The sequence below is a fragment of the Clostridium sp. AM27-28 genome, from assembly GCF_003480955.1.
Lineage (GTDB): Bacteria > Bacillota > Clostridia > Lachnospirales > Lachnospiraceae > Otoolea > Otoolea fessa.
The window spans coordinates 233,187-290,857 of sequence record NZ_QUJT01000001.1 but is presented as its reverse complement, the minus strand read 5'-3'; the positions used below and the strand labels follow the sequence as shown (position 1 = coordinate 290,857).

Here is a 57,671-nt window from a genome sequence, read left to right as displayed (position 1 = left end):
GTGAAATCAGGCGCGCAATGAAAAACATATGGTGCTCATAAAACCAGTGCGCCACCCGGTGCCAGATCAGGGCATGTACGCCCTGATATAAAAGTAGTACCTCCAATGCATTTCTCGCAGCCGGATCTCGCTCCTGAACCGCTTTTACATCCATCCAAATATCTTTTAAAATCATGTCTCTTCCCCTTTTACTGAACTGAATGACCTTTCCGTTTCCGCAAAATCTCAGAACCTATCGTCCTTCTCTTCTCCGACAGCCATTCTTTCTGATTGGCTGCTGCAGTTTCTCATTGTCATCCTATGTTGTTTTTATGCTGCCGTTCATATTTTTTGTAAACTACAACACCCTGCGATCCCGCCAAATACCTTGCCGCAGAGACGCACATATTCCTGATATTCCGGTGTCTCATTCAAATCCTTCAAAAGGTCTATCATCGACGTGTAATACCACGCCTGTTTCTCTCTGTCCTTCATATTAAACCGCTGCCAGAGCTCCTCCCCGACCAACAGATAGTCACGCGCCATGCTGCGGATATTGCTCAGCTTGTCCGCCATCGTCAGGATCTTCTCCGCCTGGCTCGCTGTTTTCAGATGTTCCAGCGTGTGCCCCTTGCGCTCAATCCAGGTTTTGGACTTATCCTCGCTCTCCGCCGCGACCAGATCCGCAACCCGGGTGCCAAACTCCTGTTTCAAATCCTCGTAGGTCACACCCGTGTCCTCGATCGTATCATGCAGAAGTGCCGCTGCCAGTATCTCCTCATCGTTCGTCAGCATCGACGCAATCAGCGCCGTCTCCAGCGGATGAACGATATACGGAATTCTGGTTCCCTTCCGGTGTGCGCCCTTATGCGCCTGTTCTGCGAATTTTGCCGCTCTGTCAATCATGGTTGTTCCTCTGTCTATATTGCTTATACTGTTTAAACAATTGCTACTGTTTTAAATGTACATCCATCTTGTTGTATGGAATTTCGATGCCCGCCTCGTCAAATGACAGCTTGATCTGTTCCAGAATGTCCCATCTCGTCTGCCAGTAATCGGCCGTCTCTACCCAGCCCCGGATGCCAAGCACCACGCTGCTGTCGCCCAGGCTGTCCACAAATACCTTGATGTCCTCATCCTTCTTCACCATCGGATGTTCCCGGTAAACGCGCTCTAACACCGCCTTTGCCGTCCGGATATCCGCCTCATAGGCAATACCGACCTTGAGCTCCAGCATCCGCTTGTCCATCGCCGTCACATTGGTCACGGTTGAGTTTGAAAGGGTGCCATTCGGGATGGTAATTGCTTTATTATCGGTTGTCAGGATAGTCGTGTAAACCAGCCCGACCATCGAAACCCTTCCTTCCCCGGACGGGGAAATGATATAATCACCCACCCGGAACGGTTTCATAATTAAAATCAAGAGTCCGCCCGCAAAGTTTCCAAGACTCTGCTGGAGCGCCAAACTCAGCGCAAGACCTGCCGCGCCAAGAACCGCCACAATCGAGGCGCTGTCCATGCCAAGCTGCCCTGCAATCATAAAAAGCAGGAATACATTCATCACAAACTGGGTCAGAGCCCGCAGGAAACGGGTCACGCCCACATCCATACCGGCATGCTCCATCGAGCGGGACAGCATCTTCTCGATCATCGAGATGATCTTCCGTCCAATCAGGAAAATGATGAACACCACCAGTACCTTCTGTCCCAATGCCATAAGCCCCGGACCAATCCGATGCATGATCGAAGCCATCGTATCCACGTTCAAATTTGCCGGATCCGATAGTGACTCTGCTACCGCCGCGATCTCCTCGCCTGTCAGCTCTGCCGCTGTTGCCATCTATTTCATTCCTTCCTGTACTTACTCTTTTCCCACCTTTTTATCCAGACCTTCTTCCAATCCCGCCTGTCGTCTCGCAATCGAGGACAGACTGATAATCTTGGAGGAAAGCCCCGCCTTCGCCTCTGCCAGCTTATCTGAAATACCCGCCAAGCGTTCTGCTGCCGCAGCAGCTGTCCCCCCGGCTTTTCCATTGAATGCCGACGCTGCCTCCGCCATCATGCTCTGGGGATCGGTTTCTGCCTTTTCTTTTACACTCTTAGTGCTGTGGGTCGTCTTCTTCACCTTCGCCGGTTTTTCCTTCTTCTCCGGCTCCGTCGGCGTGCAGCTGAAGACACTGATGCCAAGCGGTGCCAGCTGGATCGTGATGGAATTGTCCTTTCCATCACATTCCTCTGCCTTCGAGGACTTCATACGCGGATTGACCTTTCCGCTTCCGCCGAATTTCTCCGCATCGCTGTTGAAAATCTCTTTGTATTTTCCCTTAAACGGTACGCCGACCGCCAGCTTCTCATGCAGCTGCGGGGCAAAATTGCAGACAAAGAGCAGTGTCTCATCCGCGCCGCGCCGGAGAAATGCAATGATATTGTCCGCTGCATCCATGCAGTTGATCCACTCGAAGCCCTCCGTCTGATAATCTTTCTGATAGAGTGCCGGATGGCTGGTATAAAAGTGATTTAACTCCTTCACATACTCCTTCATCTGGCTGTGGATCGGATACTGCAGCAGCTCCCACTCGATCGATGCATTCTCATTCCACTCATCCATCTGGGCGAAATCCTGTCCCATGAAGAGGAGTTTCTTGCCCGGATGTCCCATCATAAAACCGTATGCCGCCCGCAGGTTCGCAAACTTGTCCTCAAACGTCTGTCCCGGCATCTTATTGACCAGGGAACCCTTTCCGTGAACCACCTCGTCGTGTGAGAAGACGAGGACGAAATTTTCACTGTAGGCGTAAATCATGCTGAAGGTCAGCTCATTGTAGTGGTGGCACCGGAAATATGGATCCTGCTCCATATAGCCCAGAAAATCGTTCATCCAGCCCATGTTCCATTTATAATCAAAGCCAAGACCGCCGTTCTTCACGTCACCGGTAACCTTCGGCCATGCCGTCGATTCCTCGGCAATCAGAATCGCGCCGTCCTTGCGTCCCCTGAAGACAGAGTTCAGATGCTTTAAGAACTCGACCGCCTCCAGATTCTCATGACCGCCGTACATATTGGCAATCCATTCACCCGGATTCTTGCCATAATCCAGATACAGCATCGACGCCACCGCATCAAACCGGATGCCGTCCGCGTGATAGCGGTCCGCCCAGAACATCGCATTCGCAATCAGGAAGTTTGAAACCCCCGGTCTGCCGTAGTTGTAGATCAGCGTACCCCAGTGCGGATGCGCCCCCTGTCTCGGATCCTTGTGCTCATAGAGGCAGCTTCCGTCAAACTGCGCCATGCCCCATGCATCACGCGGGAAATGTGCCGGAACCCAGTCAAGGATAACGCCGATTCCCTGTCCGTGCAGATAATCCATAAAATACATGAAATCATCCGGTGTGCCGAAGCGGCTGGTCGGTGCGTAATATCCTGTCACCTGATAGCCCCACGAAGCATCCAGCGGATGTTCCATGACCGGCAGAAGTTCCACATGGGTATACCCCATTTCCTTCACATATTCCGCCAGCTTGACCGCTATCTCACGGTAATTGTAAAACTCCGATCCGACAATCTCGCGTCCTCTCTTATCCACCTCGGTCGGTTTTCGCATCCAGGAACCGAGATGTACCTCATAGATCGACATCGGCGCCGTCTTCGTGTCGAGCGCCGCCCGTTTCTTCATCCAGTCCTGATCGTTCCATTTATATTCGTCCAGATCCCAGACGATGGATGCCGTGTTCGGTCTAAGTTCCGCATAGTTCGCATACGGATCCGCCTTCAGCGCCGGGTCGCCGTTCTTGAACTTAATTTCATATTTATAAACAGCGCCCTTTTTTAGCTCCGGGATAAAAATCTCAAACACACCCGAATCTCCCAACCGCCGCATCTGGCTGCGTCTGCCATCCCACAGGTTGAAATCACCGACAACACTCACGCGCATCGCTTCCGGCGCCCAGACTGCAAAATAGACGCCGCTCACACCTTTGACCGTCATCGGATGCGCGCCCATCTTATTATAAATGCTGTAGTGGACGCCCGCCTCGAATTTCTTCAAATCCGATTCCGTAAACTGCGGTGCAAAGGAATACGGATCGTGTATCTCACTTAACGTACCATTATCATAAAACACAAGGAGGGTATAATCCGCCAGAGTCTTGCGCGGAATCAGCGCCGCAAAAAAGCCAGTCTCGTCCGCCATCTCCATCTGGTACTGCTTGCCGGTTGCCGAAAGTTTGACCGTAATATCGCGCGCCGTCGGAATAAACGCCTGTACCAGCATTCCCTCCGGCGTCATATGGGCTCCCAGCATCCGGTGCGGGTTTGCCGCTTCCGAATAGACAATTTCTTCAATTCCAGCCCAGTCCATCAGATCGTATAATGTTTTATCCATACATACGCCCCCTTGCGTTCCTTTGTGGTTTTTGGTTTTAGCTTCATTTTAGCATCCCGCGCCCAATAATACAATCATACACTTCAAAACATTTATGAATTTTCCCGAAATTTCGTGAAAAAACTTGATAAATCAAGGCATCTCATATACACTATTATGGCAGAAGGTTACCATATTACAGTAGCCTATTACTGCTCATGCGTTGCACAAACGTTACTGCCGTAGCAGACACCTTTGGAACTGAAAGTGCCATAAGATAACGTCACACAGACAGCAACAGCAGAGAGAGGAGATATATATGGAAGATCAAGATAGAGACCATATTTCGTCCCGAAGCCATTTCTCCGGGCGTTCCGATCAGGAACTGGATGAGATGCTCGATGAACTCCGCGCCGGAAAAATCGGCATCAACCAGCCGGGCCAGAACTCTTCGGAACACGATTCGGAAGATACGCCCGAAGAGAACGACAACGCTTCAGGTACCGGAAATGCCACAAAATCCAAGAAGGGCAAGAGCCGCAAGGAAGGCTTCAATCTCAAGGACGAGGTCATAAGCTGGATTCAGGTCCTGGTTGCCGCCGCTATTATCGCATTCTGCGTCAACCATTTCATCATCGCCAACAGCGAAGTCCCGACCAGCTCGATGGAAACGACCATCATGGCTGGCGACCGCGTCATCGGCTCACGGTTAAGCTACAAATTCGGAGATCCGCAGCGGGGTGACATCGCCATTTTCATTTATCCGGATGATGAAGCGAAAGGCATCAAAACGTACTATGTCAAACGTATCATCGGTATGCCGGGCGACACGATCGACATCGTGGACGGCAAGGTATACTTAAATGGTTCCGATACACCGCTCGACGAGCCGTATCTGCATGAACCGATGGAACCGGAAGAACCGCAGCACTACGAAGTGCCGGATGGCTGCTATTTCATGCTGGGCGACAACCGGAACTATTCCAACGACGCCCGCCGCTGGACGCACAAATACGTCAAGCGCGACAAACTGGTTGCCAAGGTACTGTTCCAGTATTTTCCGAAGATCCAGAAACTGAATTAACCCAATATTTACTTTAGGAAGGAACAAAGAACATCATGAAAAAAGTAGTAAAGTTTGGCGGAAGTTCCCTCGCCAGCGCAAAACAGTTCAAAAAAGTCGGAGATATTATCCGTGCTGATAAATCCAGACGCTACGTTGTACCGTCTGCTCCGGGCAAACGCAACAAAAATGACACCAAAGTAACCGATATGCTCTATGCCTGCTACGAAGCAGCTTCCACCGGCGCAAGCTACGGCAAGCTTCTCTCCGCTATCAAAGAGCGCTATGAGCAGATCATCGACGGTCTGGAGTTGAATTTAAACCTCGATTATGAGTTCAAGACCATCGAGGAAAACTTTATCGCAAAAAAAGGCAGCGATTACGCAGCTTCCCGCGGTGAGTATTTAAACGGTATCATCATGTCCCATTACCTGGGCTATGAGTTCATCGATGCAGCCGAGGTAATCTTCTTTGACGAGAATGGTACATTCCTGTCCGAGAAAACCAATGAAGAGCTGTCCGAACGCCTCGCGCACACTGAGCGCGCCGTTATCCCAGGCTTCTACGGGTCCAATCCGGACGGCACGATCCACACCTTCTCCCGCGGTGGTTCGGATATCACTGGCTCCATCGTAGCCCGCGCGATTCACGCAGACCTCTACGAGAACTGGACCGATGTATCCGGTTTCCTGGTAACCGACCCGCGCATCGTGGAAAATCCGGTTCCGATCGAGACCATCACCTACAAAGAACTGCGTGAACTGGCTTACATGGGTGCCAGCGTCCTTCATGAGGATGCCATCTTCCCGGTACGCCGCGAGGGCATCCCGATCAACATCCGCAACACCAACAAGCCGGAGGATCCGGGTACACTCATCGTCGAGAATACCTGCCGGAAGCCGAAATACACCATCACCGGTATCGCCGGAAAGACTGGTTTCTGCTCTGTCACCATCGAGAAAGCGATGATGAACTCCGAAATTGGGTTTGGGAGAAAAGTTCTGGGTGTCTTCGAGGACTGCGGTATTTCCTTCGAGCATATGCCGTCCGGAATCGATACGATGACCATCTTCGTACACCAGTCCGAATTCGAACAGCATGAGCAGTTCGTTATCTCCAACATCCACCGCGCGGTACAGCCGGATTCCATCGAGCTTGAGTCCGATTTAGCACTCATCGCCGTCGTAGGACGCGGCATGAAGTCCACCCGCGGCACTGCCGGACGCATCTTCTCCGCTCTGGCACACGCCCGCATCAACGTCAAGATGATCGACCAGGGTTCCAGTGAACTCAACATCATCATCGGCGTGAAGAACGCAGATTTCGAGGCGGCTGTGAAAGCGATTTATGATATTTTTATTACGGCGGAGCTGTAAGAGCAAATTTTAAAGTTATTAAGATAAAAAGTCATCTTTGAGACAAACAAAACATCTCAAAGATGACTTTTTATAATTTTATCTTTATGATATACTAATACAGCTACCACCCCTAGACAGGTGCAGAAAGGGGGTGTGCCATTTTGAATATATTTCTGTCTTTTCTTGTGTCCGTCGTGGCAAGTGTAATCGCCTATTACATATGCAAGTGGTTGGACGGACATCGTTAGGTAGTCAGCCAGAGGCTTAAGCCACCTCGCCCAAATGGAATAAAATCCCTCAGGTGTGCCCGCACCTGAGGGATTTGTTTTTGTGCCACTTTGAACACTTTTGTCTTTTCGCCTAATGGCATTATAGCATATGCCAAATATAATTTCAATATGCTCTTTACTTCCGGTTCGCCTTCTCCATATGCACGTTCTTGCCCTTGATCTTCGCACCGCGCATCGCCTGCAGTACAACGTCCGCATGCTCTCTCGGCACCTCGACGAATGTGTAATTATCGAACATATCGATACTTCCGACCATACGTCCCGGCATGCCGGATTCTCCGGCGATCGCACCGAGGATATCGCCCGGACGGATGCCCTGGTTCTTTCCGATGTTGATGAAGAGACGCGCTACGTCCTCATTTCTGCCACGGCTTCCTCTGCCGTTTCTTCCACCACGGCTGCGGCGGCTCTCATCCTCGAGATCCTCCAGCTCACGCAGCGGGCGGTTCTCCTCTAAGAGCTCCTCGCCCTCTTCGCCCATCATCATTTTGAGCAGCGCTGCTGCCAGATCGAGCGTCGTGTAGTCCTCTTCCAGCACACGTTTTTCTACAATATCGATCACCTTGCTCAGATCGCTGTCCTGCAGCACCTCGCCCACCTGGTCGAGAATCTTATCTGCCTTGATGGAGGTCACATCGTCCAGAGACGGAATCGCCTGCGGAATGATGCGGGTCTTGCAGTAGCGCTGGATCTCGCGCAGCTTGTAAACCTCTTTGCCAACTACGAGGTTAAACGCCTTGCCCTCGCGTCCGGCACGTCCAGTACGTCCGATACGGTGTACATAATACTCGTCATCCTGCGGTACATCATAGTTGAATACCGCCTCAACGTCATCGACGTCGATACCGCGGGCTGCCACATCCGTTGCCACCAGAATGTCCGTCCGTCCGGTACGGAATGCACGCATGACACGGTCACGCTGCTCCTGTTTCAAATCGCCGTGAAGCCCTTCTGCAAAATAGCCGCGTCCCTGTAAGCCCTGTACCAGCTCATCGACCTGCTTTTTCGTGTTGCAAAATACCACTGAGAGCTTCGGATCATAGAGATCCAGCAGACGGCACATAACCTCCAGCTTATTCTTCGGTTTTACTTCATAATAATACTGGGTTACCTTCGGAACGGTCAGCTCTTTCTTGACCACGCGCACAATCTGCGGATCTTTCTGGAAGTTCGTCGCGATCCGCTGAATCGCCTGCGGCATCGTCGCTGAGAACATCAGCGTCTGTCTCTCCTCCGGCAGTGCGCTTAAGATGGTTTCCATATCCTCTAAAAAGCCCATGTTCAGCATCTCGTCCGCCTCGTCGAGGACAACCGTGTGGATCTGATCCATCTTGACGGTTTTGCGGCGCATGTGATCCATCACACGCCCCGGCGTACCGATGATAACCTGCACACCATCCTTGAGGGAACGGATCTGACGTCCGATCTCCTGTCCGCCGTAGATCGGCAGAACCTTGACACCGTGCATGTATTTTGCCAGGCGGCGGATCTCCTCAGATACCTGGATGGCAAGTTCACGGGTCGGGCAGAGAATGATCGCCTGCGGCTTCTTATTCTTCGGATCGATCTTCTGTAACAGCGGAATACCAAACGCAGCCGTCTTACCGGTACCAGTCTGTGCCTGTCCGATGATATCCAGTCCCTGCAGTTCCAGCGGAATCGCCTGTCCCTGAATCGGAGAAGCCGCCTCGAACCCCATATCGGTGATCGCACGCATGATCTTTGCATCTAACTCTAAATCTTCAAATCTGATTGTTTCCATTCTATTCCTTTCATTGTCTGATTAACGGTCTGCACATTCCGGAGATACATTTCATATATCATATTAGTTATCTTTTTTGCATTCTTCCGGAATATTTACAAAAAAAGAAAGAGGCAGTTTGCCCCTTTGCAATACGCATAGCTATCACTATACCAGATCATAGTGTGGATGTCAAACAGATGGAGAAAAATTTGACATCCACCCCATTTGGGACTACACTAACAGTTGATTTCATACAGTTGCTGCATGCTCTATGAACCTGCCGGACTGTCACTGCATTTCTTATTTATATACACCCGAAGTTTTGTTGCACCGGATTTTCTCAAAACTTCCAGACATACATCACAGCAGAAAGGAGGACAGCGCCGTTCTTTTTCCAAAAGGTTTTTGATACAGGCGCCTGTTATCATTATGAAAATCATTGATTCACATTTGCACTTTTGTCCCGGTTACCCGCATTTCGATGAGATTGCCATCGAAGCCGGTCATATCAATAATGAAGAGCATCTGCGGGAATGCTTTCAGAAATATAATATCGTCGGCGGCATCGTCATGGGAAACCGCGGCGTTCACCCGGATAATCACACATACCCGGATTTTCTGCGCTATTGCGTCGGCGTCGAAGCACGAAAACTGACGCCGGAAAAGATTCAAAAGACATGCGATCTTGTCGAAGAAAACTTAAAACGGAATACCTGCGTCGGCATCAAACTCTACCCGGGATATGATTCCATCTACGTTACCGACGAGCGCTTCGAACCGATCTACGACCTCGCCAAGGCGTACAAAAAGCCGGTTGCCATCCACACCGGACAGACCGCCGGTTCCAAAGCATTCATCAAATACAGCCATCCGCTGACCCTCGATGAAGCCGCCGTCCGCCATCCGGATGTCCAGTTCGTCATGTGCCACTTCGGCAACCCGTGGCTGATGGATGCCGCCGCCGTTGTCGAGAAAAATGAAAATGTCGCCGCCGACCTCTCTGGGCTTTTAGAGGGCAAATTTGACATTCCGGAGTTTCTGGAAGAGCAGAGCGGGTATATCAGCACCCTGAAAACCTGGCTTGCCTACATCCGCGACTATGATAAGCTCATGTTCGGCACCGACTGGCCGCTCGCCAACTATGAAGATTACATCGAAATTACGAAACGGCTGATTCCGGAAAAATATTGGGAAACTGTGTTCTATCAGGCGGCGGAGCGGATTTATCATTGCAATTTTTAATGGATTTTTAGAAATCATAGCTCTTTTAAACCATAAAAAAGATATTGAAAACGGCTTATTTCAGGCTGTTCCCAGTATCTTTTTTATCTCAAAACATCATTCTTTCCCGGCACCTGTCACATCTAAAAACACATCCGCCACTCTTTCCATCCCCAGATACGCATACGGCAGCAGCAGCATAAAATACACCACCGAATACTGCCCCTTCGCCTCCCAGACCAGATGGAACAGGAATCCCCCAATAAACACGATTCCCGGAAGCAGCATCCCCCATCTGTCCGGTTCTCCACGTTCCTGCCTCTCCCAGACCGTTTCCATTCCCTGTTTTTTCACAGCCTTCACAGTTTTTTCTGCTTCTATCCTCTTTTCCCATGTTCGTTTCATCAGGACATGCTTACTTCGGCTTCCTTTGGCACTCATCCCGGCAATCACCCATACACACGCCATCGCATACACAAACGTCTGCAACAGATTCGCCGCAAAAACATAGAGCCGGTTCAGACCCCCTTCTTCCTTGAAAAGCTCCCATGGCGGGCTTTCCTCCGCCCAGGAGGTATTTCCCACCTCCTGGATCCAGAGACTCTGAAAGGTCGGTTCCGCCCAGATTGACTCGATCTTCCGAACAAAGAAATCAGCGGCTTTCGCCGGTTCCTCTGCCATATCTGAAATCGTTTTCCGCAAATCTGCCTGCGCCCATGCGGCCGCCAGATCCGCATCCCCATCTGCCTTCTGAAAGAGTTTTACCTGATAGCCATTGTACCAGCCCGGTCCACGTTTGCTCTCCTCCAGTCCCATCTGCACCCAGGCAATCATCGGCGCACCGTCCGATACCGTGCGTCCGGTCACAGAAGAAATTCCTGTTTGAATCCCCCGGTTTCCAATCACATACACTGTAATCAGAAGCACCGCTGCCACCAGCAGGCGTGCTTTCCTTCGAAAGACTCCCGAGGATGCCAGATACAAAAACAGCGCCACCAGCACAATCTCATAATTCGACTTGAGGATCACCGCCGCCGCTACTGCTGCCGCGCCAATCCAGAAGTCTCTTCCCCGCCCCTCTTCCACATACCGCACCAGACGTTCCATCGCCAGACACGAAAGTCCAAATCCTGGCATCGTACCGTACACGAAGAGGATATAGAAAGAAAATGGCAGACAGCACGCCATCCACAAAAGCAGGCTGCACCTTTCGTTTCCCCGTACCGTCATCCGCTGCAGGCTCACGATTCCCAGAATAAAAAAACCGATATTTAAAATCTGGAAAACTGCATACGCCGCATCCCCAAAGAAAAATACCAGCACTGCCATATAGAGAATCAGCCCGTTCTGAGACGGGTAAGTGTACGCATACCCAAGCGGTCCTTCCGCTGTCCCATACGAATACGCCACCGGCTCCCAGGCGCTGAAATCGCCCTGCAGAAGTCCCTGCGCGGACGCCATACACTGATGAGAGTCAGAACCGCCCCAGGACGGGACAAGGAGAATCCAAAAAAGATAGGCAGCAGCCGATAAAAGAAGCCACTGGTTCTTCCGGCACTTTCGTTCCTTTCTCCGCCTGTAAAACACCGTCAGTCCAATCACACCCGCACCAAAAAACAGGTGCAGAAACAGACTGTCCCTTCCATACTGTACAATCTCAGAACCTCCATAGACCCGGCAGGTCACAACCGCGCTGAGCAGTGTCAGGAAAAAAAGAATTCCTCCCAACAAAATCCGCACCAACCCGACACAAAATTTTTCCAGCATTTCCTTCCTCTCTTCTGTCATTTCTGTCAAATTCAGGTTTCATCATTACTGTTCAAGCATCGTGCCCAGCAACTTTTTATCCCTTTTTCATTCCCATCTGTCCTAAAACTTCACTCATTTTATCAAGTCATTTGCTAAATGTCCACTCTTTCCGGCACTCTTTTTGTTACTGTGAACAGCTACGGACTTGAACTGTTACCTCTTCACTGCTACCTCTTCCCCCAAATATAGCTTGACATTCCTCTTCGGTTCTGATATACCTTAAACATAGCAGTCATACAACTGACGGATAAGTGGATCAACCACATGAAGTATGACTGGAAATTGCCGACCGTCTGGGCGTCACAGCACAGACCGTGGGTATTTTTTTTACTTTTTTTCACTCTCACTGTCTCTGCTGGGATCGAAATTTTTCAACCAGGAGGTAAACACATGTCTGCTATGTATCAAACATTCCAAAACACACCTATCTTTCAAACAGCCTGGAGAGGTTTTCTGGGCTCCAAATGGACCGACGAAGTGAACGTCCGCGATTTCATCCAGAACAACTATACGCAATATGATGGCGATGAAAGCTTTCTCGCTGCCCCAACCAGTGCCACTCATCTGCTCTGGGAACGCCTTCAAAAGCTTCAGAAGAAAGAGCACGAAAAGGGCGGTGTGCTCGAATGCGAAACTGAAATCGTATCCAGCCTGACCGCCTATGGTCCGGGATATATCGATCCGGAGCTTAAAGATCTGGAACGCATCGTCGGACTTCAGACCGACAAACCACTCAAGCGGGCTTTTATGCCGTTCGGCGGAATCAAGATGGCGGAGGAAGCCGCCAAAACCTACGGCTACCATGTCAATCCAAAATTTCATAAAATCTTTACCGAATACCATAAAACCCACAACCAGGCCGTCTTCGATGCATATACCCCGGAAATGAAAACCGCCCGCCACTGCCATATCGTCACCGGACTTCCGGATACCTATGGACGCGGCCGGATCGTAGGCGACTACCGCCGGATCGCCCTGTACGGAATCGATTTCCTAATTCAGGAAAAGAAAAAGGATCTGGAACGCTGTGGAAATGGCGCCATGTTTGATGACATCATCCGCCAGCGGGAAGAGATCGCCGAGCAGATCCGCGCTCTAAAGGACATTCAGGAGATGGCTGCCATCTATGGTTTTGATATCTCCCGTCCGGCTTCCAATGCCAAAGAAGCCGTCCAGTGGCTCTACTTCGGTTACCTCGCTGCCGTTAAGACCCAGAACGGTGCCGCCATGAGTGTCGGACGCATTTCCACCTTCCTTGATATCTACATCAACCGGGATTTAACAGAACAAACACTGACCGAGATCGAGGCGCAGGAATTAATCGACCATATGACAATGAAATTCCGCATGGTAAAATTTGCCCGGATCCCATCCTACAACCAACTTTTCTCCGGCGATCCGGTCTGGGCAACGCTGGAAGTTGCCGGTCTGGGACAAGACGGGCGTCCGATGGTAACGAAAAACGATTTCCGCTTTTTACATACGCTGGAAAATATGGGACCGTCCCCGGAACCAAACCTGACCGTCCTTTACTCTTCCCGCCTGCCAGAGGCATTTAAGAAATATGCTGCCAAAATCTCCATCAACACATCCTCGATCCAGTATGAAAACGACGATGTCATGCGTCCGATCTGGGGGGACGACTACAGCATCTGCTGTTGCGTCTCCGCCACCCAGACAGGCAAGGAAATGCAGCTGTTCGGCGCCCGTGCCAATCTTGCCAAATGCCTTCTCTATGCCATCAACGGAGGCAGAGACGAGAAATACACTGCCAAAGACGGACGTCCGATGCAGGTTGGTCCAGCGTATGCGCCGATCACATCCGAATACCTCGATTATCAGGAAGTCATGCATAAATACGATCAGATGCTGGACTGGCTGGCGGGCATTTATGTGAATATCCTCAATTTGATTCACTATATGCACGATAAATATTACTATGAGTCCGCTGAGATGGCGTTGATCGACACGGATGTCCGGCGTACCTTTGCCACCGGAATTGCCGGTTTCTCCCACGTGGTCGATTCTCTCTCCGCGATCCGGTATGCAAAAGTGAAGGTCATCCGTGATGAATACGGCATCGCCCGCAAGTTTGAGACAGAGGGCGATTTCCCACGCTACGGAAATGATGACGACCGCGCCGACGAGATTGCCGTATGGCTGTTAAAAACCTTTTTACATAAAGTAAAAAAATACCACACCTACCGGAATTCCGAGGCAACCACCTCGATCCTCACGATCACCTCCAATGTTGTATATGGCAAGGCAACCGGCGCACTTCCGGACGGACGGCCGGCATTCACCCCGTTTGCCCCAGGCGCAACTCCTTCCTACGGCGCAGAGCAGAACGGTCTGCTCGCTTCTTTAAACTCGGTCGCAAAGCTTCCATATGAATATGCGCTCGACGGCATCTCCAACACAGAAACGATTGCACCGGGGGCGCTCGGTCACTCCGAGACAGAACGGAAAAATAACCTGGTTCACGTCCTGGACGGATATTTTGATCAGGGCGCGCATCATTTAAATGTAAATGTCTTTGGAATCGAAAAACTGAAGGACGCGATGGAACACCCGGAAAAACCGGAATATGCCAACTTCACCATCCGTGTTTCCGGATATGCCGTTAAATTTATCAATCTGACCAGAGAACAGCAGCTCGACGTGATCGCCCGTACCTGCCACGAGGTGCTGTAACGATGCATACCGGTTATATTCATTCCATCGATACCTTCGGCTCCGTAGACGGTCCCGGTGTCCGCTTCGTGGTATTCATGCAGGGCTGTCTCATGCGCTGCCGCTACTGCCACAATCCGGATACATGGGTACTGCCAAAGGAACTTTCCCTCCCGGACGTCTCCACCCACACCTCCGGCACATCCGCTCTTTTCGAAGGTGTTTCTTGCCCATCTAAACACACCGGTTCGCAGGAAATCACCCCGGAAGCACTTCTTCGCCAGGCACTCCGCTACCGGAGTTACTGGCGCGGGGGCGGCGGCATCACCGTCAGCGGCGGAGAACCGCTCCTTCAAGCTGACTTTTTATGTGAACTTTTCCAGCTTGCCAAAGAACAGCACATTCACACCACACTGGACACCGCGGGACAGCCATTTACCACCGCCGAACCTTTCTTTTCCCACCTGACCACGCTTTTAGAGCACACCGATCTTGTTATTCTGGATCTGAAACACATCGATCCGGAAAAACATCGTCTTCTGACTGGGCACTCCAACGAATCCATTCTTTCCTTTGCCCGGTTTTTAGACCAGATTCATAAGCCCCTGTGGATCCGGCATGTTTTAGTCCCCGGCATTACCGATGATCCGGCCAACCTGCATGGAATCCGTGCATTTCTGGACACACTTTCAAATGTGGAAAAGGTAGAAATTCTCCCATACCACACGCTCGGCATCTATAAATGGGAAACGCTCGGCATTCCCTATTCCCTGTCCGACATCCGTATCCCGGACGAGAACGATCTGAAGCGGGCAAGCCAAATCTTGTTGGGATGAAAAAGAATGTGCCTTGGCACCTTCGGGCGTCTCACGCGGTCGCTTGCGACATGTTTCTGCTTCGCGCGAGTGCGCATCCTCGCGGAGCATTTTATATGTTACTGTTCACGCATACGTGCCCAGTAACGGAATTTGCCGTGGCTTCGCATTTAAATACGGCAAATTCCTGCTGCCACCACGTTTTCTTACGGCACTTTCGGTTCCAAAAGTGCCTACCCGTGAACAATAACTTTTATATTTCATAGGACGCAATTTCCTATGAAATATAAAACGGCCCTTGGAAAGCGCTCCTGTTTGCGTTTCCCAAGGGTCGTTTTTATGTGGCTTACCCAGTCATCAGACTTTAAACCGGTATCCAACACCCCATATCGTCTCAATATACTGCGGTTTCGCCGTGTTGAACTCGATCTTCTCACGGATCTTCTTAATATGCACGGTAACCGTCGCGATATCTCCCAATGACTCCATATCCCAGATCTCGCGGAAGAGTTCTTCCTTGGTAAATACATGGTTCGGGTTCTGTGCTAAAAAGGTCAGCAGGTCAAATTCCTTCGTCGTGAAGTTCTTCTCCTCGCCGTTGATGTAAACGCGGCGGGCAGTCTTATCAATCTTGAGTCCCCGGATCTCGATGATCTCGTTTTCCGGCATACCGCTGCCGATCAGGCGCTCATAACGCGCCAGATGCGCCTTGACACGCGCCACCATCTCGCTCGGACTGAATGGTTTCGTGATATAATCGTCCGCGCCCAGTCCCAGACCGCGGATCTTGTCAATATCGTCCTTTTTCGCAGATACCATGATGATCGGTGTGTTTTTTACTTCCCGGATCTTCTTGCAGATCTCGAAGCCATCGACCCCTGGCAGCATCAGATCAAGAATCAGAAGATCAAAATCTTCCTCCATGCCGCGTTTCAGTCCCGTTTCTCCATTATTTTCTATCTCAACCTCAAAACCAGAAAGCTCCAGATAATCTTTTTCCAGCTCTGCAATACTCTCCTCGTCTTCTACGATTAATATTCTGCTCATCTGTGAATTCCTCCTGCTGTTTTTATTTAAACGACCAAACTTCAAATCACTATGCCCCGACATACTTGCGCAAAACGAAATGGATCTCCGTTCCGATGCCTTCCTTGCTGGTCGCCCAGATGCGTCCGCCGTGATCTTCGATAATCTTCTTTACGATCGAAAGCCCGATGCCGCTACCGCCCTTGGACGAATTTCTCGACGAATCCGTCCGGTAGAAACGATCGAAAATATACGGCAGATCTTTCGCCGCGATTCCCTTTCCGTTGTCCTCGATGATGACCTGGATAAAATCGCCGTCATCCTTGATGCGGATATTTAAAATACCCTTTTTCTTGTCCAGATATTTGAGCGAATTTCCGATAATGTTGTTGATCACTCGCTTCATCTGCTCCGCGTCCGCGATCACGACCACATCCTCGTCCACATAGTTGAAATATCCCAGCTCGATGCCGCGCGTCTCCATATCCAGACCAACTTCCTCAACACAATCACCAAAATATTCCGCCACATTGATCTTTGAAAAGTTATACGGAATCTTGTTCGTATCAATCTTCGAATAGAACGTCAGCTCGTCAATCAATCGATCCATATCGTTTGCTTTATTATAAATCGTCCGAATATATTTATTCAATTTCTCAGGTGAAGAAGCCACGCCATCCTGAATGCCTTCCACATACCCCTTGATCGCCGTGATCGGAGTCTTCAGATCATGGGAAATATTGCTGATCAGCTCTTTGCTCTCCTTGTCGTACTGGAGTTTTTCTTCCTGCGATTCCTTGAGACGCAGGCGCATCTCCTCGAAATCCTGGCAGAGCATTCCGATCTCATCTTCATCATCCACATCGAGCGTAAAGTCCAGATTTCCATCCCGGATCTGCTTGGTCGCCTCCTGCAGCTTGTGCAGCGGACGCAGCAGAGAACGGTAGATCCACATGATCAGCAGACCGCCCATAAAACTGATGATCAGCACGCCGAGAAGCAGCATCTCTCCGAGCAGCGCCTTGATCTCCGGCACATAATCCCCGACGTTCGTCACGATGAACACACTGCCCTGTGAATCATCTGAAAACCGGAAATCGATCTGTTTGACCAGATGCTGTTCCTCGCCATCCATGTAAATACTGCCTGCCATACTTCCCTGATCACCGTACGGCGCCAGCCGTTCGCAGAGCTCGCGTCCATCCTCGCTTCCGCAGAATGTGATGTCCTTGCCCTTGCGGATGACTAGATACGAATATTTATCGCGCAGTTCTTCATTGACCTTGCTCAAATAAGCCGGTTCTTCAAATAAATCTGTATTTTCCCCGACCGCCTCGCGGATCTCCTCCTGGATTCCCTGCGTCAGCCGGTTAAACACCTGTGTCTGATTGCCGGAGAGCAGATCGATCTGCTCCGACAGCCCGTATGTTTTCTGAAACAGATGCTCCTGATAGTTTACGAGTCCGAACGCCGCCACAAATATGAGCACAATCGGAACGACCGTAATCGTCACAAAAGCAATCGCCAGACGTGTGCGTATCTTCATCCTATTTCCTCCAGTCATTGCCCGGTCTGATACCAGATTGCCCCTACAAAAATCCTCCCGCAAAACTGCGTCGGACTTCTGCGCTTTTGCTCCTGATATCTTCCACAAATAGTGTATCATATTTTGCAGATTACGTCTCTAAAAGTATTATAAATAAAAAAGCATGTGCCTTTTTGTGTAATAAAAGAGACTGCCGCAAAAGCGGCAGCCCCCTCGTTCTGATCTTATGATTTTTTACGGGCAGATATCCCTGCAGCGTTTCCTACTTTTACAGATACGCCTTTAATTCATCCACCTTATCCAGCTTCTCCCACGGAAGATCCAGATCGTCGCGACCGAAATGTCCGTATGCAGCCGTCTGTTTGTAGATCGGGCGGCGCAGGTCAAGCATCTTGATGATGCCAGCCGGACGCAGGTCAAAGTGCTTGCGGATCATCTCAACCAGCTGATCCTCACGCAACTTGCTGGTTCCGAATGTATCTACCATGATGGAGGTCGGCTGTGCAACACCGATCGCATAGGAAAGCTGAATCTCACATCTGTCTGCCAGTCCAGCTGCTACGATGTTTTTCGCAACATAGCGGGCTGCGTATGCAGCAGAACGATCCACTTTTGTGCAGTCTTTTCCGGAGAATGCGCCGCCGCCGTGACGCGCCATGCCGCCGTAGGTGTCCACAATGATCTTACGTCCGGTCAGACCGCTGTCTCCATGCGGACCGCCGATAACGAAACGTCCGGTCGGATTGATAAAGAATTTTGTATTCTCATCAACCATCTCTGCCGGCAGAATCTCGTCAAATACATATTTTTTAATATCCTTATGGATCTGCTCCTGGGTTACTTCCTCGTCATGCTGGGTGGAAAGAACCACTGCATCCAGACGGGATGGTTTGCCGTTCTCATCGTACTCTACGGTTACCTGTGTCTTGCCGTCCGGGCGCAGGTAGCGCAGGGTTCCGTCTTTGCGGACCTTGGTCAGCTGGCGTGCCAGTTTGTGTGCCAGATAAATCGGATATGGCATATATTCATCCGTTTCGTTGGTCGCATAACCAAACATCATACCCTGATCGCCGGCACCGATTGCCTCCAGCTCCTCGTCGGTCATCTTGTTCTCTTTTGCTTCCAGCGCTTTATCAACTCCCATCGCGATATCCGGGGACTGCTCGTCCAGTGCCACGATCACGCCGCAGGTATCACAGTCAAAACCGTATTTCGCACGGTCATAACCGATCTCACGGACGGTATTGCGGACTACCTTCTGGATATCCACATAGCCTTTCGTTGTGATCTCGCCCATAACCATAACCAGACCGGTTGTCGTCGCCGTCTCACAAGCCACACGGCTCATCGGATCCTGCTCTAAGAGCGCGTCCAGAATCGCATCGGAAATCTGATCACACATTTTATCCGGATGTCCTTCGGTTACTGATTCAGATGTAAAAAGTAATCTCTCCATATTTTCTCCTTTGATAAATTTGTCGTAAGACGTAAAAAAAGTCCGCAGCAACACGGACTTGATTATCTCGATCAAATCCTCTTATTGCTCGATAAACCGATCTACCGGTTCCTCGCTCAGGCTGGCACCTTCCGTTCCCTGCTGAGACTAATTTCCAGTCCCATGTAACGGGGTTGCCGTGACTTCATAGATCCTTTGTATCTCCATCACTCTGAATAAGGGATATATACGAACTTTTTAATTGTTAAAAGCTTCAACAGTACGATAACATACTCCGCGGTGTCTGTCAAGCAATATGTGACACCGCATTCTTTTTTATCAGCCCACTTTGAGTCTGAACTTCTGCGCCTCTTTCTCGGAATCGACTTTCTCGATCACCGCGCCAAGTCCCTGCAGCTTCTTCTCAAAATGCTCATAGCCTCTCTGGATATAACCGATCTCATCGACAGTCGTATATCCTTCCGCTGCCAGCCCCGCAATGACCAGGGCAGCGCCTGCGCGCAGATCTGGTGCCTCCACCTGTGCTCCAGTCAGCTTCTTCACGCCGGTAATGATCGCGGTATTGCCCTCAACCTTGATGCGTCCACCCATGCGGGCAAGTTCGTCCACATATTTAAAACGGTTTTCAAAAATACTCTCGGTCACTACACTGGTTCCCTCTGCCAGTGCCAGTGTCACGGTGATCTGCGGCTGCATATCAGTCGGAAATCCCGGATACGGAAGTGTCTTGATATCGGTATGCACATGGCTCGGGCGTCCCACAACACGAACCGCCTCATCAAACTCCGTCACCTCACAGCCCATCTCGATAAGCTTCGCAGAAATTGCTTCCAGATGCTTCGGAATGACATTCTGTACCATCACGTCGCCGCGGGTGATCGCTGCCGCACACATAAATGTACCTGCCTCGATCTGGTCCGGGATGATCGAATATTCGGTTCCATGCAGCTTGTGGACGCCGCGGATGCGGATCACGTCGGTTCCGGCACCCTTGACATTGGCTCCCATGCTGTTTAAGAAGTTCGCCACATCGACGACATGTGGTTCTTTCGCCGGATTCTCGATGATCGTCTCGCCCTCTGCCAGCGTCGCTGCCATCATGATATTGATCGTCGCGCCGACCGACACCATATCCAGATAAATATGGGTACCAACTAAATCAATCGCATGTGCGAGCACCGCGCCATTTTCCACCTGTACCTTCGCACCGAGGGCACGGAAGCCCTTTAAATGCTGGTCGATCGGACGGCTGCCGATGTTGCATCCGCCCGGAAGCGGAACCTGTGCGCTTTTATACTTGCCAAGCAGGGCGCCAATAAAATAGTAGGAAGCTCGGATCCGGCGGATGTACTCGTCATCCACATGGATCGCATGAATCCCCTTCGCATTGATGCGGACAGTGTGCCGGTCAATCCGGTCTACCATCGCGCCAATCTCCGAAACAGCCTCCAGAAACACGTTGATATCACGCACGTCCGGCAGATTTTCTATTAAAACATCCTCGTCCGTCAGAATCGATGCCGCCAAGATTCCCAGCGCCGCATTCTTCGCTCCGCTGATAGTCACTTCGCCTACCAGCGGATTTCCGCCCTTCATAATAAATTGTTCCATTCTGCACCTCAAAATCTATTATCTTACGATACTTACACGCGCCAGACGGCGCCTCAAATCTTTAATATTTTCTTAAATTTATATCATGTTATCTACATGATTATATCATAACATCTCAATTTGTAAAGCACTGGCTTTCCGTTTATTACTGTTCACGCATATGTGCCCAGTAATGGAATTTGCCGTGGCTTCGCATTTTAATACGGCAAATTCCTGCTGCCACCACGTTTTCTTACGGCACTTTCGGTTCCAAAAGTGCCTACCCGTGAACAGTAATTTCCGTTTTTCCCTTAATTGGCAAGGAAACAAATGAAATCATTGCCTCCGTTTCCCTCGAAAAATGCCGCTGCATCGTTGAGTCCCATCTTATCCGTGTAGGCAAATTCCGTGCCCGGATACCAGAGACAAGAGATGTTGTACGCGTCGTATCCACAGATCAGACCATAGCTTCCGTCTCCCAGATATGCCACCACCGGCATGCCCGCGTAGACAAAGTAGAGAATCTGGTTCAGCGTCAGCCCGCGTGCGTCGATTAACTCTGTGCCATCCGAGGAGGTCGTCTTTCCGTCCGCCATATCCGACAGATAGCGGCTGACGGTTCCCGCCATATTCTGGACGTCGCGGATCGTCTTCGCGTCGCTCCGGTTTGCTCTCACCCAGACAACCCGGTCATTTTCATCCGTTACAAGTCCCATGCCATCGTAAGCTGCCTGCACCGCGCTGGAAAATTCCGCATACGAGCCTTTCAGGCGTCCCTCGCTGTAGGCACTGTAAATCCGCTGTGCAGCCGCGCCATTGTTCTGAAGCACAATCACATCATTTTCTTCTGCTGCCACCTGCTTCGGAACATGCACCTTCGTGCTCCGTGCCGTCTTGCCTGCATCCAGCTTGACGCAGTAGAGACGCCCCTTTGCGCTGTCATTTAACGTAGCGATTCCATCCAGTGGATCTTTCGACACTTCCTCATTACAGACCAGCGTGTCCTCGTCCATCGGCTGATAGCCGCTTCCTATCTGGCGCATCCGTGACAGATGAACCCGGCTGTCCTGAATCCGCACATCCACCAGGCTGACACCCGGCTTCTCATAGCGGGTCTCCATCTCCATATTGCTGCCGACGATCTCGACCGCATACAGCGGAAGCCCCGTCACGCGTCCATCCATCGTAAGCTGCTCGTTCGGATGAGCAAGCCCGTAGACTAAGTCGGTTCCGACAAATCCGATCAGCCGGATCACGGTCTGATCCGGGAAGGAAATCTCATCCTTCTTGCCTGTCTCCAGATTCATGACATGCAGCTTGGTCGAACGGTAAATATCCGCCCCATCCTGCCACGCAATCCGGGAGGCATCCGTGCTGACTGCAAAATTTTCCTCCGTCAGGCCATCTGCCACCACCATGTACTCTTTTCCCGTCAGATCGACACTGTAAACCGCATGGTTCATCAGCACATACAGCGTCTGCCCGCCGCTTAAGTAGCACAGCTGGTTGATATCCTGGCGCAGGTTGCCGTAATCGGTCGATGCCGGCAGATACAGCCGCTCTGTCAGGGCATTTCCCGCAGTCTCATAGCGGTATAGCGCGATTCCCGTCGTTCCCTCGTGGTTACCGCGGCTCATATAGCCGTACACGGCAAAATCAATCTGGCCTGCCTCGCTCACATCCAGAATCTTGATTCCGTAGGTATCATAATTGACCCTCGTATCATTCTCGCTCTTGCGGAACGCAAATACCTTTGTGCTCTCTTTTTTTCCTGTATCATAAATCCAGAGCGCCCGGTTTGCCACAAAGGCACGGTATTTCCCCGCTTCATCCTGCATCGACTGCAGATCCTCCGCATCCGAAACCCCCAGCTGAATCCGGTCACCAGAATAGGCGCTGCTCTCCCCCGTAAAAATCTGGTCCGCGCGGCGGTCATAATTCATCATGTAGATGCGCTGTGCGCCCAGCTTCATCGTGAAGCTCTCGATCACATCGTAATAAGCAGCCGCCTTGCCATCCTTCATCTCACTTACAACATACTTTAAATCGATCGTCCCAATGATGCCCTGCAGCTCCCGCAGATGAATTTCCGGTTCGCTGACCCGCTCCATCGAAAGCCCTTTCCAGGTCAGTTGGCTGAAATCGCTTTTTAACGTCACATGTCCCAACGAACTGTTGTCCGCATTCGGATCCGTCTCCAGATAGGTCGTCAGCTCCCTCGCTGAATCATAATCAAACGTCTTTTCAGAAAAGGACACCGCCAGATCGACCATCTCCTGCACACGGCTCTCCTGCTGCCACATCACGCGCGTGTAAAAATAGATCGCCGGGTGCTTTTCCGTCGCGATCGCAATCGTTAAGCGGTATTCGCTTTCCTCCGTCAGAAGGTTCTGGATCGGAAGCTCCGCAGAAACCTCTTCCCCTGACTGTTCCCAGTGGTCAAGCGTTGTCCGTTCTACCAGACGTTCGCCGTCCAAACTGCGGATCTCATACTGCATCCCCGTAATCTGGGAGTCCAGCTTGTCGATCGTCACCGACAGTTTCCGGTCTGCCGGAAGCAGCGTCAGATCCCCGCGTCCAGCCGCTTTCTGGCTGTCCTCCACGAAACCGTCCAGCTCGTTCATCCGCCGTCCCAGAATATTCACATAAGCGACTGGAAGGTTCGCGTCCTCAATCGAGGTATAGACCGCCCCATCCTCCCGCAGCTGCATCCAGGACCAGGTAAAATAACCGGCTGCTGCCAGCACAAATAAGATCAGTAAAATCAGTATCTTTTTCAGGTTTTTCTTCATATATCAAATCAATTCCTTTTATCTCTCCACCATACCAGTTCCGTATCTTCACAGGTACAGGAAAATCTACCCGCCGAACTGTTTCCGTTTTGTCATGCACGCCAAAAACTGCCGCAGGCACCCATCTGTCCCGGCGGCAGCCTTTGTTTCAGTATAACACAAGCAGGCTTCAAATTCCAGAATTTCTATGATTTGTAAGAACTCCGATTGTGTTACTGTTCACGCATACGTGCCCAGTAACCCGATTGTTCTTTTTCCAAATCGGTAAAATTCGTTGTCACACCTGGATGTTACCGCATTTTAATTTAAAAAATTTACACCTGAAAACCGCAATTTCAGCACTTCCGACACCGTCTTCGCTCCTGCAGCTCATTCATTAATAAAACCTGAAGAAAATCCTGAAGCGGCGCTCCCCACGGATTCCCCGGTCTCCCCGGGCGCGGTCCCGGCGGCGGAGGCGGCGGTCCCCACGGATTTCCCGGTCCTCCCGGGCGCGGTCCCGGCGGCGGGGGTGGCGGTCCCCACGGATTTCCCGGTCCTCCCGGACGCGGTCCCGGCGGCGGGGGCGGCGGTCCCCACGGATTTCCCGGTCCTCCCGGGCGCGGTCCCGGCGGCGGGGGCGGCGGTCCCCACGGATTTCCTGGTCCTCCCGGACGCGGTCCCGGCGGCGGGGGTGGCGGTCCCCACGGATTTCCCGGTCCTCCCGGGCGCGGTCCCGGCGGCGGACTCCATGGACGGCGCTCCTGCGCGGTCAGATTCGGCTCATCCGCCTCCCACACCATATATCCAGCGTTTCCGCCCTTCTGTTCGCCCCGAAGTGGTCCATACCATACATCATTTCCAGGAAGATGCGGCTGTATGCTGGTTCCCGCCAGATTCTCTTCTCTTTCTCCACCAGGAGAATCTATTTTCAGGGAATTTTCCACCATCGCCGTTCCTTCTTCTGTGGATACGGTGCCCACGTCCGCCGCCTTTATATAGTTCGTCAGTGTATCCGTCCTTTCCGTTCCAGCCGGATAAACCTTCTGCCATTTTTCCAGTGCCCGTTTTGTCAGTTTTTCCAGAAAGATCCGATCCGGATATTCATCATAGATGGGACTCCCCTCATACTCCAGCTCATCACAGACCGCTTCCACGCAAAGCTGCATCTGCTTACATGCAGCCGGATAAAGACTCTTAAAATATGCAAAATCCTGCATCGGACTGCCATTCCCCCTTAATTCAAGGCTTACATGGTATCCTATGCAGGATTTATGCGTATCATGTTATTCTCACGTACCGTTTTTCACGTTATCCTCTGCACAGCCGAATCAGCTGCACCATTTCGCAGTATCGTTCTCATGATGTTTTATCTTTTCAAATAATTCTGTTTCTTTAAACTGTTCCTCAAATTATCAAAACAGTTTTTCCGGGTACACGCCATCACGGATCAGCGCCCGGATCGACTCCGTCACGCTCTCCTTATCCTCACGGTAGGTCACACCAAACCAGCAGTCGTGCGTCTCCAGAAGTTTCACCCTTGCGCGCCCGTCGTGGATCATCTGATCGATAATCGTCGGAAGCAGGTACTCCGACTTCACGTCGCCCTCTTTCAGCCCCGCAAGAAACTCTGGAAATCCTTTTTCCAGCTCCTCCACAAAGCCCGGTGTGAGTCCCCACATATTCATCGATACATGCTGGTTCTCCTGAACCGAAACCGGATTCCCCTCTTTGTCCGTCGCCGTCATGCCGTCCGCTGTCTTCTGGATATTGTAGGTTTCGGTTACGCGTTTTAAAATCTCTCCCTCGCCCACCTCACAGACGCCGCGTGTCACGCCGCCGTTCTCGCTGAGCGTATTTGCCAGAATAAAGCCGCCCATGCAGATATCATACACCGGTGCGTTCACGTCCATCTGTTCCACCATGTATGTATGAATCTTTCGGAACACTTCTTTTCCATAATAATCATCCGCATTGATCACCAGAAATGGCTCTTCGACCAGTCCGCGAATGCTCAAAATCGCCTGTCCAGTTCCCCACGGTTTTTTCCGGTCTGCCGGGACACTGAATCCCTCCGGTACATCCGAAAGCTCCTGGAATGCGTATGTCACCGGCGCAATCTTCTCAATCCGGTTCCCGATCACTTCTTTGAAGTCCTCCTCCAAATCATGACGGATCACAAAGATAATCCGGTCAAATCCAGCTTCCAGCGCGTCATGGATAGAGTAATCCATAATGATCTCCCCATTCGGACCCACCGACTCCAGCTGTTTGATCCCTCCGCCAAAACGGCTTCCGATTCCGGCTGCCATAATGACAAGTGCTGTTTTTTTCATCTTCCCTCTCCTCGTCCGTATATTTGCTGCCATCTGAACATTATGTAAACAACAACATTTTTACTGCAATCGTATGTCCAGTATAGCACAGAACCCCTGTGGTTGCAATCATCCACAGGGGTTTCCATTTCCCCAACAAGGTATCATGGTTACCGTTCACGGGTAGGCACTTTGGGAACCGAAAGTGCCGTAAGAAAACGTGGTGGCAGCAGGAATTTGCCGTATTTAAATGCGAAGCCACGGCAAATTCCGTTACTGGGCACGTATGCGTGAACAGTAACTATCTGGGAGCACTTAATGGAACAGCGCCGTCACATTCGCCACTTCCTCCGCTGCCGCCGCACGCGTCAGGGACGATAAATCATAGAAGCAGTAACCGCTCACCTGTCCGGTTGCCCGTCCAGCCTGCACCTCGCGCTTCATGATATCATGATACCGCTGCCACTCCGGCACCTCGTTGCCGTCCACTGCATCTGTTCCGGTCTTATAGAGCGCCAGACCGACATACAGCTTCACATTGCCCTTCTTTTTCAGCGTCACCCACTCATTCAGGCAGTTTGCAAACGCATAGCCCGCTGCCTGGCCGTTCTGCTTCGCCTCAAATCCCCAGTAAATCTGCGGCATCAGGTAATCCACATAGCCGCTCTGGGTCATCCACGCATCCACATCTGTAAACTGGCGGGTATCTTTTCGGAGGTTCTGTAAATATCCCTCCGGGCTGATACCGAACAATGCCTGCGGACGGATCGACTTGACCGCACTATAAACGCCCCTTACCAGCTCATTGACATTATTCCGTCTCCACGCCGCCACACTCAGCGATGTGCCGCCCGCCTGGTACTCTGGATAATCAAACCATGTTTCCGCCTTGCTGTCATCGAGATTCGGATAGAAATAATCATCAAAATGGATGCCGTCCACCTCATAATTCGTCACGATCTCTTTCACACCGTCAATAATCAGCTGGCGCACCTGCGGAATCGCCGGATTGTAATAATACTCACCATTCTGGCACAATACCCACCGGTCATTCGAACTGTCCCCGTCCTTCGCCCACGCGATCGCCGGATTTGACGCACACAGATCCGAATAACGGTTCAGATACCCCGTGATCCGGTACGGATTGATCCACGCATGAAGCTGCAAGCCCCGCTGATGCGCCGCCTGCACCGCATATGCCAGCGGATCATACCCCGGATTCTTTCCCTGTTTTCCAGAGGCAAATTTCGACCACGGGAAATACTGTGACGGATACATCGCATCTCCATCCGGGCGAACCTGTAGGAAAACCGCATTTAACCCCTTCTGTACACAGAGGTCCAGTGTCTGATCCATCGCCTTCTTATATCCAGCCTCATCCTTCGCCCATCCATTCCAGTCCAGATACGAAACCCAGACACCTCTCATCTCTCCACTTCCAGGACTGCCGCCCGATACCGGACCCGCATACGCCTTCGAAACCGGCAGGAACAACATCCCCACCGCCAAAAGAAATGCTGCCACCCAGCCGATCGCCCTCTGTACCTGCTTTGCCATGCAAAATTCCTCCCCTCATTTCCTCCTATTCTACCAAATATTTCCAATAAATACTTTACTTTTTTCTGTCTCTTTTATTTTTCCAATACACAGGGACGAGCCCGCGAGGTCCGAACCGCCTTTCATATATCTTTGTACGCATCTTGAACACAGGTGTCCGAACAGGGCGGACGCAGTCCGTCATGGGCGAACATCTGTAGTGAAAGCAAGCGAACAAAGGTATATCGAAAGGGCGGTTCGAACCTCGTGGGCTCGTCCCGTCATTTTCACAACTATGTGCAAAAAAACCTCCCCTGACAGCCCTAAAGCCGCCAGAAGAGGCATTTTCATCATCACGAACAAAGCTCCCGCTTCTCCTTATAATGATGCTTCTCCTCCAGCATCATATCCTTTACCTTCATCAGGCGGATCTGCGTGCTTCTCTCATTTTCATCCAGCTTCATCGTGATATATTTGATATTTTTGCGCGCCTCCGGAATAATTACGTGCTCCAGCGCATTGACTCTCCGGCGCGTTTTCTCGATCTCGGCTGCCATGAGCTGGCAGGCTTTCTCTGTCTCGGACAGCCGCAGCATATCCGGCAGAATGTCCGCCAGCGACTTGACTGCCCCGTCCAGATCGCTCGAAGTAAACGCAAATCCATACGAGTAAATATCGTTCTCATCCGCCGTCCGGGTCTTATAATGGAACACCGGAATATCGACGCTCATTACGTTTTTCTTGTCTGCTTCCAGATAAACCGCCTGTTTCGGCGCGGCAAGCGCGGTATTTAACGCCTGCTCGGACATCCCGGCTTTAGCGATGACGAAATTCACATTCGCACTCCGGATGCCCGCCTCCACTTTCTGGCGCAGCGCCATATTTTCCCGGACCAGATCCAGGAACTGGCGCATCAGCTCATCCCGCTTATCCTTCAGCAGTTTATGTCCCCGCGTGGCTGTCGCCAGCTTCTTTTTCAGCCTCGTAAGCTCCATTCGGGTCGGGTTGACCTGTGTCGATGCCATGCGTACCACCTCTCTCCTGCAATCACTTTGTCACAACAGATCCGCCAGCTCCCGCAGCCGCGTTATGACACGCCGCTTTCGTTTTCAAGCGCATCCGCCATGCACAGGCATTTTTACTCTTTCCCATAATACAGATCCAGATACTTCTCATCGATACGTTTCAGCTCGCTTCTCGGCAGGATGGAAAGCAGTTTCCAGCCAATCCGCAGCGTCTCCTCGATATCGCGGTCCGTATTGTAGCCCTGGGAAACATATTCTTTTTCAAAGGCGTCCGCAAATTTTGCATAGATTAAGTCAACATCGGACAATGCCGCCTCGCCCAGGATCACCATGAGTTCCTTTGCTTCCTTGCCGCGCGCATACGCCGCAAAGAGCTGGTTTAAGGTGTTCGAATGGTCGGCACGCGTCTTGCCCTCGCCAATTCCCTTATCTTTCAGACGGGACAGCGACGGAAGTACGTCAATCGGCGGTGTGATGCCCTTGCGGTACAGATCACGGCTTAAGATAATCTGTCCCTCGGTAATATATCCGGTTAAGTCCGGAATCGGGTGCGTCTTGTCATCCTCCGGCATGGTTAAGATCGGAATCATCGTGATCGAACCATTCTTGCCTCTCTGGCGTCCGGCTCTCTCATACAGGGATGCAAGATCCGTGTACATATAACCCGGATAACCACGACGTCCCGGAACTTCCTTGCGGGCAGCCGAAATCTCTCGCAGCGCATCCGCGTAGTTTGTGATATCCGTCAGGATAACGAGAACGTGCATATTTTTCTCAAATGCCAGATACTCGGCAGCCGTCAGCGCCATACGCGGGGTCGCGATACGCTCAACCGCCGGATCGTTTGCCAGGTTGATAAACAGGACGGTACGGTCGATCGCGCCCGTCTCCTTAAAGCTCTCGGTAAAGAAATGCGCTTCCTCAAAGGTGATACCCATCGCCGCGAAGACAACGGCAAACGGTTCGTCCGTGCCGCGCACCTTCGCCTGTCTCGCAATCTGGGCTGCCAGATTCGCATGCGGCAGACCGGACGCCGAGAAAATCGGCAATTTCTGACCGCGAACCAGTGTATTCAGACCATCGATCGCGGAAACACCCGTCTGGATAAACTCCTGCGGATAGCTTCTCGCCGCCGGGTTCATCGGCAGACCATTGATATCGCGGCGTTCCTCCGGCAGGATCTCCGGACCGCCGTCGATTGGATTGCCCAGACCGTCAAAGACGCGTCCCAGCATATCCTCCGATACGCCAAGTTCCATCGTTCTGCCTAAAAAACGCACCTTACTATTTGAAAGGTTGATACCCGTGGAACTCTCAAAAAGCTGTACCAGCGCATTGCCGCCGTCGATCTCCAGCACCTTGCAGCGTCTCTTTTCGCCGCTCGCCAGCTCGATCTCACCCAACTCGTCATAGGTAACATTTTCCACGCCCTGCACCAGCATCAGAGGACCTGCAACCTCCTGTATGGTTCTATATTCTTTCGGCATTTAGAATGCCCCCTTTCCAGCCGCATCGGCAACCTCTTTCGCAAGTTCATCGAGGACCGCCTGATACTCTTTCTCCACGTCTTCTGCTTTCGTATATTTAAAACGTCCGATCTGCTCGCGCACCGGCATCTTGATGAGATTCTGGATGGAAGCGCCGCCTTCCAGCGCTTTCTTCGACTGCTCATAGAACGCCAGCACCAGCTTCATCATGCGGAACTGTTTCTGCAATGGTGTATACGTGTCAATCTCATGGAAGGAGTTCTGATGCAGGAAATCCTCACGGATCGAGCGCGCCGCTTCCATTTTCAGGCGGTCGATCGGGGATAATGCATCCATGCCGACCATCTTTACGATCTCCTCCAGCTCTGCCTCTTCCTGCAGAAGGCTCATAAGACCCTGGCGGCAGCTCATCCACTCATCCGATACATTCTCATCAAACCATTTTCCCAGATTGTCCACATACAGGGAATAGCTGGTCAGCCAGTTGATCGCCGGGAAATGGCGCTTGTATGCCAGCGCTGAATCGAGTCCCCAGAATACCTTGACGATACGCAGCGTCGCTTGGGAAACCGGCTCGGAAATATCGCCGCCTGGCGGGGATACGGCTCCGATTGCGGACAGGGCGCCCTCGCGTCCGTCCCTGCCAAGGCAGATGACATGACCTGCACGCTCATAGAACTGTGCCAGACGGCTTCCTAAGTAGGCCGGATAACCTTCCTCGCCTGGCATCTCTTCCAGACGGCCCGACATCTCTCGCAGCGCCTCCGCCCATCGGGAGGTGGAATCCGCCATCAGTGCCACCGAATAACCCATGTCGCGGAAATACTCTGCGATCGTAATACCCGTGTAAATTGATGCCTCGCGGGCTGCTACCGGCATATCCGAAGTATTGGCAATCAGCACGGTCCGCTGCATCAGGGAGTGCCCGGTCTTTGGATCCTTTAACTCCGGGAACTCATTTAAAACATCCGTCATCTCGTTGCCGCGCTCACCGCAGCCGATGTAAACAACAATGTCCGCCTCTGCCCATTTCGCTAACTGATGCTGGATGACGGTCTTGCCGCTTCCGAACGGTCCCGGCACAGCTGCCACGCCGCCCTTGGCGATCGGGAAAAATGCGTCAACGACACGCTGTCCGGTGATCAGCGGTTTTATCGGCGGCAGCTTCGTCTGGTACGGACGTCCGCGCCGAACCGGCCATTTCTGCATCATCGTAAGCTCTTTTTCGCCGTTTTCCGTCTCAATGAGCGCTACGGTTTCCTCCACCGTAAATTCACCGCTCTTGATCTCTTTGACCGTACCTTTTACACCATACGGCACCATAATTTTATGCTCAATGATCAGCGTCTCCTGCACGGTACCGATGATGTCGCCTGCTTCCACGCTGTCGCCCGCTTTCACGGTCGGCACAAACTGCCATTTCTTATCACGCTTTAAGGACGGAACCTCAACGCCGCGCTTTAAGTTGTTGCTGCCCGTCTCCTTCATGATATCGTCCAGCGGTCGCTGGATTCCATCGTAGATACTCGTCAGGAGTCCCGGTCCCAGTTCAACCGAAAGCGGCACATCCATCGACTCTACCGGCTCGCCAGGTCCTAAACCGGAAGTCTCCTCATATACCTGAATCGACGCTTCATCTCCGTGAATCTCTATGATCTCGCCAATCAGACGTTCGTCGCTGACGCGGACGACGTCAAACATATTGGCATCCCGCATCCCGCTGGCGATAACCAGCGGTCCTGCTACCTTCTTTATCGTTCCTTTGCTCATTGGAAGGTTTCACCCACCTTTCTATCATGCATCTCCAAACAGAATATCCGATCCAACTGCCTGTTCCACCGAATGCTTGACCGACTCCACGCCTTTTCCCGTATTCCCGGAAATCCCCGGAATCAGGATCACGGACGGAAGCGGCTGTTCCCGGTAGCGGTCGATGGCTGTCTCAATCCCGGCAGCCGCCGCCTCGGTGATATAGATCACCGCGTAGGAACCAGAAGCCAGTTCCAGAAATACTTTCTCCGTCTCATTTACATCGGACACCGGAAATGTCTCCAGTCCCAGCGCCGCAAATCCGTAGATGCTGTCGTAATCTCCGACTACTGCAACCTTATACATACATCTCCCTTATCCTTTCCCGAATCTGTTCCTCCTCAAGACCGTTCAGACGGGCGGTCAGGATGATACGGACCGTTTTGATCTCATTTTCCTTCGCCAGTATATAGGCAACCAGCGGTCCCGCCGTAAACGGGTTGTATTTCTGCGGCTTGATCGTCTCGATCAGCTGATTGTCACACCACCGCTCAAACGCCGACGGCGATTCCTTTAATGCCTGCGCGCCGCCCCCATAGCGGGTTCCTTCCAGATACTCGCAGATCGCGCCGACACCGCCAAGAGCCGCCTGTGACAGGCGCTCGATATTCAAGCTATCGCACGGTGCCATCGCGCGCCGCATAAAATCCAGATGTTTTCCCGTCTTCTGGGAGCGCACCGCTATCTTGATATCCGCCACCGCGACCGTTGTCTCGGCATAATCGCGGATGATCGCGTCGGACGCATTCTTTCCGCACTCATAGATAGCTGCGAGCGCCGACCGGTCAACAATGATATCGCAGAGCTGCCCGTCGCCCGTGTGCAGAAATGTCTCGCTGGCTTCCTTCGCCGCCTCCCGCATATGTGCCGGAAGCGCCTGCCAGTCCTTCTCCGCCACGATCTTCGACATCCGCGCGCCGTCCACCTCGCAGTCGTCAAAATAGACATTGCCGTGGCTGCCCGGCGCCGCTGCATCCTTGATCGCCGCCTTTAAATTGTGGTAGAGATCCCCGTAGGAAAGCACTGCCAGGATCGCGTCGTCGCCCTTCAAAAGGTCGCGGACCGTCTCCCAGGATTTCGCCTTCTCCCGGGTCAGGATCGCCTCCGCGCTGAGCGGTGTATCTGCATCCCCCCAGCCGTGTTCGGTCAGGAAACGCAGCGCCCCCTCGTAGCTTTTTACGGACAGCAGCTGTTCAATCTGTGCGGAGGAAAAAAGCCCATTTTCCAGTGCCCGGATCCGGGCGACCGCGTAGGCATATTTTGTATCAGACATATAAGCCCTCCTTACCTTCTCCCGCCGTTATCCAAACAGCATCGCATGTACCTTGTCCGCCAGCTCATCCCGCTGCGACGCAAACAACGCCCCGGCAGAACAATTTTCCTCGACACCGCCATACACCAGAACAAAGCCCCCGTCGATCTCCCTCGGTTCTTTTTTCAGTACCAGGCTTCCGCCCTTTTCCTGCGCTGCCTTCTCTATCTTTGCCGGAAAATCATCCGGCATCCGCTCTAAATCACGTTTTGAAACATAGATTTCTCCTGCCCGATCCGTCACGAACCGGGAAAGAAGCTGCTCCATCCATGCAAAATACGCCTCATCCGGCTTTGCCAGCAGCTCCTTGTGTGCCGCCGCAAGCATTTCCTCGATGATCGCCTGCTTTTCCGCAAGGATCGCCTGGCGCTTCTTTAGCGCCGCCGAAGAACGAAGCCGTTCCTCATAGCTTTTTTCACGCTGCGCCGCCGATTTCGCCTGCTCTTCCTCCAGCTTTTTTACCTTTTCACCGGCTGCCGCAAGAGTCGTCTCCGCTTCACCGGCTGCTTTTTCCCGAATCGCAAGGGATTCCTGCTTTGCATCGTCAAGGATCTGAGCAATAATCTTATCTAATCCATTCATACGCTTCACTCCTTAACTGATTTTGATTCTTTCCGCCGTGCCAGATTACAGTGCATTGATTGCCAGAATCGAAACCAGAAGTGCCAGAATCGCATAGGTCTCAACCATCGCCGGGAACAGCATCGCTTTACCAAACTGTTCCGGTTTCTTCGCTACGATACCGATGGAAGCAACCGACGTTCTTCCCTGATGTCTCGCCGATACCAGACCAACCACGCCGATCGGAAGGCATGCTGCCAGATATAAGAGTCCCTGGGAGATCGACATGCTCATGTCAGCGCCGCCGCCAAGAAGACCAATCTTAGAAAGAGCGATGAAACCAACCAGCAGACCGTAGATACCCTGGGTACCCGGAAGCAGCTGGAGCAGAAGCACCTTCGCGAATTTATCCGGATCCTCGGTTACGACTCCGGCTGCTGCCTGACCTGCCACGCCTACGCCGTAGGCTGAACCCATACCTGCAAGAATAACCGCCACTGCAACTCCCAACAATGCAAATACAATTCCGCTCATATTTAATCCTCCTTGATTTCCACGTATTTTGTTATCTGCTTAAACGGACGGAACGCCTTTCCGCCACCCTCATAGAACTTTCCGAAAAACTCGACGTACTGCAGACGGCAGGTATGCACATACGCGCCGAGCAGGTTGATCGCCAGGTTAAACAGGTGTCCGAAGCAGAATACCAGTATAAATACAATCACGCCAAATACATTATTTCCAACCATACTTCCCATCTGGTTGATAACCGATGCGATAACGCCGGTTGCCAGTCCGAGCGCCAGAAGGCGCGAGTAGGAAAGCACATCCGACACCCATCCGGTAATATTGTACAAATCATATGCGCCAAGCGCCAGCCGCAGGAGCGGATTCTTCTTGTCGCGCGCCGACATCACCAGAATTCCCAGCGCGCCCACGATCGCCATTCCCTTTGCCAGCGAATTAAGCACCGGCGGGAATACGATATTCATCTGCGCGATGGAACCAAACAGTTCCGTCGGAAGCAGCATCAGGATCAGCCCCAGAAGCAGGAGGTACCAGAGTACCACGTCGCAGATAAAATCCACAACCTTGCCATCCTTTAAGAGCATATATCCTTTCAGTCCCAGCCCCAGGAATAAGTGAATCACGCCAAATAACATCGAATAAACCAAAAGCTTCATCGGGTCATTTAGCGGGACAAACCAGAGCGCCGGTATCGTCACCGTATGTCCAAAATACGTCCGGCTCACGATGTCCACCGCATCTCCGAAATAACCGCCGAACATGACGCCCCAGAACAGGGTCGAAAGTCCGCAGTACATAAAGAGCCGCAGTGATTTCCGCAGGTTTTCTTCCATCCTTGGGAATTTCTTAAGTGCCAGGAAACACATCAAAAATACAATAAATCCGTATGCCGCATCTGAAAGCATCAGACCAAACAAAAATACATAGCACGCTGCCATGATGCCGGTCGGGTCCATCTCCCCCTTCGCCGGTAAGCCAAAGGACGCGGTCACGCCCTCCGCCGACGCCGCGAAGGTTCCGTTGGAGAGAAGCACCGGTGCTTCCTCATCCTCCGGCACATCTGAACTTTCCACTGCAAGTTCAAACCGGCTATTCAGCTTCTCCTCCAGTCCTTTCGCATCGCGCTTCGGGATAAATCCCGTGATCATACACGTTTTTTCCGACTGTAAGATCTCGCCGAGCGCCTCATACTTCTGTGCCCTCAGGCGGTAATAGTCGGATAACAATTTCAAATCTTCCCTCGCCGGAGCGCACTGTTTCAGTTCTTCTTCCGTCGCTGCCGCGCGTCCCTCATGCTCTGCCGCTTGCGCTTTGAGTTTCTTAGCGTAAGCTGCCGGAACTTCCTCCACCGGACGCGCCGGACGGGCAAATCCAATCGACCGGAGTGCTGTCTCCAGCTTCTCCTCGTCCTCTTTCAGGCAAATTACCGCAATGCAGGTCTGGTCGGCATCGCTTCCGACAACCTCCAGCTCCCATTTTTCAAGCTGCGGCTCCTGTTTTGCCACCGAAGCGTAAATTTCTTCCTGCGTATAAGCGCCTCCGCCGACCGCGCCAGCTAAGATAGCACACCGTTTCGTCTCCTGATACGCAAGTGGAATCTCCAGCTTCTGCCACGGTTTCAGGCTTTCCGCCTCCGCCAGCAGTCTAAGCGCCGCAGTCTTTTCCTCCGTGATCTGCTTTTGCAGGTTCAAAATGCGTTCCGCCTGACCTAAAAGCGCCTCTGCGTTCGCCTCCGTCTCCCGGTACGCGCCTGCCTTTGCAAGCGGCTTTCCGGCAAGCCCAGCAAGCATCGATGTTTCCTCCGGAACCACCGCGGCAAGCACTTCCAATGCGCGGTCCGCCGTCGCCGCATTTCGCTCAAACTTCTGCCGATCCTCCAGCGTGTCCGTCCGCTTAAATACCTCGTCCGGCTCCGCCTCCGCAGAGAGCTCCAGCACTCCGGCAGCCTGCAGAAACTCCATCAGGGACTTACGGTCCTTCTTCAGGGCACAGATACATAGCTTTTGCATCTGCAATACTGCCATATCTACATCCCTCCATTCACTAGACCAGTTCCGCTATGAGCCGGTCAACCACCTCCGGTTTCCGTCTGTCCGCCGTCTCTCTGAGCGTCTGACACTCCGCCTCGGCTTCTGCCAGTGCCTGTTTTACGTACTCCTCCCCTCTGAGAGTCAGTTCTTCTTCCTGCTTCACAGCTGCTTCTTTCCCCCTTTTCTGTGCATCTGCGAGCATTCGATCCGCTTCTGCCTCCGCCTCCGCCTTAACGCGGCGTGCATCCTCCGAAGCCTGCGCGACCAGTTCCGATGCCTTCGCCTCTGCGTCCTCGACCGCCTGGATCGTCTCCTTGATCATTGAACCACCACCTTTTCCCCTAATTTTTTTTCAACAATAATGCAATATCCTTATTATGTTTCACATCCTCCCATTCCATACAATTCGCTGATTCGAAGCATCAAAAGCACATGGAAAATAAATAAGTTTTCTCGCATTTGTATACTATTATAACTTTTTCAATCAGTTTTGTCTATTAAATGTTTTAATTTTGAAAAGATTATACATACATCTTAATTTATGAAAAAAAATTTCGGTTCTCATGAAAAACAGTGTTTGTTTCCACAAAAAAAGCTGCCAGACAATTGTTGCTCTTCCACAAACCACTGTCTGGCAGTCCCCTATTATATATTTATTTTTATGCGAGCCACCCGATCGAATTAAGGAAATAGACCCACAAAAAGATCGTCACAACCGAGGCGACCGTGCTCAACACGACAAACTGTCCCGCCAGCTCGCCGTCGCCGCCCATGTTCTGCGCCATCGCATAGGACGCCGTCGCAACCGGAGTCGCGTACATTTCAAAGTAAACAAAACGTTCCACACCGGAAAAGCCGAGCAGCGTCGCAACCGCCAGAATCACTGCCGGCAGGATCACCATCTTGACGGTCATCGACGGAACCACATATTTCAGATTGCCGCCGATCGCATTGAAATGCAGCGTTCCGCCCAGTACGAACAGTGCCAGCGGCGTTGTCAGATTGGCAAACTGCTTGATCGGTCCTTCCACGGAAACCGGAAGTTTAATCCCTAACATATGGAAGATAAAGCCCATGAGCGCGCCGCGGATCATCGGATTTTTCAGGATATTCTTAATCAAAACGAAAACCGGGACCTTGCCGCCCCGGAACAATTCCAGAATCACGACCGCCGTTATGTTGTAGACCGGAATCACGATCGCCACCATCATCGTCGCCAGCAGTGTTCCCTCCTCACCGAACACGCTGGTTGCCAGCGGAATGCCGAACAGGACGAAATTGCTGCGGTAAATCGCCTGGATGATAACGCCGCGCCGCTCATTTTCCTTTACCAGACGCGGAACCACAGCAAGCAGAACCGCCTGCAAAAGCAGCACGCTGATAATGGCGACTGCCACCAGGCGCAGATTTAATGTCATTCCCTCCGGAATGGAATACAGGTTGTTAAACATCAGAATCGGAAAGAATGCCTGAAAGATCACCTTATTCAGGCGCTTCATAAAATCCTCATCCGCCAGCCCCGACATCCTGACTCCATATCCAAATGCGATATAGAGCAGAAACGGAAGGACTGTATTAAGTGCAAATAAAAAATTTTCCATATAATTCCTGCCACTTTCTTCTTAATTGCTTTGTTCTGGACGCGGTTTCTATCCAGTCAGGCCGCACCCCTTTAATCACCAGATTTATTATATACCCCATCCAAGAAATCGACAAGAAAAATTCAAGCGTGCCAGCCTCATAAACACTTCCGAAAAAGTTTCGAATTATGTAATACTCGTTTAGATTTATTTTAGATATTGGTCAAAATATGGACACAATTATCCAGTATTATAATGGCATAACATCAATGAGGCAGATGACACTACAAGATGCGCGCAATCGTTATCTGGCTCGACTAACAACAATTTCCTTTATATAGATATTTCTTCGCAGTCTTTTATCCCCCTTCGGCTGTGAAGAACCCCCACCTTGGGTACAAAAAAGAGACGGTTTGACGCCGTCTCTTTTTATGTACTCTGCAAACTACCAGGAAAGCACCTCATGGCCATCCTCGGTTACCAGCACCTGAATCTCCCACTGGGCGGATGCTTTTCCATCCTTCGTGTATACACTCCAGTCGTCATCGCCGTCCACGAATACTTCCTCGGTTCCCTCATTGATCATCGGCTCGATCGTGAACATCATGCCCGGTGCAAACATCATGCCGGTGCCTCTCTGGCCAATATATCCAACCCACGGATCCTCATGGAACTCGATGCCGACGCCGTGACCGCCAATCTCACGAACCACAGAATAGCCATTTTCTTCCGCATGCTTCTGGACCGCTTCCGCCATATCGCCCATGAAGCCCCACGGTTTTACCTGCTCCAGACCTAATTCCACACACTCTTTGACAACATCCACCAGTTTTTTATGTTCCGGGCTGACATTTCCGATGCAGAACATACGGGAAGAATCCGCATAATAGCCGTGATAAATGGTCGAAACATCCACGTTGATAATATCGCCATCCTTTAATACGACATCCGCTGACGGAATGCCATGGCAGACCTGGTCATTGATGGATGTGCACACGCTCTTCGGGAATCCTTCATAGCCAAGTGGCGCCGGAATTCCGCCCATGCGGGTCGTCTCATTATATACCCACTGATCGATCTCCTCGGTTGTGACGCCAGCTTTGATATGCTCAGCCACATAGTCCAGAACTGCCACATTGATCTTGCAGCTCTCGCGGATCCCCTCGATCTGCTCCGGGGTCTTGATCATGTCGTGATCCGGGATCTGATATCCGGCGTCCGCCGCCTCCATCAGCTTCTCGTCAAACACCTCATGGCAATGTTTGTACTTCTTTCCACTTCCACACCAGCACAGATCATTTCTTCCTAATTTTTTCATCTTACTTTCATTCCTTTCGTCCTGCACTCCGGCAGCCCGTTTGTCACTTTCTAACAGGCGGGTCAGCCTGCTTCCCTCATTCGGGAGACTGTTTGGAGTTTAACACACCGACGCTGAAAATGCAATGAAATCGCCCTTATCCAGCCAGATTCTCAATAATTGTGTTACTGTTTTTATCCCAAATTTTCACGATTTTTTCAACTTTTTAACAGTCTTCCTCTCTATTTTTCAGAAGAAACATTGTATAATAGAAACATCCATATGAATTTTTTGAAAGGAGACTTTCTTTATTTAAATGAAACATTCAAGTAAACCTTCTGTTTCTGGAACTTCCAATGAAACTTTCCTGAAAACAGAATCAGCCAGCAGCCTTCAAGGTTCAGCCGAACCCAGCTCTCCGGATACCAGCATTTCCAATGGCAGCGAAACATATCCGCACAAAATTGACGCCTTAAAAAATTGGTTCCGGACCCGCCCGATCGTTGAAAAATTCTGTGCGCTTCCGACATACATACAGAGCTGGGGACTTACCCTGTTTTTCATGGGTACCGCCACGATCATCGCGTTCTGCTTTTTTCATGCGCTCAAAAATCCGACTGCCAACATCGCGCTGACCTACATTCTGGCGGTCTTTTTGGTAGCGCGTTTTACAGACGGATACAGCTTCGGCCTGTTCTCCTCCTTTGTCGGCGTCGTCTGCGTCAATTTTCTGTTCACGTATCCGTATTTCGCGCTGGATTTCACGATGGCCGGCTATCCGATTACCTTCGTGGCAATGTTTTCAATTTCCGGCATTACAAGCGCCATCACAAGCAACATGAAAACGCAGGCACGCGTGCTGGCGGAACGTGAAAAGATGCTGATGGAAGCGGAAAAAGAAAAGATGCGGGCGAACCTGCTGCGGGCAATCTCCCACGACCTCCGCACCCCGCTTACCAGCATCATCGGTTCCAGTACCGTATATCTGGAAAATGGCAGCAGCCTCCCGGAGGTTGAGAAAAATGCACTGGTGCGCCATATTCTTGAGGACTCTAACTGGCTCTTAAACATGGTTGAAAACCTGCTCTCCGTCACGCGTATCAACAATGAGACGGCAAAGGTAACTAAGACCTCGGAACCGGTCGAGGAAGTTCTCTCCGAGGCGGTGATCCGCTTAAAAAAGAGACTTCCAGATGCCAATATCCATGTGCGCGTGCCGGAGGAATTCCTGATGGTCCCGATGGACGCCGTCCTCATCGAACAGGTTCTCATCAACCTGCTGGAAAATGCCGTTGTCCATGCTGAAAGCACCGAGCCGATCGAGTGCTATGTGGAATCACTTTCCGACTATGCGATTTTCCACGTGCGCGATTACGGCGTCGGCATCCCGCCGGAGAAGCTGGCAACCATCTTTGACGGCTCTTCTTCCACGACCAGCACTTCGCCGGATGGACGAAAGGGCATGGGAATCGGACTTTCCATCTGTAAAACGATCATTCTCGCCCACGGCGGCGAAATCAAGGCAATCAACCACACGCGCGGTGCCGAATTTTACTTTACCCTTCCAAAGGAGGACAAATAACATGACACATAAACTTTCTATTTTATTAGTAGAAGATGAAAAAAACATCTGCGACTTCATCTCCACCTCCCTGTCCGCACAGGATTACCGCATTTCCACCGCACACACGGGAAAAGAAGCACTTCCGATCATCACGTCCCAGTGCCCGGATCTGATTCTCCTCGACCTGGGGCTTCCAGACATGGACGGCATGGAGATCATCCGCCAGGTCCGCACCTGGTCCAGCGTCCCGATCATCGTCCTCTCCGCCCGCACGCAGGAACAGGAAAAGGTACGTGCGCTCGACCTCGGCGCGGATGATTATCTGACCAAGCCGATCGGCACCTCCGAGCTTCTCGCGCGCATCCGGACTGCCCTGCGCCACAGCAACCGCCTAAACACGGATTCTCCGCTTTATAAGCGCCCATTCCATGCAAAGGGACTGACGATCGATTTTGAAAAACATCTGGTATCGGTTGATGGAAAGGATGTCCATCTGACGCAGATCGAGTTTAAGATTATCTCCCTGCTGGCACAGAATTCCGGCAGGGTCATGACGTATGATACGATTATTTCGAATATCTGGGGGCCGTATGCGGACGATGATAACAGTATTCTGCGCGTGAATATGGCACATATTCGAAGGAAACTGGAGCAGAATCCAGCGGAACCGCAGTATGTGTTTACGGAGATCGGGATTGGGTATCGGATGATTGAGGATGAGATGCAGTAATAGATAGATTGATGGATTGTCGTGATGCGGAAAGAGGCGTCCGGGAATCTGCGCCGCCTGCGTCTCCAATTATCATTGTTCGCTTGCTTTCGCTACATCTGTTCGTCTGGATCGGACAAAAATGTCCGCCCCAGCCGGACAGCTGGCGTGGGATGCGTACAATCGATAATTGGAACGCTGGCTCTACAGATTCCCGGACGCCACTTTCCTCTTGTTATGTTATGGATCGCTTTTGCCTGCCAGCCTTTGCTTTGCTCGGCTGGCTTTTGATTGTCTATTTTTGTTTTTGTCTGTTTTTTATTCTACTTCGCTTTCAATGACTCCATCGTATAAACCAATTAAGTCTTCATAGCCATCCGTGGATGGAAGTGTCACTACGACCGGCTCGCCCGGGTTCTGGATTTCGGTCTCCATCAGGGTGATGCAGGTCATCGGCTGATCGAGGACTTCCATGTTGTATACGATATAGTTTGTCATATAGATAATATAATCGTTGTCATCCAGCACGTAAGCGCCTTTCATTTCCTGGATGTCCATGTCCAGATTGGCATCGGTGCCGAGTGTGTTCATCACGGTTCCGAGGGCTTCTTTGACGTTCTTGTTTAGCTTCTTTGTATTTGCCTCATATGCCAGCACACGTTTTCCATTAACCTCGTTTAAGGAAATGCCCTTCATATAGCTGGATTCCATATTGCTGGTGTTGACTCCGGTCTGGACGGAGGATATGATCTGCTCTAATGGCATCGGGTATTTCAGTTTGACACCGTTGGCATCTACGTAATAGTATCCGTCCGTATAAAAAACCTGTGAATAGCTGTCCTGTCCCAGAATCGAGGAAGCGACCTGTGCCAGGTACTTGAGATCGGTGGTATCCTGCATATCCATCTCTGCATGCATCGCCATATCAACTTTCATCTGACCGTCCGGAATGACATCCTTTGCAAGTATGACCGAATGGACGCCGCTCTGAATCTCCACGGACTGAATCGTATTGTTCTTCTCCATCACCCGGTCAAATACCTCCGCCGGATTTTCGGCTGCAAATGCGGTTGTTGACATCGTCATAATGGCTGCTGCACTCACAAGTGCGGTTGCTAATTTTTTCATCCCTGTTTCCTCCTGTCTGCTGTCGGGCTTATGTCGTATTTCCCTATATAACTTTCTGCCCTATCTATAACCCATTTTCGAGCTGTATCGGCACCCCAGCTTTTGTTCCTGAAATTCACGTTTCTGGACACGAAAACCACTCCGACTTTATCTTCAGTATATATAATTTGGCATCGCTTGTAAACCATATCGGCGGATACTTTCCCTTACATTTTTATTACATCTGACGGCTCTTTCGATTCCAAAAGTGCCTGCTTTTGAGTATTCTTTCTTTTCCGGTTATTATATACAAACATGAAAATTGCCATCAGGCAGATAATTCCATATCCGAGGAAACTCCAGCCGTCCGGCACCTGCCCGAAGATGAAGAAACCGAGCATCGTCGAGAAGATCAGCTGCGAATAATCGTAGATGGAAATACGGCTCGCCGGGGCATAGCGGTATGCCGCCGTGATCGCAAACTGTCCGCCCGCCGCCGCGCAGCCCGCCAAAAGCAGGATCCCCATCTGCTGCCAGGTCATCGGATGATAGTCAAAAATCAGCCACGGCAGCACAACCACACAGGAAAATACCGAGAAAAACAGCACGATTACCGGTCCCTTTTCTCCTGCCTCTCCCAGTTTCCGTACCATCGTGTACGCCGCGCCCGCGCAGATGCCGCCGAAAAAGCCCAGCAGCGACGGCACAAGTGCCAGATTGGAGAATGTCGGCTTTACCACGAATATACTGCCGAGAAACGCACCGAAGATCAGCGAAAGCTGAATTGGCATAACTTTTTCCTTTAAGATCAGCCAGCTGAACAGCACTGTAAAAAACGGCGACATTTTATTTAGAATCGATGCGTCCGCCAGCACCAGATGATCCACCGCATAAAAGTTACACAGCACTCCCATCGTGCCGAAAATTGACCGCATCAGAAAATACGGCAGATTTTCCCTGCGGATACGAAACGGCTCTCCCGCCCGCAAAAGCAAAACAACCGCTGCCAGCGCCGCCACAAGATTGCGGAAAAAACTCTTCTGCATCGACGGCAGATCGCCCGCCAAATGTACAAACATACTCATCAGCGCAAAACAGAATGCAGACAGCACCAGGCAGGCAATTCCACGGTATTCCTGCTTCCGGATGTCCGGATGATTTTCTACCATGTTTTCATTCCCCTTTCCGTCTTCCTATCTTCCAGTATACGCACATCCCACATTTTTGTCTATGAATCCACCCGGATTTTTTCGTTTTCACATTCCACACGGCTGCTGTTCACGCTCATGGAAACCGTAAATCCACATGTTTTTTGCTTTCTCCCGTTTTGCATCATTTCTGCAGAGAGTTCGCCCATCTTGACACAAATCCGTTTCCATACTAGAATAGAAAAACCTTTATTTATATGTAAATTATTCACAAGGAGCCTGTTATTTTGCTGAAATTATTCCATTCCCTCGATTTAAAACTAAAATCCTGCCTGATTGCACTGTTTGGCAGTGCATTTCTGGCATTTGGGCTGTACCATGTCCATTCCTTTTCCGGTGTCACCGAGGGCGGTGTCTTAGGAATGACGCTTCTGCTTGATCACTGGTTCCATATCTCCCCATCCGTGTCCGGCTTCATCATGAACCTCGCCTGCTACGCGATGGGATGGAAACTTCTGGGGCGGCAGTTCATCGCCTACTCCATTCTTTCCAGCGCCAGCTTCTCCCTGTCTTACCGGATCTGTGAGCAGTTTCCGCCCCTGTGGCCGCAGCTTGCCGATATGCCGCTTGCCGCATCCCTGCTCGGCGCGGTCTTCGTCGGCATCGGTGCCGGGCTCTGCGTGCGGATCGGCGGTGCCCCGGGCGGAGACGATGCGCTTGCGATGAGCCTTTCCCACGTGACGCACATCAAAATCCAGTGGATCTACCTCCTGTCCGATTTTGCTGTACTGGTGCTTTCACTGAGCTACATTCCGTTAAACCGCATGGTATATTCCATCCTCACGGTACTCCTGTCCGGACAGATCATCGGGTTTGTGCAGACCGTGGGAACACATCCAGTGGAAAATATGGAAACTTGATCGTTTTCATACGGTTCTCCCGGTTCCAAAAGCGCCTACCCGTGAACAGTAATGAATTTTCTATATTTTTTGATTTTTTTTAAAAAAACGCTTGCCAAATCAACCGACCTATGATATTATATAACTCGTTGAAGCGATGCTTCAGAAATGCGCGAGTGGCTCAGTTGGTGGAGCGCGACCTTGCCAAGGTCGAGGCCGCGGGTTCGAGTCCCGTCTCGCGCTCTTTTTTATTTTATAGCGGAAACCCTTTCATTTTCATGAGGGTTTCCGCTATTTTCGTTACTGGTCACAGTTACACTTTTTCTTTTTCAAGGGAGTATTTTACCATGATACAAAAAGTAATTTCTTTTCTCAAAAAGGATACTGTTTTAACCATCGCCCTGGCTCTGGCTGTCCTTTCCATGTTTATCATACCACCGTCTGCCGGATACCTGGGATATCTGGATCTGCACACACTGATCCTGCTCTTTGGCCTGATGACAGCAACCACAGGCCTCCAAAACATCGGTTTCTTTCGACAGCTCGGGGAATTACTGCTGCTTCGAATCCATTCACTCAGGCAGCTGGAACAGCTTCTGATTCTTCTGTGTTTCTTTTCCAGCATGCTGATCACCAACGATGTGGCCTTAATTACCTTCGTTCCATTTGCTCTGGAACTACTGCGGATGGTAAACCGCAAAGACCGGATCGTTCCGGTTGTCGTCTGCCAGACACTGGCAGCCAATCTCGGCAGCATGACAACTCCGGTGGGGAATCCCCAGAACCTGTATCTGTATTCCCACTTTGAGCTTTCACTTGATACATTTATCCGGAGCATCGGTCCATTTTCGCTGCTTTCATTGGTTTTGCTGCTGCTCGTCACAATGTTTACACCAAGGGAGACTATCTCACTAGATACAGCTGGTAGAGATACAACCTCCGATGAGACCTTTCCTAAACGCTGCCTTTTCTGCTGTCTGGGAATGTTTTTCCTGTGCCTTTGCACCGTAGCCGGTCTTCTGCCGCTTCCAATCCTGTTTATCTGCATTCTGGCGATTGGCTGTCTGGCAGACCCGAAGATCTTCTGTCAGGTAGATTACTCTCTCATCCTGACTTTTATCGGATTCTTCATCTTCATCGGGAATCTGAAACACATTCCTGCGGTAAGCTCCCTGCTTTCCAGTATGATCACGGGACACGAAGTGATAGTCTCCGTTCTGGCCAGCCAGATAATCAGCAACGTTCCGGCCGCCATCCTGTTGTCCGGATTTACCGAAAAAGGAGTTCCCCTTCTGATCGGAACTAACCTCGGCGGTCTCGGCACCCTGATCGCATCCATGGCGAGTCTTATTTCTTACAAATATATCGTCCGCTCCTGCCCAGAGAAAAAAGGAATCTACTTCCGCTGGTTCACGATTGCAAATGCGGGATTTCTAGCAGTCCTGATGGCGGTATATTTTCTGGTTTTTTATAGCATCTGATAAAAAAGAATGTGCCTTGGCACATTCTCGCGCCGAGCGCGGTCGCTTGCGACATGTTTCTGCTTCGCGCGAGTGCGCATCCTCGCGGAGCGATTTTTGTTTCATAGGACGTAATTTCCTATGAAACAAGAAAGCCCCCAGAGCGGCAACTCTGGAGGCTTTCTTAATTTTAGACAACAAAAAAGCGGGTGATGGGAATCGAACCCACGTATCCAGCTTGGAAGGCTGGTGTTCTACCATTGAACTACACCCGCATGATAAATTATGAAATTGTAATGCCCAGAACCGGAATCGAACCAGTGACACGAGGATTTTCAGTCCTCTGCTCTACCAACTGAGCTATCTGGGCATCCTGAGGAATCCTGTGATTCTCATGTTCGCTTTCGTCTTTTGTTCAGCGACATGTGTTATTATACTAGAGAGTCTTTTAAATGTCAACTGTTTTTTTCTACTTTTCTAAATTTTTTCAAAAACTTTTTCAACTTGCTGTTCCTGCCGCACAGCCAGCGTCCACATCTTCATCTCCAAATTTTCCGTAAACAATGGAAAAACCGACTCTTTTTCATTTTCCTGCATCTTTTTGATTTTGATGGTTGACAAATCCTTTTGGGTGTGTTTATAATGCATGTAACGAAGAACACAGATAAACCGATGAGGAAGAGGAGTATCTGACCTATGTATCGCCACAGAGAGTTCCGGATGGTGGAAACGGAACGCCTTACCGTCAGTGAATGGACTTCCGAGGGCAGCCTTGAACGATTGCTTCAGTAGGGGCTGACGGGACCCCACCCGTTATCCATCGGGGCACGTATGATGGTACGTGTAAGCGAGTGGACATTTTCACGAATGTCAATTTGGGTGGTATCGCAGAAGTTTACGCTTTTGTCCCATGTATGGGGACAGAGGCGTTTTTTAGTTTCTGGAAACATTCTCAGTAAAATCTTTCACCACGGCGCGCGGCGCCAAACCAAAGAGAATCTTCTTTCCAGACACATTCTTTACTCTGCTCCGGCAAGGCAGACTGATACATCTGCCATCCAAAACAAATATCAAAATAAGAATAAAGAATGGAGAAAATGACTATGAAAAAGAATCTGAAAAAATTATTTGCACTTGGATGCACCGCAGCCCTGACACTGACAACCGCAGGATGCTCTTCCAGCACATCCAGCAACGCTTCCGAAGCAGACACCACCGCCGAAACCTCTCAGGAAGCTTCCGCGGACAAAGAAATTTATAATGTAGCGATTGTCAAACAGCTCGACCACGCTTCCCTCGATGAGATTGCAAATGCAGTCGAGGCAGAGTTAGATAAAATCGCCGAGGATAACAATGTAGCCATTTACTACGAACTGTACTCCGGCCAGAATGACCAGACAACCTTAAAGCAGATTGGTGATCAGGCGGTTGCTGACGGTGTTGACGCCATCATCCCGATTGCAACCCTGGCTGCACAGGTAGCGACCGTATCCGCACAGCAGACCCAGACACCGGTTGTCTACGCCGCTGTTTCCGATCCGGAAGCCGCTGAGCTGACCGGCATCGACTATGTAACCGGTACCAGCGATGCGCTGAACACCGAGAAAATCATGGATATGATTTTTGCCGCAAACCCAGATGTTAAAAATGTGGGGCTTTTATATTCCTTATCTGAGGCAAACTCAACCAAACCGATCGCGGATGCAAAGGCATACTTAGATAAAAAAGGCATCTCCTACACCGAGCAGACTGCAAATACCAACGACGAAGTAATTACCGCTGCCTCCTCCCTGGTTGCTGACAAAGTAGACGCTGTCTTCACTCCTACCGACAATGTTATCATGGCAGCTGAGCTGGCTATCTTCAAGGATCTGGCCGATGCAGGCATCCCGCACTATGCCGGCGCTGATTCCTTCGTCCGCAATGGCGCATTTGCCACCTGCGGCGTCAACTACACGGATCTTGGTACACAGACCGCTGACCTTGCTTATCAGGCAATCACCGAAGGCATGGACGGCATGGAAGACTACTACACCGCAGAAGGCGGCATCGTAACCGTAAATACCGAGACTGCAGAAGCCCTGAATATCGACACAGCTGTATTCAAAGATTTTGGCGATATTGTAGAGGTTACAACCACCGAGGACTAACATCCTCATCCGATGGCACTTTGTTTTTCATTTGCCTGAGATTTGTTTCATAACCGATCCACCAATTTTTACATATTATAATGTTTGACTGACTTTCATGTACTCTCAGAGCCGTAAGACAGACCAGACGCCAGCCGCATCCCCCGCTTACCACGCGGCTGGCGCATCTGCCTTATGAACGCTCTGGGAGTACCGATCATTCTACGGAGGTAATTTCCCATGCTTCATATTTTACAAACCGCTCTGGAACTGGGATTTCTGTATGCGCTGGTGCCGATGGCGCTGTTCTTGAGTTTCCGCATACTGGACATCGCGGATATGACGACGGACGGCTGTTTCGTCCTCGGCACAGCGGTATCCGTCACAATGGCTGCGGCAGGGCATCCATTTCTCGCAGTTCCGGCTGCCATGCTTGCAGGCATCTGCGCCGGATTTGTCACCGCATTTCAGCAGACCCGTCTCGGCGTGCCGTCCATTCTCGCCGGTATCATCACCAATATGGGACTCTACACCATCAATCTGATGGTAATGGGCTGGAGTGCCAACGTGAGTCTTTTAAAGACAGAGACCATCTTTTCCCTGCTTCAGAAAACCGGTATCGGGGGTGACTGGTATGAAGCACTTCTGGCAATCTGCGTAACTGTGCTTGCGGGCGCACTGCTCGTCTATTTTCTCGGTACCCGTCTGGGACTCTCCATCCGGGCAACCGGCAACAACATTGACATGGTGCGCGCCTCCTCGATCAACCCGACATTTACCATTACGGTCGGCTTATGCATCGCCAATGCGCTAACCGCACTCTCCGGCGCAATGGTCGGTCAGTACCAGAATACCGCCGATATCAACGGCGGCACGGGTATCGTCGTGATCGGTCTTGCCTGCCTGATCATCGGTGAAACCGTCCTCGGACGCCGCGGCGTGGCAAGAGGTGTCATCGCCACCGTCATCGGTTCGATTATTTACCGTTTTATCTACGCTATCGTCCTGTATACAAAAATCATGCCTGTACAGGGGCTGAAACTGGTCACCGCTGTGATCGTAGCGCTGGCAATCGCATTTCCGACGATCCGGAAATGGGCGGCATTCCAGACACGTAAAAATGCAGCGGCACGCCGGAAGGGAGGACACGGAGCATGTTAAATATTCAGTCGATATCAAAAACCTTTAATCCGGGAACTGTCAACGCCAAACAGGCGCTCTCCGGGCTGTCCCTGCATCTGGATCACGGAGATTTCGTGACAATCATCGGTTCCAACGGCGCCGGAAAATCGACCCTGTTCAATGCGATTGCCGGCAGCTTCTACGTCGATGACGGCTTTATCGAGCTGGACGGCGAGGACATCACCTATATGCCGGAGCACAAGCGCAGCCTGATGGTCGGCCGCCTCTTCCAGGACCCGTTAAAGGGAACGGCGCCGGGCATGACGATCGAAGAAAATCTTGCTCTCGCCTATCTGCGGACTGCAAAGGGGAAATCGCCATTTTCCCGCATTTCCAAGAAAGATAAGGATGCGTTCCGCGAACGCCTCTCCCTCTTAAATATGGGGCTTGAAGACCGGATGACCCAGCCGGTCGGACTTCTCTCCGGCGGTCAGCGCCAGGCGCTCACCCTGCTCATGGCAACCCTCATCACGCCGAAGCTTCTGCTGCTCGATGAGCACACTGCCGCCCTCGATCCGGGAACAGCTGAAAAAGTACTGGAGCTGACGAAAAATATCGTTGCTGAGGAGAAAATTACCTGCCTGATGATCACCCACAATATGAACCAGGCTCTGGAGCTCGGAAACCGCACGCTCATGATGGCAAACGGAAATATCGTGCTCGACGTCGGCGGCGCAGAGCGCGCTTCCATGACTGTCGAGGATCTGATCGCCCGCTTCAAGACCGGCGCAGGCCACGCGCTGGATAATGACCGGATTTTATTGTCGGAATAATTTTAAAAAAGCAAAAAATTCAAAAAGTCCCATCCTTTCAGATTTGAATCTGCATAAGGATGGGACTTTTTTATATTTCTCTTATCCAATTTCTATTTCCCAAGCACATCCGAAAGCGCTGCAAACTGCGCCAGCGTCAGCGTCTCGCCGCGCACGGACGGGGAAAGTCCCAGCGACTCGATTGCGGCTGCGATCTCTTCCTTGCTAAAGGAGAGATCCTGCGCGTTGGAAAGCCCGTTCTGCAGGGTTTTCCGGCGCTGGTTGAAGGACGCGCGGATGAGACGGAACATTAAATCTTTATCCTTTACCTCCACCGGCGGCTTCGCATGGCGGGTCAGACGGATGACCGCTGAGCCGACATTCGGACGCGGAATGAAACAGTTCGGCGGCACATTTGCCACGATGTATGGCTCGGCATAATACTGAACCGCCAGCGACAGCGCGCCGTAATCCTTCGAGCCCGGACCAACCTGCATCCGGTCTGCGACCTCTTTCTGCACCATAACCGTAATATTGTCGATCGGCGCGCCGCTCTCAAACAGCCCCATGATGATCGGGGTCGTGATATAGTACGGCAGGTTCGCCACGACCTTAACCGGACGTCCGCCGCCTTTTTCTTCCGCCATTTTTTTTATGTCAATCTTTAAAATATCTTCATTGATAACAGTTACATTTTCGCAGTCCTGAAGCGTATCTTTTAAGATCGGAATCAGATTTGTGTCGATCTCCACGGCGATGACCTGTCCTGCTGCCTGTGAAAGGCGCTGTGTCATCGTACCGATGCCAGGACCGACTTCCAGGACGGTATCCTCCTTGGTCATGCCCGCCGCTGAGATAATCTTGTCCAGCACGTGCGTATCAATCAGAAAATTCTGACCGAATTTTTTCTGGAAGGCAAAATTGTATTTCTGTATTACTTCGATTGTATTCTTCGGGTTTCCAAGATCCATTCCGAAAATCCTTTCCCGGGTGTCCGGGACACCCCTTTTTACGGTAACCGGTACAGTCTCCGCGCATTCTCTTCAGTCGCACGGACGATCTCTTCCGGTGTACATTTCTTGATTTCTGCCAGCTTTTCCGCCACATATGGCAGGTTCAGTGAGGAGTTGCGTTTGCCGCGGTTGGGAACCGGAGCGAGGTAGGGGCAGTCGGTTTCGAGTACCAGACGGTCAAGCGGCGCCATCTCGGCTACTTCCAGAAGCTTTTTCGCGTTCTTGAAGGTCAGTACGCCGCCGATGCCTAAGTAAAAGCCCATCTTTAAATACTCTGCCGCCATCTCTTTTCCATAAGAGAAGCAATGAATCACACCGCCTATCTCCCCGGAGTGCTCTTCCTTCATGATATCGAGCGTATCCTTCGCCGCGTCGCGGCTGTGGATGATGACTGGAAGTTTTAATTCCCGCGCCAGATTTAACTGGCGGTGGAACCATTTCTTCTGGGTCTCATGATCCGGCTCTTCCCAGTAATAGTCGAGACCGATCTCGCCGATCGCCACGATCTTCCCGGACTGTGCCAGCACACGGAGTTCGGCAAATTTTTCCTCGTCAAGCTCCGCCGTGCTGCTCGGATGGACACCTGCTGCCCCATAGATAAACGGATATTTTTCCGTCAGGGCAATCGTCGTCTTCGTACTTGCCATATCCGCGCCGACATTGACGACCGTGCCGATCCCGCCTGCTGCCAGACCGGAAAGAAGTTCTTCCCGGTCCCCGTCAAACGCCTCATCATCGTAATGAGCGTGTGTATCAAATATCATATAAGTTATATTCCTTTTTTCTTAGCAGATCTCCGCACCCGCCGGCATCTCTTTCTCCGTTGTCATCAGGGACAGCTTTCCGTCTGCATCCTCGGCACACAAAATCATGCCCTCGGAGAGCAGACCTGCCAATTTCGCCGGTTTTAAGTTGGTCACAACCATGACTCTCTTGCCAACCATCTCCTCCGGGGAGTAGGAATGCTTGATGCCGCTGATGATCTGGCGCACTTTGCTTCCGACCTGAACTTGGGAGCAGAGAAGCTTCTTGGACTTCGGAACAGCCTCGCAGGAGAGGATCACGCCAACCTGGAACTGCAGTTTTGCAAAATCATCGTAGGTAATCTCTGCTTTCGGCTCGATATCAATGCCCTCGGCTTTCTCGTCCTCTTCCTTCTCCGGCTCTGCCTTTGCAGCAACTGCCTTCTTCTGCTCTTCCTGGATAACTTTGACTTTCTTCATCACATCGTCGAGTTTCAGGCGGGCAAAGAGAACCTCCGGCTCCTCAGTCACCTTATTTCCGGACGGATAACGGCCAAATTCATCCATCTGTGACAGTTCACGTTTTACGGTATTTAATTCTTTTAAGATCTTCTCCGAGGTCTCCGGCATGAAGGATTCAAGCAGGGACGCACCGATCGTGATAGACTCAACCAGGTTGTAGAGAACCGTCGCAAGACGATCCTGCTTGTCCTCTTCCTTTGCCAGAATCCACGGGGTTGTCTCGTCAATGTATTTGTTGCTGCGGCGGAAAATATTGAAGATCTCGGTGATCGCATCGGCAACGCGCAGCTTATCCATCTTCTCATCGACCTTGCGGACTGCTTCCAGCACTATCTTCTTCAGATCCTCGTCCACCGGCTCCGTCACGCCCTTGTCGGCTACCACGCCGCCAAAGTACTGGTTCGTCATCGATACCGTTCTCTTTACGAGGTTGCCGAGGATATTGGCCAGATCCGAGTTCAGTCTCTCTACCATCAGCTCCCAGGTAATAACGCCATCGTTCTCAAACGGCATCTCATGCAGAACGAAGTAGCGGACTGCATCCACGCCAAAGAAATCAACCAGTGTATCGGCGTAAATCACATTTCCCTTGGATTTACTCATCTTGCCGTCGCCCTGTAACAGCCACGGATGACCAAATACCTGCTTTGGAAGCGGCAGGTCGAGTGCCATCAAAAAGATCGGCCAGTAAATGGTATGGAAACGGATAATGTCCTTACCAATCAGATGCAGGTCTGCCGGCCAGTATTTCTTGAACAGCTCGCCGCTCTCGCCGTCGCAGTCATATCCAAGACCGGTGATATAGTTGGTCAGTGCATCCAGCCATACATATACAACGTGCTTCGGGTCGAAATCAACCGGAATCCCCCATTTAAAGGAAGTACGGGAAACACACAGATCCTGCAGGCCCGGAAGCAGGAAGTTGTTCATCATCTCATTTTTACGGGAAACCGGCTGGATGAACTCCGGGTGCTCATTGATATAATCGATGAGTCTCTGCGCATATTTGCTCATACGGAAGAAATACGCCTCTTCCTTCGCCGGCTGCACCGGGCGTCCGCAGTCCGGGCATTTGCCATCTACGACCTGGGACTGGGTCCAGAAGGACTCGCACGGGGTACAGTAAAGTCCCTCGTAGCAGCTCTTGTAAATATCGCCCTGATCATAAAGCTTCTTGAAAATCTTCTTTACCTGCGCCTCATGATCCTCGTCAGTGGTGCGGATAAATTTGTCGTAGGATGTATTCATCAGATCCCAGATCGTCTTGATCTCACCCGCCACGTTATCGACAAACTGCTTCGGCGTGATGCCAGCCTCATCTGCCTTTAACTCGATCTTCTGACCATGCTCATCGGTGCCCGTCTGGAAACGCACATCGTAGCCCTGCGCCCTCTTGTAGCGCGCAATGCTGTCCGCCAGCACGATCTCATAGGTATTTCCGATATGCGGTTTGCCCGATGTATAGGCAATCGCAGTTGTTATATAGTAAGGTTTCTTACAGTTCTGACACATTTATCATGCCCTCCTTATTAAAATTGCGTTTTAAATTGTGTTCTTCACAAAAAAAGCCTCTAACCGCCCATGGTTTTCCATCTGCGATTAAAGGCAAGCCACCTTCTTTTCTCTGCCTTTTCTTCATATATAAATATATAGATTAAGTCTATCTGTTTTGCATCCCTTTGTCAAGTATGGTATACTTGCAGACATATATATTTGTTTTGGAGGTATTATATTATGCAGAAACGCTTTTCCTTCCCGCCCCTGCCGCGCACAGCGCTCGCGATCGCTGCAGCTGCTGCCCTGGCGCTCTCCGGATGCGCTGGTTCTTCCGGCTCAGGAACCCCCGCCGAATCCTACGCCGCTTCCGGGCAGACTGGTTCTCCTTCCAATGCATCGTCCGATGCTGCCAGCGAACAGGCGCGTTTTGATGCGTTTCTGGCACACCAGTTTCAAGAAAGCGTGCAGGACGATCCGCTCTCCCTTCATTTTCTTGTCCGGAATCCGGAAAATTACGGTATCACCGAACCGGAGATGAAATTTCCAGAATATTCCCTGGAACAGCTTCAAAAGGATTCCGAGGAAAACGCGGCCGTTCTTGAGGAACTTTCTTCCTTCGATACCTCTCTCTTGACCTCCGACCAGCTCTTCACCTACCGGATGATGAAGGACACACTGGAGACGGAAGCCGGCTCGAAGGGACTGGAACTCTACAATCAGCCGTTAAGCGCCCTGATCGGCACGCAGGCGGAACTTCCGACCTTATTAGCCGAATATACATTTTACAACCGTGCCGACATCGACCATTACCTGGCACTGCTTTCGCAGATCGACACATATTACAAGCAGCTCGCAGCGTATGAACAGGCGCAGGCAGACGCCGGTCTCGCACCGTCCGCCGACACCATCGACCGGATTTTAAAATCCTGTAAAAGCTACCTCATCCGCCCGGAAAACAGCCTGCTGACGGAAACATTTGCCTCCCGCTTAAATGCGGTTGAGGGCTTAAGCAATGCAGAAAAGGCGTCCTACAAAGCAAAACATCTGACCATTTTAAAGGAACACTTTATCCCGGCATATACAAACCTCTCTAAAGCACTGGAATCGCTCAAGGGCTCCCATCCGGAGACAGGAGGACTTAGCACCTACGAACACGGCAGGGAGTATTATGCCTATCTTGCGTCGGCGCTGACCGGCACAGATTCTTCGGTCGATGCGCTCAAAACGCGGATTGAGAAGCAGATGCAGGCAGATTTATCCGAAATCCGCGTCCGCTTAAAGGAACATCCGGAACTCATCCGGCAGATGACCGACTCTGCCATCACACTCTCCGATCCGGATGAGATCCTTCAGAATTTACAGGTGCAGATTCAGGATGATTTCCCGGCGCTTACAGATACCTCCTACACGCTCAAATACGTCCCGGAAGCGCTGGAATCTTCCCTGTCCCCGGCGTTTTTCCTCGTACCGCCGATCGATTCCGACGGTTCCAACACCATTTACATCAACGAAAAAGCAAGCACTGAGCAGAACCTCTACACCATGCTGGCGCACGAGGGCTATCCGGGGCATCTCTACCAGTCGGCTTATTTCAATGACCGGGAGCCGGTTCCGGTACGGCGGCTTCTTGCCTGCGGCGGCTACAACGAAGGTTGGGGACTCTACAGCGAACTGTACGCCTACTCCTTCGACAACGGACTGCCGGAAGCGGTCAAACCGCTGATGCGCTGCAGCGAAGCCAGCAGCTACGGGCTGTACGCGCTTCTCGACATCTGCATCCACTATGATGGCTGGGATCTCGCCACAACCACCAGTTATCTGGAAAATTCCTACGGATTTACGGATCCGGAATCCGCGCGCGAGATATACCTGGCAATCATTGATAATCCGGGCAATTACCTGAAATACTATACCGGCTATCTGGAAATCCTGACCATGCGCCAGGAAGCCGAGGAGGTACTTGGAAACAAATTCAACGCCAAGAGCTTCCACCAGTTCATCCTGAACATGGACGGCGCTTCCTTCCGGGTCATCAAACCGTATTTTCAAACATGGCTGATGACGGAGAAATTACACGTATAAGAGAAAAAGAGCGGAGTCTCCCTGTATGCATCCGCATACTTCAGAGATCCCGCTCTTTTCGCATTTTCATGCTTTAATTTACTTTCTTGTAATTCTTCTCAAAGCTCATCGGACCGTCGCCGATCTTCTCGCCTGCTACGCTCAACTCCAGCGTCTTTGCCTCGTAGTTCTGGATAAATGTATTGGCAATCGCCATGACAACCAGCTTGTCAGAGGACTCCTTTAAGGAGGAGAGATCCAGCGTCAGGGCACCGTCCTTCTGCTCAAATTTATCCACGGTGATTCCCTCTTCAATGACGCCCATCTCTGCCATCTTATCAAGCAGTTCCTGTGCATCCAGCTCATCGCCGTCAATGCCATCCATATTCTGTTTTAAGCCGCTCTTATCAGATTTTACAGAATATACGCAAACGGTTACCGTCGGATCTGCATCCGTTACCACCATGCTTTCTTTCTCAGCCACGCCGTCTACAGTCTCCTGCTGCGCCGCACCTGCCGGGGCAGTTCCATGTTCGCTGGTCTCTCCTGTATTTCTTGCCGTCGGCGCACATGCGCCCAGAACAGCTGCCATCATAAGACCAGCTGCCATTACCATAAATTTCTTCATAATGTACCTCCTTGTATTCTCCTCGCAGCAGTTGCTTCACGGTTTTCGCAACCGTTTTTGTCTTTCACACCTGTTTCCATCCAGTGCAGACTACATCCATTCTTTTTACCGCTGCCCATCTTTACTCCTAAACCACTGATTCAGCTTCATCAGCGCCTTTACTAACGTCTGCATCTCATCTTCCGACAGATCGCTTGTCAGGCTCTCGATCATCTCCCGGTGGAACCGGGCGTGATGCCCATACGCTTTTCTGCCCCGCTCTGAAAGAGAAATATATACGACCCGCCGATCCTCGAGTCCCCGGCTTCGTTCCACATAGCCCTTTTTGACCAGGCTGTTCATGGCAATCGTGAGCGTTCCCACCGTAACGGACAGTTCTCTGGCAATCGATGACATATTTTTCGGTTCACCAATCCCGATCGCTTCGATCACATGCATATCGTTATTCGTGATGTCTTTAAACTCCGGCGTAATGATTACCTTCTGTTCTATGTCCATCACATCGCGGAACAGCGTCACCAGAAGCTCATTCAGCGTCTCATAATTTCCCACAGTTTTCCCTCTCATCCTTGGTTTCAGCGCGCAAAACGGCAATTTACCCTACCGATTATACAATATTCTGTGCGGCAAGACAACTAGCAAATTTCTTACATCTTCATACCATAGCACTACATAAGATACTCGCCACAAGCCCCGCGAACGTTGCAATCAGCGCCCCCGCAAGCGTCCATCGCGTCTTTGAGATCCGCACGGTCAGATAGTAGACACTCATCGTATAAAAAACCGTCTCCGTGCAGCTCTCAAGAACCGACACCATCATGCCAAGCCGCGAATCGGGTCCATACGTTTTAAAAATATCTAAGAGCAGCCCCGTCGCCGCCGAACTGGACACCAGACGCACCAGAAGCAGCGGAACCACCTGTGCCGGTATATGCAGAAATGCCGCCGGTCCCGCCAGCACCCCGGAGAGGAAATCGAGAAAACCGGAGGTCCGAAGCACGCCGACCGCCGCCATCAGTCCCACCAGCGTCGGCAGGATTCCAGCCACCGTTTTAAGCCCCGCAAGCGCCCCT

46 protein-coding genes, 3 tRNA genes, 2 riboswitches and 1 other annotated feature (2 of these 52 cut by a window edge) are annotated in these 57,671 nt (G+C 51.3%); of the genes, 14 read left to right on the top strand and 35 right to left on the bottom strand.

What is annotated here, in order from left to right; all coding sequences use genetic code 11:
* The 4 genes from cysE to glgB form a co-directional block, all read right to left on the bottom strand.
* Window positions 1–175 carry the beginning of a serine O-acetyltransferase gene (gene cysE, locus DW720_RS01370; RefSeq protein WP_022359459.1) on the bottom strand. 506 nt of this gene lie to the left of the window's left edge, so 175 of the gene's 681 nt are visible here — the first part of the coding sequence; its start codon is at window positions 173–175; the stop codon falls past the left edge of the window.
* A 146-nt stretch (window positions 176–321) separates the two neighbouring features.
* The gene (locus tag DW720_RS01365; RefSeq protein WP_118749172.1) at window positions 322–885 is read right to left on the bottom strand and encodes an HD domain-containing protein; all 564 of its coding nucleotides are present in this window, start codon (window positions 883–885) and stop codon (window positions 322–324) included.
* A gap of 43 nt (window positions 886–928) precedes the next feature.
* Window positions 929–1,819: a mechanosensitive ion channel family protein gene (locus DW720_RS01360; protein ID WP_118749171.1), complete on the bottom strand. Its 891-nt coding sequence runs from the start codon at window positions 1,817–1,819 to the stop codon at window positions 929–931.
* 21 nt (window positions 1,820–1,840) lie between these two features.
* A complete protein-coding gene (glgB, locus tag DW720_RS01355) occupies window positions 1,841–4,363 on the bottom strand; it encodes a 1,4-alpha-glucan branching protein GlgB (RefSeq protein ID WP_243099682.1) in 2,523 nt (840 codons plus the stop codon).
* Window positions 4,364–4,913: 550 nt separating this feature from the next.
* Between glgB and lepB the strand changes: the two genes are divergently transcribed.
* Together lepB and DW720_RS01345 are read left to right on the top strand one after the other, a co-directional pair.
* A complete protein-coding gene (gene lepB, locus DW720_RS01350) occupies window positions 4,914–5,426 on the top strand; it encodes a signal peptidase I (RefSeq protein ID WP_227589452.1) in 513 nt (170 codons plus the stop codon).
* A gap of 35 nt (window positions 5,427–5,461) precedes the next feature.
* On the top strand, window positions 5,462–6,781 hold the full coding sequence (locus DW720_RS01345) for an aspartate kinase (RefSeq protein ID WP_107000817.1): 1,320 nt from the start codon (window positions 5,462–5,464) through the stop codon (window positions 6,779–6,781).
* Window positions 6,782–7,168: 387 nt separating this feature from the next.
* Here the strand turns inward: DW720_RS01345 and DW720_RS01335 are convergent, their stop codons facing one another.
* Window positions 7,169–8,815, bottom strand: coding sequence for a DEAD/DEAH box helicase (locus tag DW720_RS01335; RefSeq protein ID WP_107000818.1), 1,647 nt, complete (start codon window positions 8,813–8,815; stop codon window positions 7,169–7,171).
* Between the two features lie 411 nt (window positions 8,816–9,226).
* Between DW720_RS01335 and DW720_RS01330 the strand changes: the two genes are divergently transcribed.
* Window positions 9,227–10,039 carry an amidohydrolase family protein gene (locus DW720_RS01330; protein WP_022359467.1) on the top strand — a complete coding sequence of 271 codons (813 nt, stop codon included), beginning with the start codon at window positions 9,227–9,229 and terminating at the stop codon, window positions 10,037–10,039.
* 96 nt (window positions 10,040–10,135) lie between these two features.
* On the opposite strand, the gene DW720_RS01325 is transcribed toward DW720_RS01330, so the two are convergent.
* Window positions 10,136–11,785 (bottom strand): hypothetical protein, encoded by a 1,650-nt coding sequence (locus tag DW720_RS01325; protein WP_118749170.1) that lies wholly within the window; start codon window positions 11,783–11,785, stop codon window positions 10,136–10,138.
* A 268-nt stretch (window positions 11,786–12,053) separates the two neighbouring features.
* Window positions 12,054–12,133, top strand: a riboswitch (ZMP/ZTP riboswitch).
* Window positions 12,134–12,217: 84 nt separating this feature from the next.
* Between DW720_RS01325 and pflB the strand changes: the two genes are divergently transcribed.
* Together pflB and DW720_RS01315 are read left to right on the top strand one after the other, a co-directional pair.
* Entirely contained in the window at window positions 12,218–14,521 is a 2,304-nt protein-coding gene (gene pflB / locus DW720_RS01320) for a formate C-acetyltransferase (RefSeq protein WP_279221034.1), read from the top strand.
* A gap of 2 nt (window positions 14,522–14,523) precedes the next feature.
* Window positions 14,524–15,336, top strand: a complete 813-nt coding sequence (locus DW720_RS01315; protein ID WP_118492941.1) for a radical SAM protein — start codon at window positions 14,524–14,526, stop codon at window positions 15,334–15,336.
* A gap of 336 nt (window positions 15,337–15,672) precedes the next feature.
* On the opposite strand, the gene DW720_RS01310 is transcribed toward DW720_RS01315, so the two are convergent.
* The 19 genes from DW720_RS01310 to DW720_RS01220 all read right to left on the bottom strand — a co-directional run bounded on the left by DW720_RS01310 (window position 15,673) and on the right by DW720_RS01220 (window position 39,205).
* Window positions 15,673–16,362, bottom strand: a complete 690-nt coding sequence (locus tag DW720_RS01310) for a response regulator transcription factor (protein WP_022359471.1) — start codon at window positions 16,360–16,362, stop codon at window positions 15,673–15,675.
* Window positions 16,363–16,411: 49 nt separating this feature from the next.
* Window positions 16,412–17,887 (bottom strand): HAMP domain-containing sensor histidine kinase, encoded by a 1,476-nt coding sequence (locus DW720_RS01305; RefSeq protein WP_118492943.1) that lies wholly within the window; start codon window positions 17,885–17,887, stop codon window positions 16,412–16,414.
* A 268-nt stretch (window positions 17,888–18,155) separates the two neighbouring features.
* Window positions 18,156–19,343, bottom strand: coding sequence for a methionine adenosyltransferase (gene metK, locus DW720_RS01300; protein ID WP_022359473.1), 1,188 nt, complete (start codon window positions 19,341–19,343; stop codon window positions 18,156–18,158).
* Window positions 19,344–19,421: 78 nt separating this feature from the next.
* A riboswitch (SAM riboswitch) is annotated at window positions 19,422–19,565 on the bottom strand.
* A 96-nt stretch (window positions 19,566–19,661) separates the two neighbouring features.
* Window positions 19,662–20,954 carry a UDP-N-acetylglucosamine 1-carboxyvinyltransferase gene (locus DW720_RS01295; RefSeq protein WP_022359474.1) on the bottom strand — a complete coding sequence of 431 codons (1,293 nt, stop codon included), beginning with the start codon at window positions 20,952–20,954 and terminating at the stop codon, window positions 19,662–19,664.
* A 290-nt stretch (window positions 20,955–21,244) separates the two neighbouring features.
* The gene (locus DW720_RS01290; RefSeq protein ID WP_118742795.1) at window positions 21,245–23,725 is read right to left on the bottom strand and encodes a hypothetical protein; all 2,481 of its coding nucleotides are present in this window, start codon (window positions 23,723–23,725) and stop codon (window positions 21,245–21,247) included.
* Between the two features lie 335 nt (window positions 23,726–24,060).
* Window positions 24,061–24,924, bottom strand: a complete 864-nt coding sequence (locus DW720_RS15650) for a hypothetical protein (protein WP_182436502.1) — start codon at window positions 24,922–24,924, stop codon at window positions 24,061–24,063.
* Window positions 24,925–25,119: 195 nt separating this feature from the next.
* The gene (locus tag DW720_RS01280) at window positions 25,120–26,040 is read right to left on the bottom strand and encodes a sugar phosphate nucleotidyltransferase (RefSeq protein WP_118493572.1); all 921 of its coding nucleotides are present in this window, start codon (window positions 26,038–26,040) and stop codon (window positions 25,120–25,122) included.
* 294 nt (window positions 26,041–26,334) lie between these two features.
* Window positions 26,335–27,576, bottom strand: coding sequence for a family 10 glycosylhydrolase (locus DW720_RS01275; protein ID WP_117796524.1), 1,242 nt, complete (start codon window positions 27,574–27,576; stop codon window positions 26,335–26,337).
* Window positions 27,577–27,908: 332 nt separating this feature from the next.
* Window positions 27,909–28,580 carry a V-type ATP synthase subunit D gene (locus DW720_RS01270; protein WP_022358661.1) on the bottom strand — a complete coding sequence of 224 codons (672 nt, stop codon included), beginning with the start codon at window positions 28,578–28,580 and terminating at the stop codon, window positions 27,909–27,911.
* A 113-nt stretch (window positions 28,581–28,693) separates the two neighbouring features.
* A complete protein-coding gene (locus tag DW720_RS01265) occupies window positions 28,694–30,067 on the bottom strand; it encodes a V-type ATP synthase subunit B (protein ID WP_022358662.1) in 1,374 nt (457 codons plus the stop codon).
* Window positions 30,068–31,837, bottom strand: coding sequence for a V-type ATP synthase subunit A (locus DW720_RS01260; protein ID WP_118493575.1), 1,770 nt, complete (start codon window positions 31,835–31,837; stop codon window positions 30,068–30,070). It abuts the gene before it with no gap.
* 24 nt (window positions 31,838–31,861) lie between these two features.
* Window positions 31,862–32,182: a V-type ATP synthase subunit F gene (locus DW720_RS01255; protein ID WP_107000826.1), complete on the bottom strand. Its 321-nt coding sequence runs from the start codon at window positions 32,180–32,182 to the stop codon at window positions 31,862–31,864.
* On the bottom strand, window positions 32,175–33,149 hold the full coding sequence (locus tag DW720_RS01250; RefSeq protein ID WP_107000827.1) for a V-type ATPase subunit: 975 nt from the start codon (window positions 33,147–33,149) through the stop codon (window positions 32,175–32,177). The genes DW720_RS01255 and DW720_RS01250 overlap by 8 nt, the downstream gene beginning before the upstream one ends.
* A gap of 27 nt (window positions 33,150–33,176) precedes the next feature.
* The gene (locus DW720_RS01245) at window positions 33,177–33,770 is read right to left on the bottom strand and encodes a V-type ATP synthase subunit E (RefSeq protein ID WP_118493578.1); all 594 of its coding nucleotides are present in this window, start codon (window positions 33,768–33,770) and stop codon (window positions 33,177–33,179) included.
* 45 nt (window positions 33,771–33,815) lie between these two features.
* A complete protein-coding gene (locus DW720_RS01240) occupies window positions 33,816–34,283 on the bottom strand; it encodes a V-type ATP synthase subunit K (protein WP_022358667.1) in 468 nt (155 codons plus the stop codon).
* A gap of 2 nt (window positions 34,284–34,285) precedes the next feature.
* Window positions 34,286–36,301, bottom strand: coding sequence for a V-type ATP synthase subunit I (locus tag DW720_RS01235; RefSeq protein ID WP_118493581.1), 2,016 nt, complete (start codon window positions 36,299–36,301; stop codon window positions 34,286–34,288).
* A 19-nt stretch (window positions 36,302–36,320) separates the two neighbouring features.
* Complete coding sequence (locus tag DW720_RS01230; RefSeq protein ID WP_107000830.1) at window positions 36,321–36,629, bottom strand: hypothetical protein; 309 nt, start codon at window positions 36,627–36,629, stop codon at window positions 36,321–36,323.
* 337 nt (window positions 36,630–36,966) lie between these two features.
* Complete coding sequence (locus DW720_RS01225) at window positions 36,967–37,908, bottom strand: AEC family transporter (RefSeq protein ID WP_022358670.1); 942 nt, start codon at window positions 37,906–37,908, stop codon at window positions 36,967–36,969.
* Window positions 37,909–38,332: 424 nt separating this feature from the next.
* Complete coding sequence (locus DW720_RS01220; RefSeq protein WP_118637744.1) at window positions 38,333–39,205, bottom strand: methionyl aminopeptidase; 873 nt, start codon at window positions 39,203–39,205, stop codon at window positions 38,333–38,335.
* A 295-nt stretch (window positions 39,206–39,500) separates the two neighbouring features.
* On the opposite strand from DW720_RS01220, the gene DW720_RS01215 reads away from it, so the two are divergent.
* Window positions 39,501–40,766: a DUF4118 domain-containing protein gene (locus tag DW720_RS01215; RefSeq protein ID WP_118749169.1), complete on the top strand. Its 1,266-nt coding sequence runs from the start codon at window positions 39,501–39,503 to the stop codon at window positions 40,764–40,766.
* A 1-nt stretch (window position 40,767) separates the two neighbouring features.
* A complete protein-coding gene (locus DW720_RS01210) occupies window positions 40,768–41,478 on the top strand; it encodes a response regulator (protein ID WP_118523443.1) in 711 nt (236 codons plus the stop codon).
* A 297-nt stretch (window positions 41,479–41,775) separates the two neighbouring features.
* Here DW720_RS01210 and DW720_RS01205 read toward each other — a convergent pair whose 3' ends face one another.
* Both DW720_RS01205 and DW720_RS01195 read right to left on the bottom strand, forming a co-directional pair.
* Complete coding sequence (locus tag DW720_RS01205) at window positions 41,776–42,585, bottom strand: hypothetical protein (RefSeq protein WP_118523442.1); 810 nt, start codon at window positions 42,583–42,585, stop codon at window positions 41,776–41,778.
* A 206-nt stretch (window positions 42,586–42,791) separates the two neighbouring features.
* Entirely contained in the window at window positions 42,792–43,733 is a 942-nt protein-coding gene (locus tag DW720_RS01195) for a DMT family transporter (RefSeq protein ID WP_118471582.1), read from the bottom strand.
* A gap of 266 nt (window positions 43,734–43,999) precedes the next feature.
* On the opposite strand from DW720_RS01195, the gene DW720_RS01190 reads away from it, so the two are divergent.
* From DW720_RS01190 to DW720_RS01180, 3 genes are all read left to right on the top strand, one after another.
* Window positions 44,000–44,632, top strand: coding sequence for a YitT family protein (locus tag DW720_RS01190; protein WP_243099681.1), 633 nt, complete (start codon window positions 44,000–44,002; stop codon window positions 44,630–44,632).
* 149 nt (window positions 44,633–44,781) lie between these two features.
* Window positions 44,782–44,854, top strand: a tRNA-Gly gene (locus tag DW720_RS01185).
* A gap of 104 nt (window positions 44,855–44,958) precedes the next feature.
* Window positions 44,959–46,092 (top strand): SLC13 family permease, encoded by a 1,134-nt coding sequence (locus DW720_RS01180; RefSeq protein ID WP_182436501.1) that lies wholly within the window; start codon window positions 44,959–44,961, stop codon window positions 46,090–46,092.
* A gap of 183 nt (window positions 46,093–46,275) precedes the next feature.
* Here DW720_RS01180 and DW720_RS01175 read toward each other — a convergent pair.
* Window positions 46,276–46,346: transfer RNA gene (locus tag DW720_RS01175), tRNA-Gly, on the bottom strand.
* A gap of 22 nt (window positions 46,347–46,368) precedes the next feature.
* Window positions 46,369–46,441, bottom strand: a tRNA-Phe gene (locus DW720_RS01170).
* Window positions 46,442–46,734: 293 nt separating this feature from the next.
* Window positions 46,735–46,985 (top strand) — a binding site (T-box leader).
* Window positions 46,986–47,174: 189 nt separating this feature from the next.
* On the opposite strand from DW720_RS01170, the gene DW720_RS01165 reads away from it, so the two are divergent.
* The 3 genes from DW720_RS01165 to DW720_RS01155 all read left to right on the top strand — a co-directional run bounded on the left by DW720_RS01165 (window position 47,175) and on the right by DW720_RS01155 (window position 50,155).
* A complete protein-coding gene (locus tag DW720_RS01165) occupies window positions 47,175–48,221 on the top strand; it encodes an ABC transporter substrate-binding protein (RefSeq protein WP_118749166.1) in 1,047 nt (348 codons plus the stop codon).
* Window positions 48,222–48,440: 219 nt separating this feature from the next.
* Window positions 48,441–49,361 carry a branched-chain amino acid ABC transporter permease gene (locus tag DW720_RS01160; protein ID WP_022358461.1) on the top strand — a complete coding sequence of 307 codons (921 nt, stop codon included), beginning with the start codon at window positions 48,441–48,443 and terminating at the stop codon, window positions 49,359–49,361.
* Window positions 49,355–50,155, top strand: coding sequence for an ATP-binding cassette domain-containing protein (locus tag DW720_RS01155; protein ID WP_022358462.1), 801 nt, complete (start codon window positions 49,355–49,357; stop codon window positions 50,153–50,155). The genes DW720_RS01160 and DW720_RS01155 overlap by 7 nt, the downstream gene beginning before the upstream one ends.
* Window positions 50,156–50,247: 92 nt before the next feature.
* Here DW720_RS01155 and rsmA read toward each other — a convergent pair whose 3' ends face one another.
* From rsmA to metG, 3 genes are read right to left on the bottom strand one after another with little or no spacing between them, the layout of a single operon-like run.
* Window positions 50,248–51,105, bottom strand: coding sequence for a 16S rRNA (adenine(1518)-N(6)/adenine(1519)-N(6))-dimethyltransferase RsmA (gene rsmA, locus DW720_RS01150; protein WP_118522242.1), 858 nt, complete (start codon window positions 51,103–51,105; stop codon window positions 50,248–50,250).
* Window positions 51,106–51,143: 38 nt separating this feature from the next.
* Window positions 51,144–51,911: a TatD family hydrolase gene (locus DW720_RS01145; protein WP_118749165.1), complete on the bottom strand. Its 768-nt coding sequence runs from the start codon at window positions 51,909–51,911 to the stop codon at window positions 51,144–51,146.
* A 21-nt stretch (window positions 51,912–51,932) separates the two neighbouring features.
* Window positions 51,933–53,924, bottom strand: coding sequence for a methionine--tRNA ligase (metG, locus tag DW720_RS01140; protein ID WP_118749164.1), 1,992 nt, complete (start codon window positions 53,922–53,924; stop codon window positions 51,933–51,935).
* 222 nt (window positions 53,925–54,146) lie between these two features.
* Here metG and DW720_RS01135 point away from each other — a divergent pair, with 222 nt between their 5' ends.
* Window positions 54,147–55,991, top strand: a complete 1,845-nt coding sequence (locus DW720_RS01135) for a DUF885 domain-containing protein (protein ID WP_118749163.1) — start codon at window positions 54,147–54,149, stop codon at window positions 55,989–55,991.
* 73 nt (window positions 55,992–56,064) lie between these two features.
* On the opposite strand, the gene DW720_RS01130 is transcribed toward DW720_RS01135, so the two are convergent.
* The 3 genes from DW720_RS01130 to DW720_RS01120 all read right to left on the bottom strand — a co-directional run.
* Entirely contained in the window at window positions 56,065–56,598 is a 534-nt protein-coding gene (locus tag DW720_RS01130; protein WP_118749162.1) for a GerMN domain-containing protein, read from the bottom strand.
* Between the two features lie 105 nt (window positions 56,599–56,703).
* Window positions 56,704–57,150, bottom strand: coding sequence for a MarR family transcriptional regulator (locus DW720_RS01125; RefSeq protein ID WP_022358468.1), 447 nt, complete (start codon window positions 57,148–57,150; stop codon window positions 56,704–56,706).
* Between the two features lie 103 nt (window positions 57,151–57,253).
* Window positions 57,254–57,671: the 3' portion of a spore maturation protein gene (locus DW720_RS01120; protein ID WP_118749161.1), read on the bottom strand. It continues 107 nt past the right edge of the window; the window shows 418 of its 525 coding nt (coding positions 108–525); the start codon falls outside the window, past its right edge — the gene reads right to left on this strand; its stop codon occupies window positions 57,254–57,256.

What these genes read in the sequence shown, in the direction of transcription:
- DW720_RS01155 (WP_022358462.1), top strand. Translation starts at nt 49,355, where the DNA reads ATGTTAAATATTCAGTCGATATCAAAAACCTTTAATCCGGGAACTGTC.
- pflB (WP_279221034.1), top strand. Translation starts at nt 12,218, where the DNA reads ATGTCTGCTATGTATCAAACATTCCAAAACACACCTATCTTTCAAACA.
- DW720_RS01265 (WP_022358662.1), bottom strand. Translation starts at nt 30,067, where the DNA reads ATGCCGAAAGAATATAGAACCATACAGGAGGTTGCAGGTCCTCTGATG.
- DW720_RS01240 (WP_022358667.1), bottom strand. Translation starts at nt 34,283, where the DNA reads ATGAGCGGAATTGTATTTGCATTGTTGGGAGTTGCAGTGGCGGTTATT.
- DW720_RS01345 (WP_107000817.1), top strand. Translation starts at nt 5,462, where the DNA reads ATGAAAAAAGTAGTAAAGTTTGGCGGAAGTTCCCTCGCCAGCGCAAAA.
- DW720_RS15650 (WP_182436502.1), bottom strand. Translation starts at nt 24,924, where the DNA reads ATGCAGGATTTTGCATATTTTAAGAGTCTTTATCCGGCTGCATGTAAG.
- DW720_RS01315 (WP_118492941.1), top strand. Translation starts at nt 14,524, where the DNA reads ATGCATACCGGTTATATTCATTCCATCGATACCTTCGGCTCCGTAGAC.
- DW720_RS01295 (WP_022359474.1), bottom strand. Translation starts at nt 20,954, where the DNA reads ATGGAACAATTTATTATGAAGGGCGGAAATCCGCTGGTAGGCGAAGTG.
- DW720_RS01215 (WP_118749169.1), top strand. Translation starts at nt 39,501, where the DNA reads ATGAAACATTCAAGTAAACCTTCTGTTTCTGGAACTTCCAATGAAACT.
- DW720_RS01235 (WP_118493581.1), bottom strand. Translation starts at nt 36,301, where the DNA reads ATGGCAGTATTGCAGATGCAAAAGCTATGTATCTGTGCCCTGAAGAAG.
- DW720_RS01290 (WP_118742795.1), bottom strand. Translation starts at nt 23,725, where the DNA reads ATGAAGAAAAACCTGAAAAAGATACTGATTTTACTGATCTTATTTGTG.
- DW720_RS01135 (WP_118749163.1), top strand. Translation starts at nt 54,147, where the DNA reads ATGCAGAAACGCTTTTCCTTCCCGCCCCTGCCGCGCACAGCGCTCGCG.
- DW720_RS01255 (WP_107000826.1), bottom strand. Translation starts at nt 32,182, where the DNA reads ATGTATAAGGTTGCAGTAGTCGGAGATTACGACAGCATCTACGGATTT.
- DW720_RS01230 (WP_107000830.1), bottom strand. Translation starts at nt 36,629, where the DNA reads ATGATCAAGGAGACGATCCAGGCGGTCGAGGACGCAGAGGCGAAGGCA.
- DW720_RS01245 (WP_118493578.1), bottom strand. Translation starts at nt 33,770, where the DNA reads ATGAATGGATTAGATAAGATTATTGCTCAGATCCTTGACGATGCAAAG.
- DW720_RS01130 (WP_118749162.1), bottom strand. Translation starts at nt 56,598, where the DNA reads ATGAAGAAATTTATGGTAATGGCAGCTGGTCTTATGATGGCAGCTGTT.
- DW720_RS01330 (WP_022359467.1), top strand. Translation starts at nt 9,227, where the DNA reads ATGAAAATCATTGATTCACATTTGCACTTTTGTCCCGGTTACCCGCAT.
- DW720_RS01260 (WP_118493575.1), bottom strand. Translation starts at nt 31,837, where the DNA reads ATGAGCAAAGGAACGATAAAGAAGGTAGCAGGACCGCTGGTTATCGCC.
- DW720_RS01210 (WP_118523443.1), top strand. Translation starts at nt 40,768, where the DNA reads ATGACACATAAACTTTCTATTTTATTAGTAGAAGATGAAAAAAACATC.
- DW720_RS01220 (WP_118637744.1), bottom strand. Translation starts at nt 39,205, where the DNA reads ATGAAAAAATTAGGAAGAAATGATCTGTGCTGGTGTGGAAGTGGAAAG.
- DW720_RS01250 (WP_107000827.1), bottom strand. Translation starts at nt 33,149, where the DNA reads ATGTCTGATACAAAATATGCCTACGCGGTCGCCCGGATCCGGGCACTG.
- DW720_RS01205 (WP_118523442.1), bottom strand. Translation starts at nt 42,585, where the DNA reads ATGAAAAAATTAGCAACCGCACTTGTGAGTGCAGCAGCCATTATGACG.
- DW720_RS01365 (WP_118749172.1), bottom strand. Translation starts at nt 885, where the DNA reads ATGATTGACAGAGCGGCAAAATTCGCAGAACAGGCGCATAAGGGCGCA.
- DW720_RS01145 (WP_118749165.1), bottom strand. Translation starts at nt 51,911, where the DNA reads ATGATATTTGATACACACGCTCATTACGATGATGAGGCGTTTGACGGG.
- DW720_RS01310 (WP_022359471.1), bottom strand. Translation starts at nt 16,362, where the DNA reads ATGAGCAGAATATTAATCGTAGAAGACGAGGAGAGTATTGCAGAGCTG.
- metG (WP_118749164.1), bottom strand. Translation starts at nt 53,924, where the DNA reads ATGTGTCAGAACTGTAAGAAACCTTACTATATAACAACTGCGATTGCC.
- DW720_RS01280 (WP_118493572.1), bottom strand. Translation starts at nt 26,040, where the DNA reads ATGAAAAAAACAGCACTTGTCATTATGGCAGCCGGAATCGGAAGCCGT.
- DW720_RS01305 (WP_118492943.1), bottom strand. Translation starts at nt 17,887, where the DNA reads ATGAAGATACGCACACGTCTGGCGATTGCTTTTGTGACGATTACGGTC.
- DW720_RS01160 (WP_022358461.1), top strand. Translation starts at nt 48,441, where the DNA reads ATGCTTCATATTTTACAAACCGCTCTGGAACTGGGATTTCTGTATGCG.
- DW720_RS01325 (WP_118749170.1), bottom strand. Translation starts at nt 11,785, where the DNA reads ATGCTGGAAAAATTTTGTGTCGGGTTGGTGCGGATTTTGTTGGGAGGA.
- DW720_RS01270 (WP_022358661.1), bottom strand. Translation starts at nt 28,580, where the DNA reads ATGGCATCGACACAGGTCAACCCGACCCGAATGGAGCTTACGAGGCTG.
- DW720_RS01180 (WP_182436501.1), top strand. Translation starts at nt 44,959, where the DNA reads ATGATACAAAAAGTAATTTCTTTTCTCAAAAAGGATACTGTTTTAACC.
- DW720_RS01225 (WP_022358670.1), bottom strand. Translation starts at nt 37,908, where the DNA reads ATGGAAAATTTTTTATTTGCACTTAATACAGTCCTTCCGTTTCTGCTC.
- DW720_RS01335 (WP_107000818.1), bottom strand. Translation starts at nt 8,815, where the DNA reads ATGGAAACAATCAGATTTGAAGATTTAGAGTTAGATGCAAAGATCATG.
- rsmA (WP_118522242.1), bottom strand. Translation starts at nt 51,105, where the DNA reads ATGGATCTTGGAAACCCGAAGAATACAATCGAAGTAATACAGAAATAC.
- DW720_RS01275 (WP_117796524.1), bottom strand. Translation starts at nt 27,576, where the DNA reads ATGGCAAAGCAGGTACAGAGGGCGATCGGCTGGGTGGCAGCATTTCTT.
- glgB (WP_243099682.1), bottom strand. Translation starts at nt 4,363, where the DNA reads ATGGATAAAACATTATACGATCTGATGGACTGGGCTGGAATTGAAGAA.
- DW720_RS01165 (WP_118749166.1), top strand. Translation starts at nt 47,175, where the DNA reads ATGAAAAAGAATCTGAAAAAATTATTTGCACTTGGATGCACCGCAGCC.
- DW720_RS01360 (WP_118749171.1), bottom strand. Translation starts at nt 1,819, where the DNA reads ATGGCAACAGCGGCAGAGCTGACAGGCGAGGAGATCGCGGCGGTAGCA.
- metK (WP_022359473.1), bottom strand. Translation starts at nt 19,343, where the DNA reads ATGGAGAGATTACTTTTTACATCTGAATCAGTAACCGAAGGACATCCG.
- DW720_RS01195 (WP_118471582.1), bottom strand. Translation starts at nt 43,733, where the DNA reads ATGGTAGAAAATCATCCGGACATCCGGAAGCAGGAATACCGTGGAATT.